Source organism: Nonomuraea monospora (assembly GCF_039531895.1).
Taxonomy (GTDB): Bacteria; Actinomycetota; Actinomycetes; order Streptosporangiales; family Streptosporangiaceae; genus Nonomuraea; species Nonomuraea monospora.
The window spans coordinates 1-55,962 of sequence record NZ_BAAAQX010000014.1 but is presented as its reverse complement, the minus strand read 5'-3'; the positions used below and the strand labels follow the sequence as shown (position 1 = coordinate 55,962).

General features: G+C 71.2%; 56 protein-coding genes (1 of these 56 only partly in view). 25 read left to right on the top strand and 31 right to left on the bottom strand.

What is annotated here, in order from left to right; translation table 11 throughout:
- From ABD331_RS26440 to ABD331_RS26425, 4 genes are all read right to left on the bottom strand, one after another.
- A protein-coding gene (locus tag ABD331_RS26440; protein WP_344479854.1) for a conjugal transfer protein crosses the window boundary here: on the bottom strand, window positions 1–597 show its 5' portion. Its footprint begins 123 nt before the window's first position; 597 of the gene's 720 nt are visible here — the first part of the coding sequence; its start codon is at window positions 595–597; the stop codon falls past the left edge of the window.
- Between the two features lie 627 nt (window positions 598–1,224).
- Window positions 1,225–1,524: a hypothetical protein gene (locus ABD331_RS26435; protein ID WP_344479851.1), complete on the bottom strand. Its 300-nt coding sequence runs from the start codon at window positions 1,522–1,524 to the stop codon at window positions 1,225–1,227.
- A gap of 207 nt (window positions 1,525–1,731) precedes the next feature.
- Window positions 1,732–2,808, bottom strand: coding sequence for a redox-regulated ATPase YchF (gene ychF, locus ABD331_RS26430; RefSeq protein ID WP_344479848.1), 1,077 nt, complete (start codon window positions 2,806–2,808; stop codon window positions 1,732–1,734).
- An 82-nt stretch (window positions 2,809–2,890) separates the two neighbouring features.
- Complete coding sequence (locus ABD331_RS26425; protein WP_344479845.1) at window positions 2,891–3,610, bottom strand: hypothetical protein; 720 nt, start codon at window positions 3,608–3,610, stop codon at window positions 2,891–2,893.
- A 95-nt stretch (window positions 3,611–3,705) separates the two neighbouring features.
- On the opposite strand from ABD331_RS26425, the gene ABD331_RS26420 reads away from it, so the two are divergent.
- Window positions 3,706–4,962 (top strand): DNA recombination protein RmuC, encoded by a 1,257-nt coding sequence (locus ABD331_RS26420; protein ID WP_425566049.1) that lies wholly within the window; start codon window positions 3,706–3,708, stop codon window positions 4,960–4,962.
- Window positions 4,963–4,978: 16 nt separating this feature from the next.
- On the top strand, window positions 4,979–5,491 hold the full coding sequence (locus ABD331_RS26415) for a DUF6542 domain-containing protein (RefSeq protein ID WP_344479842.1): 513 nt from the start codon (window positions 4,979–4,981) through the stop codon (window positions 5,489–5,491).
- Window positions 5,492–5,494: 3 nt separating this feature from the next.
- Here the strand turns inward: ABD331_RS26415 and ABD331_RS26410 are convergent, their stop codons facing one another.
- Window positions 5,495–6,460 carry a 4-hydroxy-3-methylbut-2-enyl diphosphate reductase gene (locus ABD331_RS26410; RefSeq protein WP_344479840.1) on the bottom strand — a complete coding sequence of 322 codons (966 nt, stop codon included), beginning with the start codon at window positions 6,458–6,460 and terminating at the stop codon, window positions 5,495–5,497.
- 101 nt (window positions 6,461–6,561) lie between these two features.
- Between ABD331_RS26410 and ABD331_RS26405 the strand changes: the two genes are divergently transcribed.
- From ABD331_RS26405 to ABD331_RS26395, 3 genes are all read left to right on the top strand, one after another.
- Window positions 6,562–7,638, top strand: coding sequence for a hypothetical protein (locus tag ABD331_RS26405; RefSeq protein WP_344479837.1), 1,077 nt, complete (start codon window positions 6,562–6,564; stop codon window positions 7,636–7,638).
- A 27-nt stretch (window positions 7,639–7,665) separates the two neighbouring features.
- Window positions 7,666–8,889: an exodeoxyribonuclease VII large subunit gene (gene xseA / locus ABD331_RS26400; RefSeq protein WP_344479834.1), complete on the top strand. Its 1,224-nt coding sequence runs from the start codon at window positions 7,666–7,668 to the stop codon at window positions 8,887–8,889.
- A gap of 88 nt (window positions 8,890–8,977) precedes the next feature.
- Entirely contained in the window at window positions 8,978–9,334 is a 357-nt protein-coding gene (locus ABD331_RS26395; protein ID WP_344479831.1) for a VOC family protein, read from the top strand.
- Here ABD331_RS26395 and ABD331_RS26390 read toward each other — a convergent pair.
- On the bottom strand, window positions 9,324–9,923 hold the full coding sequence (locus ABD331_RS26390; protein WP_344479828.1) for a TetR/AcrR family transcriptional regulator: 600 nt from the start codon (window positions 9,921–9,923) through the stop codon (window positions 9,324–9,326). The genes ABD331_RS26395 and ABD331_RS26390 overlap by 11 nt on opposite strands.
- Before the next feature lie 87 nt (window positions 9,924–10,010).
- On the opposite strand from ABD331_RS26390, the gene ABD331_RS26385 reads away from it, so the two are divergent.
- A complete protein-coding gene (locus ABD331_RS26385) occupies window positions 10,011–10,424 on the top strand; it encodes a nitroreductase family deazaflavin-dependent oxidoreductase (RefSeq protein WP_344479826.1) in 414 nt (137 codons plus the stop codon).
- Between the two features lie 561 nt (window positions 10,425–10,985).
- Here ABD331_RS26385 and ABD331_RS26380 read toward each other — a convergent pair.
- Genes ABD331_RS26380 through ABD331_RS26370 form a run of 3 tightly spaced genes read right to left on the bottom strand, consistent with a single transcriptional unit; the run spans window position 10,986 to window position 12,417 of the window.
- Window positions 10,986–11,231, bottom strand: a complete 246-nt coding sequence (locus ABD331_RS26380) for an exodeoxyribonuclease VII small subunit (RefSeq protein ID WP_148437067.1) — start codon at window positions 11,229–11,231, stop codon at window positions 10,986–10,988.
- A gap of 32 nt (window positions 11,232–11,263) precedes the next feature.
- On the bottom strand, window positions 11,264–11,794 hold the full coding sequence (locus ABD331_RS26375; protein WP_344479821.1) for a DUF4245 domain-containing protein: 531 nt from the start codon (window positions 11,792–11,794) through the stop codon (window positions 11,264–11,266).
- An 11-nt stretch (window positions 11,795–11,805) separates the two neighbouring features.
- Window positions 11,806–12,417, bottom strand: a complete 612-nt coding sequence (locus ABD331_RS26370) for a TetR/AcrR family transcriptional regulator (protein WP_344479818.1) — start codon at window positions 12,415–12,417, stop codon at window positions 11,806–11,808.
- A gap of 172 nt (window positions 12,418–12,589) precedes the next feature.
- Here ABD331_RS26370 and glpX point away from each other — a divergent pair, with 172 nt between their 5' ends.
- Window positions 12,590–13,624, top strand: a complete 1,035-nt coding sequence (gene glpX, locus ABD331_RS26365; RefSeq protein ID WP_344479816.1) for a class II fructose-bisphosphatase — start codon at window positions 12,590–12,592, stop codon at window positions 13,622–13,624.
- Window positions 13,625–13,657: 33 nt separating this feature from the next.
- Here the strand turns inward: glpX and ABD331_RS26360 are convergent, their stop codons facing one another.
- Window positions 13,658–14,308 (bottom strand): DUF1707 SHOCT-like domain-containing protein, encoded by a 651-nt coding sequence (locus ABD331_RS26360; protein ID WP_344479813.1) that lies wholly within the window; start codon window positions 14,306–14,308, stop codon window positions 13,658–13,660.
- Between the two features lie 217 nt (window positions 14,309–14,525).
- On the opposite strand from ABD331_RS26360, the gene ABD331_RS26355 reads away from it, so the two are divergent.
- Window positions 14,526–15,200 carry a DUF998 domain-containing protein gene (locus ABD331_RS26355; protein WP_344479810.1) on the top strand — a complete coding sequence of 225 codons (675 nt, stop codon included), beginning with the start codon at window positions 14,526–14,528 and terminating at the stop codon, window positions 15,198–15,200.
- On the opposite strand, the gene ABD331_RS26350 is transcribed toward ABD331_RS26355, so the two are convergent.
- A complete protein-coding gene (locus ABD331_RS26350; protein WP_344479808.1) occupies window positions 15,164–15,754 on the bottom strand; it encodes a TetR/AcrR family transcriptional regulator in 591 nt (196 codons plus the stop codon). The genes ABD331_RS26355 and ABD331_RS26350 overlap by 37 nt on opposite strands.
- Window positions 15,755–15,877: 123 nt before the next feature.
- On the opposite strand from ABD331_RS26350, the gene ABD331_RS26345 reads away from it, so the two are divergent.
- Window positions 15,878–17,038, top strand: coding sequence for an MFS transporter (locus tag ABD331_RS26345; RefSeq protein ID WP_344479805.1), 1,161 nt, complete (start codon window positions 15,878–15,880; stop codon window positions 17,036–17,038).
- Here the strand turns inward: ABD331_RS26345 and ABD331_RS26340 are convergent.
- Window positions 17,031–17,987, bottom strand: coding sequence for a Gfo/Idh/MocA family protein (locus ABD331_RS26340; RefSeq protein ID WP_344479802.1), 957 nt, complete (start codon window positions 17,985–17,987; stop codon window positions 17,031–17,033). The two genes, ABD331_RS26345 and ABD331_RS26340, sit on opposite strands and share 8 nt — an antisense overlap.
- Before the next feature lie 60 nt (window positions 17,988–18,047).
- The gene (gene pdxR / locus ABD331_RS26335) at window positions 18,048–19,460 is read right to left on the bottom strand and encodes a MocR-like pyridoxine biosynthesis transcription factor PdxR (RefSeq protein WP_344479799.1); all 1,413 of its coding nucleotides are present in this window, start codon (window positions 19,458–19,460) and stop codon (window positions 18,048–18,050) included.
- 68 nt (window positions 19,461–19,528) lie between these two features.
- Between pdxR and ABD331_RS26330 the strand changes: the two genes are divergently transcribed.
- Both ABD331_RS26330 and ABD331_RS26325 read left to right on the top strand, forming a co-directional pair.
- Entirely contained in the window at window positions 19,529–20,404 is an 876-nt protein-coding gene (locus ABD331_RS26330; RefSeq protein WP_344479796.1) for a DMT family transporter, read from the top strand.
- Between the two features lie 55 nt (window positions 20,405–20,459).
- A complete protein-coding gene (locus ABD331_RS26325) occupies window positions 20,460–22,112 on the top strand; it encodes a fumarate hydratase (protein WP_344479794.1) in 1,653 nt (550 codons plus the stop codon).
- A 116-nt stretch (window positions 22,113–22,228) separates the two neighbouring features.
- Here the strand turns inward: ABD331_RS26325 and ABD331_RS26320 are convergent, their stop codons facing one another.
- Entirely contained in the window at window positions 22,229–22,417 is a 189-nt protein-coding gene (locus ABD331_RS26320) for a DUF5999 family protein (protein WP_148437079.1), read from the bottom strand.
- 754 nt (window positions 22,418–23,171) lie between these two features.
- Between ABD331_RS26320 and ABD331_RS26315 the strand changes: the two genes are divergently transcribed.
- From ABD331_RS26315 to ABD331_RS26305, 3 genes are read left to right on the top strand one after another with little or no spacing between them, the layout of a single operon-like run.
- A complete protein-coding gene (locus tag ABD331_RS26315) occupies window positions 23,172–24,287 on the top strand; it encodes a serine/threonine-protein kinase (protein WP_344479788.1) in 1,116 nt (371 codons plus the stop codon).
- A gap of 35 nt (window positions 24,288–24,322) precedes the next feature.
- Window positions 24,323–26,245, top strand: a complete 1,923-nt coding sequence (locus tag ABD331_RS26310; protein WP_344479785.1) for a serine/threonine-protein kinase — start codon at window positions 24,323–24,325, stop codon at window positions 26,243–26,245.
- Between the two features lie 55 nt (window positions 26,246–26,300).
- Window positions 26,301–27,686: a class II fumarate hydratase gene (locus ABD331_RS26305; RefSeq protein WP_344479782.1), complete on the top strand. Its 1,386-nt coding sequence runs from the start codon at window positions 26,301–26,303 to the stop codon at window positions 27,684–27,686.
- On the opposite strand, the gene trpD is transcribed toward ABD331_RS26305, so the two are convergent.
- Window positions 27,676–28,719, bottom strand: coding sequence for an anthranilate phosphoribosyltransferase (gene trpD, locus ABD331_RS26300; RefSeq protein ID WP_344479779.1), 1,044 nt, complete (start codon window positions 28,717–28,719; stop codon window positions 27,676–27,678). The genes ABD331_RS26305 and trpD overlap by 11 nt on opposite strands.
- Window positions 28,720–28,959: 240 nt before the next feature.
- Between trpD and ABD331_RS26295 the strand changes: the two genes are divergently transcribed.
- The 5 genes from ABD331_RS26295 to ABD331_RS26275 are packed head-to-tail and all read left to right on the top strand — an operon-like array spanning window position 28,960 to window position 35,051.
- Entirely contained in the window at window positions 28,960–29,712 is a 753-nt protein-coding gene (locus ABD331_RS26295) for a 3-hydroxybutyrate dehydrogenase (protein WP_344479776.1), read from the top strand.
- Window positions 29,712–31,595, top strand: coding sequence for a helix-turn-helix domain-containing protein (locus tag ABD331_RS26290; RefSeq protein WP_344479774.1), 1,884 nt, complete (start codon window positions 29,712–29,714; stop codon window positions 31,593–31,595). Before ABD331_RS26295 ends, ABD331_RS26290 begins: the two co-directional genes overlap by 1 nt.
- A gap of 31 nt (window positions 31,596–31,626) precedes the next feature.
- Entirely contained in the window at window positions 31,627–32,901 is a 1,275-nt protein-coding gene (locus ABD331_RS26285) for an MFS transporter (RefSeq protein ID WP_344479771.1), read from the top strand.
- Window positions 32,898–33,899, top strand: coding sequence for an alpha/beta fold hydrolase (locus ABD331_RS26280; RefSeq protein ID WP_344479768.1), 1,002 nt, complete (start codon window positions 32,898–32,900; stop codon window positions 33,897–33,899). Before ABD331_RS26285 ends, ABD331_RS26280 begins: the two co-directional genes overlap by 4 nt.
- Complete coding sequence (locus ABD331_RS26275; protein WP_344479766.1) at window positions 33,900–35,051, top strand: tannase/feruloyl esterase family alpha/beta hydrolase; 1,152 nt, start codon at window positions 33,900–33,902, stop codon at window positions 35,049–35,051. It abuts the gene before it with no gap.
- On the opposite strand, the gene ABD331_RS26270 is transcribed toward ABD331_RS26275, so the two are convergent.
- Window positions 35,036–37,033, bottom strand: coding sequence for a glycosyltransferase family 2 protein (locus ABD331_RS26270; RefSeq protein ID WP_344479763.1), 1,998 nt, complete (start codon window positions 37,031–37,033; stop codon window positions 35,036–35,038). The two genes, ABD331_RS26275 and ABD331_RS26270, sit on opposite strands and share 16 nt — an antisense overlap.
- Window positions 37,034–37,119: 86 nt before the next feature.
- Window positions 37,120–37,734, bottom strand: coding sequence for an aggregation-promoting factor C-terminal-like domain-containing protein (locus tag ABD331_RS26265; RefSeq protein WP_486348508.1), 615 nt, complete (start codon window positions 37,732–37,734; stop codon window positions 37,120–37,122).
- A 365-nt stretch (window positions 37,735–38,099) separates the two neighbouring features.
- On the opposite strand from ABD331_RS26265, the gene ABD331_RS26260 reads away from it, so the two are divergent.
- From ABD331_RS26260 to ABD331_RS26250, 3 genes are read left to right on the top strand one after another with little or no spacing between them, the layout of a single operon-like run.
- Entirely contained in the window at window positions 38,100–38,774 is a 675-nt protein-coding gene (locus ABD331_RS26260) for a response regulator transcription factor (RefSeq protein ID WP_148437089.1), read from the top strand.
- A complete protein-coding gene (locus ABD331_RS26255; RefSeq protein WP_344479759.1) occupies window positions 38,771–40,186 on the top strand; it encodes an ATP-binding protein in 1,416 nt (471 codons plus the stop codon). Before ABD331_RS26260 ends, ABD331_RS26255 begins: the two co-directional genes overlap by 4 nt.
- 8 nt (window positions 40,187–40,194) lie before the next feature.
- Window positions 40,195–40,683, top strand: coding sequence for a hypothetical protein (locus tag ABD331_RS26250; protein ID WP_344479756.1), 489 nt, complete (start codon window positions 40,195–40,197; stop codon window positions 40,681–40,683).
- A 3-nt stretch (window positions 40,684–40,686) separates the two neighbouring features.
- On the opposite strand, the gene phoH2 is transcribed toward ABD331_RS26250, so the two are convergent.
- The 13 genes from phoH2 to ABD331_RS26185 form a co-directional block, all read right to left on the bottom strand.
- Window positions 40,687–41,955, bottom strand: a complete 1,269-nt coding sequence (phoH2, locus tag ABD331_RS26245) for an RNA 5'-3' helicase PhoH2 (protein WP_344480315.1) — start codon at window positions 41,953–41,955, stop codon at window positions 40,687–40,689.
- Between the two features lie 257 nt (window positions 41,956–42,212).
- On the bottom strand, window positions 42,213–42,974 hold the full coding sequence (locus tag ABD331_RS26240; RefSeq protein WP_344479753.1) for an isoprenyl transferase: 762 nt from the start codon (window positions 42,972–42,974) through the stop codon (window positions 42,213–42,215).
- Window positions 42,975–43,033: 59 nt separating this feature from the next.
- Window positions 43,034–43,531, bottom strand: coding sequence for a hypothetical protein (locus ABD331_RS26235; RefSeq protein WP_344479750.1), 498 nt, complete (start codon window positions 43,529–43,531; stop codon window positions 43,034–43,036).
- Between the two features lie 67 nt (window positions 43,532–43,598).
- Window positions 43,599–44,480, bottom strand: coding sequence for a DUF7064 domain-containing protein (locus ABD331_RS26230; RefSeq protein WP_344479747.1), 882 nt, complete (start codon window positions 44,478–44,480; stop codon window positions 43,599–43,601).
- Window positions 44,481–44,505: 25 nt separating this feature from the next.
- Entirely contained in the window at window positions 44,506–45,039 is a 534-nt protein-coding gene (locus ABD331_RS26225; protein WP_344479745.1) for an SCO6045 C-terminal-like domain-containing protein, read from the bottom strand.
- Entirely contained in the window at window positions 45,036–45,851 is an 816-nt protein-coding gene (locus ABD331_RS26220) for an MbnB/TglH/ChrH family RiPP precursor modification enzyme (protein WP_344479743.1), read from the bottom strand. Before ABD331_RS26220 ends, ABD331_RS26225 begins: the two co-directional genes overlap by 4 nt.
- 2 nt (window positions 45,852–45,853) lie before the next feature.
- Complete coding sequence (locus ABD331_RS26215; RefSeq protein ID WP_344479740.1) at window positions 45,854–46,759, bottom strand: TIGR04222 domain-containing membrane protein; 906 nt, start codon at window positions 46,757–46,759, stop codon at window positions 45,854–45,856.
- A 100-nt stretch (window positions 46,760–46,859) separates the two neighbouring features.
- Window positions 46,860–47,831, bottom strand: a complete 972-nt coding sequence (locus tag ABD331_RS26210) for a TIGR04222 domain-containing membrane protein (protein WP_344479738.1) — start codon at window positions 47,829–47,831, stop codon at window positions 46,860–46,862.
- Between the two features lie 76 nt (window positions 47,832–47,907).
- On the bottom strand, window positions 47,908–49,773 hold the full coding sequence (locus ABD331_RS26205; RefSeq protein ID WP_344479736.1) for a phosphoenolpyruvate carboxykinase (GTP): 1,866 nt from the start codon (window positions 49,771–49,773) through the stop codon (window positions 47,908–47,910).
- 261 nt (window positions 49,774–50,034) lie between these two features.
- Window positions 50,035–50,556: a hypothetical protein gene (locus ABD331_RS26200; RefSeq protein ID WP_344479733.1), complete on the bottom strand. Its 522-nt coding sequence runs from the start codon at window positions 50,554–50,556 to the stop codon at window positions 50,035–50,037.
- Between the two features lie 69 nt (window positions 50,557–50,625).
- Window positions 50,626–51,786, bottom strand: a complete 1,161-nt coding sequence (locus ABD331_RS26195) for a C40 family peptidase (RefSeq protein ID WP_344479731.1) — start codon at window positions 51,784–51,786, stop codon at window positions 50,626–50,628.
- A gap of 122 nt (window positions 51,787–51,908) precedes the next feature.
- A complete protein-coding gene (greA, locus tag ABD331_RS26190; RefSeq protein ID WP_043628806.1) occupies window positions 51,909–52,409 on the bottom strand; it encodes a transcription elongation factor GreA in 501 nt (166 codons plus the stop codon).
- A 108-nt stretch (window positions 52,410–52,517) separates the two neighbouring features.
- A complete protein-coding gene (locus ABD331_RS26185; RefSeq protein ID WP_344479724.1) occupies window positions 52,518–52,937 on the bottom strand; it encodes a DUF4307 domain-containing protein in 420 nt (139 codons plus the stop codon).
- Window positions 52,938–53,071: 134 nt separating this feature from the next.
- Here ABD331_RS26185 and mca point away from each other — a divergent pair, with 134 nt between their 5' ends.
- The 3 genes from mca (at window position 53,072) to ABD331_RS26170 (ending at window position 54,467) form a co-directional block, all read left to right on the top strand.
- Entirely contained in the window at window positions 53,072–53,956 is an 885-nt protein-coding gene (gene mca, locus ABD331_RS26180) for a mycothiol conjugate amidase Mca (RefSeq protein ID WP_344479721.1), read from the top strand.
- A 73-nt stretch (window positions 53,957–54,029) separates the two neighbouring features.
- Entirely contained in the window at window positions 54,030–54,188 is a 159-nt protein-coding gene (locus tag ABD331_RS26175) for a hypothetical protein (protein ID WP_344479718.1), read from the top strand.
- Window positions 54,189–54,467 (top strand): GNAT family N-acetyltransferase, encoded by a 279-nt coding sequence (locus tag ABD331_RS26170; RefSeq protein WP_344479715.1) that lies wholly within the window; start codon window positions 54,189–54,191, stop codon window positions 54,465–54,467. It abuts the gene before it with no gap.
- Between the two features lie 52 nt (window positions 54,468–54,519).
- Here the strand turns inward: ABD331_RS26170 and ABD331_RS26165 are convergent, their stop codons facing one another.
- On the bottom strand, window positions 54,520–55,668 hold the full coding sequence (locus ABD331_RS26165; RefSeq protein WP_344480312.1) for a hypothetical protein: 1,149 nt from the start codon (window positions 55,666–55,668) through the stop codon (window positions 54,520–54,522).
- Window positions 55,669–55,962 lie beyond the last annotated feature (294 nt).

Here is a 55,962-nt window from a genome sequence, read left to right as displayed (position 1 = left end):
CGGAGTGGGCGGGGCGTCGCCGTTGGGCACGGCCCACACCACGACCGCCTGAATCTCTCGGGTGGCACCCCCCACAGGCACCACGACTTCCTTGAGCTGCGAGAAAGTGAACGCGCCTCCGAAGCTGGGCAGGCTCTTGCCGGCGGCGACGTAGCGCTGCAGCCCGGCGGCGTCGCCGAGCGCGTACTCCTTGAAGAAGCCCTCCAACTGGGGCTTGAGCTCGGCGGCCGCGGCCTCGTCCGTCTCCGGCGCGGCCACCTGGGGCAGGTCGGCCGGGGCGGGGGCGGGCAGGATCGCCGGGCGGCCGGCCACGACGAAGCGCCGGCCGGCGTCGTCGCCGGAGTAGTAGACCGGCACCGACAGCATCATCCGGCGCGGGCCCGACTGGAACGCCACGCTGATCACGGCGTTGTGGGCGTCGCTGGCCTCGATGTCGTACGGCTGGATGGCGACGGCCGCCAGCTTGCCGTAGCCGTCCCAGCCCATCTGCGGGTCCATGCCTTCGGCCAGGAACGCGGCGAGCTTGTTCGACCTGCTCGCGGCGTCTTCCGGGCTGAAATTCAGGTAAACGCCCGCGAACTGGGCGGCGAACGCCATGCCCCCGTCCGTGGGGAATCCCTTGTCGGCCTGCGCGGCCACATTGGACGAAGCAGGCTCTTGCTGCGTAAACCGCTCAAATGGGGCACGAATCCCATTCACCACGATTACCACAATAAGCGCCCAGAGAATGACGCGGCCGGTCCACACCAGCCACCGTCCGCCGCCACCCGACCAGCCGCCGCGCCGCGGCCTGCGGGGCGGCGGCGCCTCGAAGTCAGCCGTGTCCAGGGTTGCGGAAAGCCCGGGCCCGTCAGCGATCCGAGGATCGTGCTGGACGGTAGACCTACGAGCCATCACGCCTCCGCTCGCGCCGATCCCCCCGGCTGGCGCGGTGTCGTCCGTTGCCGATCCCCATCATCCGCGGTGAAGTAGTCACCCTATCCGGTCTCCGCCATTGTTCCGAGAAAGCCACGCCCATGCTGCGGCATGACCCTCCCCACCGGCAAACCGGGCCCGTATGACAGGCCACAGTGCCGATTCCTATCAGTCCCCGTTCGAATCGGCTTTTGACCAGGCCAGACGCCTAAAATGCCATAGCTCGGCAGCCACGGATTCCTGTCCAAAACAGGCATGGACCTGTCTCGACCTGCGGAATCGGCATGGGTCGCGATCGGCGCCGATCCGTCAGGCGGGCTCCGGATCCTGGCTCGTGCGCGCCTGACGCCTGCTGTGGAGATCCACCACCGTCGGCCGCACCGCGCGCTCCAGCGAGCCACGGAGATCGGCCAGCATCTCCGCGGGCTCGCGCTCCCGCATGCGCGTCGACATCTCGACGCGTTCGTCCACTTTCCTGCGGAGGTACGCCTCGCGGTTGACGCGCAGGCCGTACATCAGCTCGACCCTGATCAGGGCCAGCTCCTCCTCGAGGCTGATTCCCGCGAGCGTGGGCGCCGAGCGGCGCTTCCTGGTGATGCGACGGAACATGAGGGCCTCCCGAGTCAGCGTGAACGCCGTGACGATTCGACGCGCGGGGGCCCAAAGTGGTTGACGCATCAGTTATCCCTGGAACAAACGTCTGGTCACTCCAGGGATACCAGACGCGTTGGGGGCTTCGCCGTCGGCCGCCGTCGGTAACCTACCGCAGCGAAGCCTGACCCTCCGTGATTGGCCGCGCGACAAGCCGGAGGACGCTCAGACGTTGAAGCGGAACTCCACCACGTCGCCGTCGCGCATCACGTAGTCCTTGCCCTCGATGCGCGCCTTGCCCGCCGAGCGGGCGCTGGCGATCGAGCCGGCCTCCACCAGATCGTCGAACGAGACGACCTCGGCCTTGATGAAGCCCCGCTGGAAGTCGGTGTGGATGACGCCCGCCGCCTCGGGCGCGGTGGCGCCCTTGCGGATCGTCCAGGCCCTGGTCTCCTTCGGCCCGGCCGTCAGGTACGTCTGCAGGCCCAGCGTCTCGAAGCCGACCCTGGCGAGCTGGCGCAGGCCCGACTCCTCCTGGCCCACCGACTGCAGCAGCTCCAGCGCCTCCTCCTCGTCGAGCTCCACCAGCTCCGACTCGATCTTGGCGTCGAGGAACACGGCCTCGGCCGGGGCGACCAGCGCCGAGAGCTGCTCCCGCAGCGCGGTGTCGGTCAGCTCGTCGGCGTCGAGGTTGAACACGTACAGGAAGGGCTTGGCCGTCAGCAGGTGCAGCTCGCGCAGCTCCTCGCGGTCGAGGCCGCTCTCGAAGACGGTCCTGCCGGTCTCCAGGACGGCCAGGGCGGCCTCCGCGGCCTCCAGCGCGGCCTTCTTGTCCTTGTTGTTGCGCGCCTCCTTCTGCAGGCGCGGCACGGCCTTCTCCACGGTCTGCAGGTCGGCCATGATCAGCTCGGTGTTGATCGTCTCGATGTCACGCTTCGGGGAGATCTCGCCGTCGACGTGCGTCACGTCGGGGTCGTTGAAGACGCGGATCACCTGGCAGATCGCGTCGGTGTCGCGGATGTTGGCGAGGAACTGGTTGCCCCTGCCCTGGCCCTCCGACGCCCCCTTGACCAGGCCCGCGATGTCCACGAACTCGACCTTGGCGGGCAGGACGCGGGCCGAGCCGAAGATCTCGGCCAGCACGGGCAGCCGGTCGTCGGGCACGCCGACGATGCCCACGTTGGGCTCGATGGTGGCGAACGGGTAGTTCGCCGCGAGCGCGTTGCCGGTCTTGGTCAGCGCGTTGAAGAGCGTGGACTTACCGACGTTGGGCAACCCGACGATGCCGATGGAGAGACTCATCCGACCGACTCCGTCGCTCGGATGAGTCTTTGACTGCTGCGTTTGATGGTTCCCTCGCTACGCTCGCTCACGGAGAACGAGTTTACTTGCTGAGCACGGACAGACAGGTCACCGGACGGTAGCCCTCGTCCGCCCGCAGGTAACGCTTCGAGCTGGGCGGGCAGTGCGCGGGCGCGACCTCGAACGACAGCACCCTGGCCCAGGCGTGCGGAGAGTCGCAGGGCAGCCGGGTGACGGCGGAGCGGGCGATCACGTCCGTGGCGGGCTCGGCCACGCACGCGCCGCGGTCGAGCACCTGGCCGCCCCGGCCCAGGCAGATGACCTGGAGGTCGCCGTCCAGCGTGTCGAGGGTGCCGTCGGGGCAGGCGGCGGGCTCGCCGGCGAGGGCGAGCGCCCTGCCGTACCAGCCGGGCCGCGAGCAGGCGCGCTCGCGACCGTCAAGCGTGACGCAGTCGCCCGGCCTGAGCAGGCCGCCGCCCCCGCCCGGGGCGCCGGGATGCGGTTCCAGGAAGTTGCGTACGCAGGCCGTCCGCCCGGCGCCGACCCGCAGAACGTCGTCGGTGTCCGCCGGGCACTCGCCCGGCCCCGGCGGGTCGGCGGCCATGGCGATCACCTCGGAGTCGCCGCCGTTGCACGCCGTCAGCGCCAGGTCGCCCGTCACGCACGCGCCCGGCGTCCAGCGCAGCGTCGGCCGCGGCTCCGGCGCGCTCTCCCCCGAGCCCGCGATGACCGCGCCGGCCAGCGCGATCAGGGCCGCCGCGACGGCGGCGCCCGCGGCGGCGAGCTTCGGTACCGTATTCATCCCAGTACTGTGCGTGACAGGAGATGGGGCGCACAAGCGGAACGCCCAAGCGTGTCGGGAAGAATCGCGCCCCCGATCCTGCGATCATCGATGGAGTGGATGTGGTGTCGCTACTCATCGGTCTAGCCGTCGGCCTGCTCGTCGGGTTCCTGGTCGCCAGGACGCGGGCGGCGGTGCGGGTGGCCGAGTCCGACGCGCGGGCCAGATCGGCGGCCGAGAAGCTGGTCTACGTCGAGGAGCAGCTCGCCGAGCGGTTCCAGGCGCTGTCCACGCGCGCGCTCGACGTCAACAACATCCGGTTCCTGGAGCTGGCCGAGACCAGGCTCGCGGCCACCCGCGCGGAGGCCGCCGGCGATCTCGACCAGCGCAAGCAGGCCGTCGAGCACCTGGTCGAGCCGCTGAAGGACGCGCTGGCCCGGGTCGAGTCGCAGTTGCGCGACACCGAGTCGGGGCAGCGGGCGGCGCGGGCCGAGCTGGCCAAGCAGATGGAGTTCGTCCGCCAGAGCAACGAGCAGCTCCGCTCCCAGACGACGGCCCTGGTCAGGGCCCTGCAACGGCCCGAGGCGCGCGGCCGGTGGGGCGAGCTGCAACTGCGCAGGGTCGCCGAGATCGCCGGCATGCAGCGCTACTGCGACTTCGACGAGCAGGTCGCCGAAGGCTCCATGCGGCCCGACATGGTCGTCAGGCTCGCCGGGGGCAAGAACATCGTCGTCGACTCCAAGGTGTCGCTCGCGGCCTACCTGGAGGCGGCCGAGGCCTCCGACGAATCACTCGCCACCGTACGGCTCGACGCGCACGCCAGGCACGTCCGCGAGCACATCGACCGACTGGCGGCCAAGGCGTACTGGCAGGGGTTCAACCCGTCGCCCGAGTTCGTGGTGCTGTTCATCCCCGGCGAGGCGTTCCTGGCGCCGGCGCTCGAACGCGACCCCGGCATGCTGGAGTACGCGATGACGCGCCGCGTGCACATCGCCACCCCCACCACGCTGATCACGATGCTGCGCACCGCGCACTACGCCTGGCAGCAGGCCGCGCTGAGCGAGAACGCGCGGGCGGTGTTCGAGCTGGGCAAGGAGCTGTACGAACGGCTGTCGTCCCTGGGCAGGAACGTCGAGTCGCTCGGCAAGGCGCTGACCAGGGCGGTGGAGGCGTACAACAAGTCGGTCGGATCGCTCGAAAGCCGCGTCCTGGTCACAGCACGCAAACTTCACGATCTCGGCGTCGTGGACGGCGAGCTGGACGCCCCGGAGATGCTCGAAGGGCTGCCCAGGCCGCTGGCCTCCCCCGAACTGCTCGAAACCTCATCTCTGATAACCCACGCGAACGGTAAGTTGGCAGGCGGGTCGCAGTAAAAGGGGGGGTGGGCCAGTGGCAGGTGAGAAGGGCAGGCGCTCTGCGGTCAGGCTGACCGCACGCGGCGCCATCGCGCTCGCCCTGGTGGCCACCCTGGCGGGCTACGTGCTGGCGGCCGTGTTCGGCGTGGAGCAGCTCGTGGGGGCGGCGTTCGTGCTGGCCAGCGTGCTCGGCGCGGTGCTGGTCAACCGGCGCGAGCTGCTGTCGCTGGTGGTGACGCCGCCGCTGACGTTCTTCTGCGCGACGCTCTTCGTGGAGCTCGGGCGGGCGTTCGGCTCGGTGTCGATCGTGCAGTCGCTGGCGCTCGGCCTCTACACGTCGATGACGCAGGGCGCGCCGTGGCTGTTCGCGGGCTCGGCCCTGGTGCTGGGCGTCGCCTGGCGGCGCGGGCTGCGCGACAACGTACGCGAGCTGCGGGAAGAGCTGAAGGCGGGCGCGGAGATGACGCGCCCGCGCCAGCCGTTCGTGCCTGAGCCCGAAGGGTACTTCGAGCCCAAGCTGTACGGGACCCCGCGCGGCGAGGACTGAGACTCAGGAGGCGCGCAGGTCCTTGCGCAGCTCGTGCGGCAGCGCGAAGCGCATGCGCTCCTGCACCGGCTCCACCTCCGTCACGTCGCCGAACCCGTGCCCCGCCAGCTTCGCCAGCACCTCGTCGACCAGCTCCTCCGGCACCGAGGCGCCGCTCGTGACGCCGACCGTGGTGACGCCGTCGAGCCACTCGTCGCGGATGAAGTCGGCGTTGTCCACCAGGTACGACGCCTGCGCGCCGTAGTCCTTGGCCACCTCGACCAGCCGCTTGGAGTTCGAGGAGTTCTCCGAGCCGACCACGATGACGAGCTGCGACTCCGCCGCGATCTCCTTGACCGCGATCTGCCGGTTCTGCGTGGCGTAGCAGATGTCGTCGCTGGGCGGGTCGATCAGCGTGGGGAAACGCTCCTTGAGCCGGGCCACCGTCTCGGTCGTCTCGTCGACCGAGAGCGTCGTCTGCGACAGCCACACCAGCTTGCTCGGGTCCTTCACCCGCACGTTGTCGACCGAGTCGAGCCCGTCGACGAGCTGGATGTGGTCGGGGGCCTCACCGGAGGTGCCCTCGACCTCCTCGTGCCCCTCGTGCCCGATGAGCAGGATGTCGTAGTCCTGGGCCGCGAACCTCTTGGCCTCGTTGTGTACCTTCGTCACCAGCGGGCAGGTGGCGTCGATGGTGCGCAGGCCGCGCCGGCCGGCCTCCTCGTGCACGGCCGGCGAGACGCCGTGGGCGGAGAAGACCACGATCTCCCCCTCCGGCACCTCCTCGGTCTCGTCGACGAAGATGGCGCCCCTGGCCTCGAGCGTCTTGACGACGTGAGTGTTGTGGACGATCTGCTTACGGACGTAGATGGGTGCGCCGTACTGCTCCAGAGCCTTCTCGACCGCTACCACGGCTCGATCGACTCCGGCACAGTAGCCCCGTGGCTTGGCGACGAGGACTCGGCGGGAAGTGGGGGTCTGGGGCTCCATACTTTCTATGCTACGTGGAGCGGCCATCTGGCCCGCGCGTGCGTGGTTGCCCACGGTTTGCCAGACTAGCCGTCCATTACTGACCTCCCAGGGAGACGTTCATGTCCCTCAGCGACGTGATACGCAACATCGCGAGAACCGTAACCAACAAGGACGAGCTCAAGGAGAAGGCGAAGGACCTGCCGCTTCTGGTCGTCCAGACCACGCTCAGCGCCGCCGGACAGGCGCTGCTGCTCGTGGACCGCATGAAGAACTCCATCAAGGGGATCGGCGGCAAGCAGGAGCGCGAGGAGGAGTACGACTCGCGTCCCTCCGCCGCCGAGCAGGTGGCCGCCGCGCCCGCCGAAACCTCCGACGACAAGACGGCCCGCAAGGAGCCGGTCATCTTCGCGCCCCGCTCCGGCGCGGCCGAGCCCAACGGCGTCGCCAGGACCAAGCCGGACCCGGTCATCTTCGCGCCCGCCGCCAAGCCGTCGCCGGTGGACGACGCGGAGTCCGTCGCGGTCGCCGAGCCGCAGCCCGAGGCCGCCCCCAAGGCCTCCGAGCCCGCGACCAGGACCGAGGCCGCCCCCACGCCGGCCGGTGAGACCGCCACCCCCGCGGCCACCGAGTCCAAGGCCGTCACGGACACCATGGCCGAGCCCATCGCCGAGCCGGAGACCACCCCCGCCCCCGAGGCCGCCGCCCCGGTCGTGGAGACGCCCGGCCCTGAGGCCGCGGTCGTGGAGACGCCCGCCGCCGAGGCCGAGGCGCAGGTCGCGCCCGCCGCCCCCAAGCCGGTGGACGAGCCCGCCGTGGAGGAGCCCGCCACGGCTCCCACCGAGGCGCCCGCCGCCAAGCCGAAGGCCACCAGGACGCGCAAGACCGCCCCCAAGGCAGGTTCGAAGACCAAGGCCGAGCCCGCCACCGCGCCGGAGCCCGCCGCCGCCACCGCCGAGCCCGCCCCCGCCCCCGAGCCGCCCGCCGCCCCCGAGCCGGTCACCGCCGCGCCCGTGGACCTCACCGAGCCGCTGCCCGGCTGGTCCGAGCTGACCGTCGCCTCCCTGCGTGCCAGGATGCGCGGCAAGACGGCCGAGCAGATCGGCGACTTCCTCGCGTACGAGCAGGCGACGAAGGCGCGTCCCGAGGTCATCAAGATGTTCGAGAACCGTCTCGCCAAGCTGCAGGCCGGCGAATAGGTCACACTCACCCCGTAGTCTTCCGCCATGACCTCGAAGACCACGCCTGAGTCTCCCCTGCCGATCCGTACGGTCCTGCAGATGGTGGGCGGCTGGATCGGCAGACTCGGCACGGTCTGGGTCGAAGGAGAGATCACCGACCTGAGCGCGCGTGGCGGCACGGTGTTCCTGACCCTGCGTGACCCAGTCGCCAACGTGTCCGCCAGGGTCACCGCCCCGCGTGGCGTCTACGAGGCGACGGTGCCCCGGCCGTCGAACGGCGCCAGGGTGGTGGTGCACGTCAAGCCCGACTTCTGGGTCAACAGAGGCTCGTTCGCGTTCACCGCGCTGGAGATGCGCCCGGTCGGCGTGGGCGAGATGATGGTCAGGCTGGAGCGGCTCAGGCAGTTGCTGGCCGCCGAAGGGCTGTTCAACGCCGACAGGAAGCGGCGGCTGCCGTTCCTGCCGGGCACGATCGGGCTCATCTGCGGCCGTGAGTCGGCGGCCGAGCGCGACGTGCTGGAGAACTCCCGGCGCCGCTGGCCGGCCGTGCGGTTCAAGGTCGAGGAAGTGGCCGTCCAGGGGCCGTACGCGGTCACCGAGGTGACGGAGGCGCTGCGCAAGCTCGACGCCGACTCCTCGGTGGACGTGATCGTCGTCGCCCGGGGCGGCGGCTCGCTGGAGGACCTGCTCCCCTTCTCGGACGAGACGCTCGTCCGCGCGGTGGCCGCCTGCCGCACGCCCGTCGTGAGCGCCATCGGCCACGAGCAGGACAGCCCGCTGCTCGACCTGGTGGCCGACGTGCGCGCCTCCACCCCGACCGACGCCGCCAAGAAGGTCGTGCCGGACGTCGGCGAGCAGCTCACGCTGGTGCGCCAGCTCCGCGACCGTGGCCGCCGGGTGCTGAGCGGCTGGCTCGACCGGGAGATGTCCTGGCTGACGTCCGCGCGTTCGCGTCCCTCGCTGGCCGATCCCGTACGTGAGCTGGAGCGCCGGGCCGAGCAGGCCGAGGCGCTGCGCGACCGGGCCAGGCGCTCGCTGTCGAGCTCGCTCGACCGCGCCACCGACGACCTCACGCACCTGCGCGCCCGGCTCGTCGCCCTGTCCCCGGCGGCCACGCTGGAGCGCGGCTACGCCATCGTGCAGCACCCGTCGGGCGAGGTCGTCCGCCTGGCCAAGGACGTCACCCCCGGCACGCTGCTGACCATCCGCCTGTCCGACGACCGCGTGACCGTCCGCGCACAGGAGCCGGACGAGGCCGCGGAAGCCTGACCCGCTTCACCACGCACGGGAGGCGGAAGCCCGGCGCTTTCTCCTCATCCGCCCTCGGCCTAGGCGGCGGCGGGGCTACCGTTCGCCCATGAGAGCACTCGTGCAGGTCGCCCAGCACGCTGACGACCTCGACAGAGCCACCACCTTCTACCGCGACGTGCTGGGCCTGCGGCACATCGCCACCTACCGGCCGCCCGGGCTGGCCTTCTTCGACCTGGACGGCGTCCGCCTGCTGATCGAGGAGAGCGCCCCGTCGGCCGTGCTCTACCTGGCCTCCGACGATCTCGAAGCAGACGTGGCGCGGCTGCGTACGCACGAGGTCGCCTTCGTCGAGGAGCCGCACCTGATCTTCACCGACGACGGCACGTTCGGCACGCCCGGCAAGGAGATCCGCATGGCCGCGTTCCGCGACTCGGAGGGCAACCTGCTCTGCCTCATGACGTGACGCGTACGACCAGGCTTTCCAAGCCTGCCTTGATCTGCTCGACCGTCATGCCGCGCTCCTGCCGCTGGGAGGCGATCAGGTGCGCGTTGACCGGCGCGAGCAGCGCGTCGGCCAGGTACGCCGTGTCAGCGCCCGGGCACGCCTGCCCGAGCAGCGTGGCGACATGGAGATGGTGCACCTGGTAGGGGCCGGTGTAGCGCTTGCCCGTGCCGCCCTTCTCCAGCAGCAGGAACAGCACCTCGTTCGCCAGCTTCAGATCGACCAGCGCGTGCAGGAACGCCACGATCCGCTCGCGGGCGGGCGCCCCGGGGCCGAGCGGCGGCGGCCCGGACAGGAACGCCGCCTGCAGCCGCCGCTCCCGCTCGTCCACCAGCGCCAGCAGCAGCCCGGTGCGGTCGCCGAAGCGGCGGTAGACGGTGCCCACGCCGACGCACGCCTCGCGGGCGACCTCGTCCAGCGACAGATCGTCGGTGCCGCACTCGGCGACCATCCGCGCCGCCACCTCGATGATCTTCTGCCGGTTCCGGGCGGCGTCCGCCCGCTCCGGCTGGGGCTGCCCGACGATGGGCAACGATCGACGTTCGCGCACGGGCGCAGCATACCGGTTGTAACCGGAGAACTCTCCGATTAGGCTGGGGCAAGCGGAGAGTTCTCCGATTGTCTTGAGGAGCCGAGAATGCCCAACGATTTCAACCAGCAGATCATCGAAGAGTTCCGCGCCAACGAAGGCCGGGTAGGCGGCATGTTCGAAGGCTCGCCCCTCGTGCTGCTCACCACCACCGGGGCCAAGAGCGGCAAGTCCGTCACCACCCCGGTCATGTACCTCGCGGACGGGGACCGGTACGTCATCATCGCCTCCAACGGCGGCGCCGACCACCACCCTGCCTGGTACCACAACCTCCGGGCCACGCCTGAGGCCACGGCCGAGGTGGGGACGGAGCGGTTCGAGGTCAAGGCCGTGTTCGTGGAGGGTGCGGAGCGCGATCAGCTTTACGCCCGGATGGTGGAGCAGGCGCCCGGCTTCGCCGAGTACGAGGCCGCCACCACCCGCCGCATCCCCGTCGTAGCCCTCCTCCGCACAACCACCTGACCACCCCCGCCCGCCCTTCCCGCCTCTGACCACCTTTGACCAGCGGCCCGCCCGGCTCCGCGCCCCAGCGGGCCCGCCACGGGGCGGCTCCAACCCGAGCGCCGATGCGGGGGCACGGCGCTGGGGTTGCGAGGTCGCTCCAGGCTCGCACGGACGGCGGGCGCGGCCCGGAGAGAGCGGCGGTGCGGGGGCACGGCGCGCTCGGCGCGGGCAGGGTGCCCGACGTGGCAGGCCGCCCACCACAGCGGGCACGGCGCTTGTGCGGCGCAGGCGTGGCGCGATGCAGCGCGGCGGCCAAGCACGCCAGGCGCGGCACGGCGCTTGGGTCGCGCAGCGGCGGCTCACGTGGCAGGCGCGGCGCTACGGCTGCACGGCGAGCGGCCGTCCACCACGGCAGGCGCGCTGGCACGGCGCGGCACGGCGGTGCTGGGCACGGCGCGTGGCGCAGGCGCGGCGCGCGAAGCGGACACGGTGCGCGGGACACGGGACGCGGTACGCGGGCGCGGCGTGAGGCGGTGAGGCGCGTTCAGGGCGAGCCGACCGGCCTCCCGGCGAAAGCCCCTAGAACGGAGCCTCGGCCGAGTGCCCAGCGCTGGGGTCGGACCGCCGGGCCATGGCGGCGGCGAGCTTCACCCGAGCCCCCTGCAACCACTCCTCACAAACGGCCGCCAACTTCTCCCCCCGCTCCCAGAGCTCGATCGACTGCTCCAGCGTCAGCCCCCCGGTCTCCAGCCGCCGCACCACCTCGGTGAGCTCCTCGCGGGCCTGCTCGTAGGACGGGGTCTTCTCGCCTGTTTCCTCTGCCACGGCCACCACCCTAGACGCGCCCGCCGACAACCTCAGCCTTTGGGACGCTGCTGGAGTTGCGCCGCGAGCTGGCCGAGTTCGGTCCAGTCGGCGGTGCCGGTGACGACGAGGGTGACGTCGGGCAGGACGCGTACGAGCGACCGCTGGTTCTTGTCGTCGCGGAAGCGCTTCTCCCAGGTCACGTCGCCGATCTGCTGGGTGCCCTGGTTCTTGTCGGTGTTGGTCATGCGGTTGGCGAAGCCGGCCGCCGGCTGTTCGTTGCTCTGGGCGAACATCGCGTGCTGGCGGGTGGCGGTGGCGTAGCCGAGGTAGAGGACCTGCGCGCCGTTCTCGCCCTTGGCGATCCGGTTGCTGTTGGGCACCCAGTTGGGCGGGTCCTGCCGGGGGGCCCAGACGCCGAAGGGCACCGTGTGGCCGAAGTTGGCGACGGTGATGGAGTAGTCGAGCCGCGGGATGTGCTCCTCGCGGCTCTGCGGGGTGACCAGCAGGAACAGCCCGGCTCCCGCGAGGCACACGAACAGGGCTACCGCGTAGCCGTACAGACCTTGGGTGAACCGTCGCACAGTTGGCGAGGTTACCCGTTGGTGGGGGTGGTCGCCGAAGTGGCCGGGTGGATCTGCCCGATGATGGCCAGAACCTCCTCGGCCAGCGCCCGGTCGCCGGAGTGCACGACCTCGGACACGGCCGCCGCCAGCGCCCCGGTGACGACCACGACGAGGGCGGGCTCGTCCTCGAACAGGGCGGCGTTGCGCTGGGCCCAGACGCGCAGCCGGTCGCGCATCACCACGTCGAAGCCGGGCGGCCCGTCGCCGCGCAGGAACAGCGCGGCCAGCTCGCGTTCCTCCAGACACCCTTCCAGGTACGCGCGGGCGGCGCCGACGAACACGCGCATGGGGTCGCCCTCGCCGTCGGCCCGTGCCGCGCGGACGGCCCGCTTGGTCCGCTGCGTCTGCCTGGCCTGGAACTCCTCCCACAGCGTCAGGTAGAGGTCGGCCTTGCCGGAGAAGTGGTGGTAGAGGCTGCCCACGCTGGCGTCGGCCCTGGCCACCACGTCCGTCACGCCGGCCTCGGCGAAGCCCTTCGAGACGAAGATCTCTCTGGCGGCGGCGAGCAGCGAGCTGCGCGTGGCGGCGCCACGCTCGGACGTACGCGGCTGGGCGACCGCATTCTCCACATCAGGGCTCATACGGGATCTCCTCCACGGCGGGGGCGCCACGCTCCATGTTGGAGGCAAGATCCTTGGCGCGCACAGGGTATGACGCAAATTCCGCTCCTGGTGAGCAGATTATCCCCCTCCAACCGGGAAGAGACCGGCAACTACGATCGAGGGAGATGTCCCACGAGGAGGGCCTGCCATCATGTCCGACCAGACTTCCGTGCCACCGGCGCTCGCCACCAGCGAGCACGCCCCCGATCGAAACCTGGCGCTGGAGCTCGTCCGCGTCACGGAGGCCGCCGCGATGGCGGCCGCCCGCTGGGTCGGCAGAGGTGAGAAGAACGGCGCGGACGGCGCGGCCGTGAACGCCATGCGCCAGCTCATCAACACCGTCTCGATGAACGGCGTCGTCGTGATCGGCGAGGGCGAGAAGGACCACGCCCCGATGTTGTTCAACGGCGAGCAGGTCGGCGACGGCAGCGGCCCCGACTGCGACGTGGCGGTGGACCCGATCGACGGCACGCGCCTGACGGCGCTGGGCATGCCCGACGCGGTGTCGGTGATCGCGGTCAGCGAGCGCGGCTCGATGTACGACCCGTCGGCCGTGTTCTACATGGAGAAGCTGGTCACCGGCCCCGAGGCGGCCGACGTCGTGGACATCGACGCCCCCGTGGCCGTCAACGTCAACGCCGTGGCCAGGGCGAAGCACTGCTCGCCGTCCGACGTGACCGTGGTCGTGCTCGACCGGCCCAGGCACGAGCGGCTGGTCAAGGAGATCAGGGAGACGGGCGCGCGGATCAAGTTCATCACCGACGGCGACGTGGCGGGCGCGATCATGGCGGCCCGCGCGGGCACCGGCATCGACCTGATGATGGGCATCGGCGGCACGCCGGAGGGCATCGTGGCGGCGTGCGCGCTCAAGTGCCTGGGCGGCGTGATCCAGGGCAAGCTGTGGCCGCGTGACGACGCCGAGCGGGCCAAGGCCGTCGAGGCGGGGCACGATCTCGGGCAGGTGCTCACCACCAACGACCTGGTTCGGTCGGACGACGTGTTCTTCGCGGCGACCGGGATCACGCACGGTGAGCTGATGCAGGGTGTACGGTTCCGCGCCGGCTCTGCGGTGACGGAGTCGCTGGTGATGCGGGGGCGTTCCGGGACCATCCGCAAGATCGAGAGCGAGCACCAGCTCTGGAAGCTGCGCGCGTACAGCGCCATCAACTTCGACACGGCAGGCTAGAGCGGCACCGCTCGCGGCGGGGCGGGGCTGGGGTCAGCGGCGGCGCTTGCGGCGGGGTGGTTCCTTGACCTTGACCTCGCCCGCGAAGTTGGTGGTGCGCACCTCCACGACCGGCGCTCCCGGCTCGGTGGGCTGCTTGGTCAGGCGGACCGTCTTGTCCTTGGCCACCCTGATCACCTCCAGCCCCTCCGGAACGTGGATCTCCAGCCCGCCGAAGACCAGGGTGGCGTTGATGATGATCCGCCGGTTCTGCAGGATGGCGTCGCGGAAGTCGAGCTTCGTCGTGCCGAACATGGCGGTCACGCCCAGCTCGGCCGGCACCACCCACCGCCCGCCCCGCTGCTCCTGCTTGAAGATGGCGGAGACGGGCCGGCCGTCGAGGTTGAGCGGCTGCTGGTCGGCGGGCAGCAGGTCAGTGGTGAGGGAGGCGAGTTCGCCGAGGGTGCGGGCGGAGTAGAGGACGCCGAGGCGTTCCTCCAGCTCGTCGAGGGTGAGCCGGCCGTCGGCGTGGGCGTCCTGGAGCACCTGGGCGATGCGTTCACGATCGGCGTCGGACGCGCGCAGCTCGTGCGGCTGCGGCACGTCGTCGGGCGCCGGGGGACGGCGAGCGGACACCCATTCCTCGGCCAGCCGCTCGCCGACTTCCTGCAGCTTGGGCAACCACGATCCCGCGCGTTCGTTCACACTTCTGACGATATCCGGCTCTGGCCCAGTTCGCTCGTGCCGATTGACCCGGTGTCACCGGATTCCGGGCAGAACACCGGGCATCTCCTTCGCGAGGTTTCTCCTGCGCGTCGGCGTGGCGGTACCTGCGGTGTCCGGCTTCTCATGAATTTCTTAGGAATCTCCGTGCGCGCCTCGCCGTTGTCCCGGCGAAAGTGTCCGGTAAAGGGAGGTGTGCGTGCATCGACCGGCGCGGTGGGGTCTCGGCGCGGCAGCCGCGGGCAGCCTGGTGATCCTGGGTCTCGACCTGGCGAGCTTCGACGAGGCGAACCCGTTCAGAAGGACCATCAGCGAGCACGGCCTGGGCCCCGACGGATGGATCTTCGGGCTCGGGGTGGGGCTGCTGGCGGCGGGTTCGCTGGCCATCGGCGTGTCGCTGGCGCGCAAGAGGCTGGCCGGGGTCTTCGGCACCTTCGCGCTGCTGGGCTGGAGCGTCGGGCTGTTCATCACGGCCTGGTTCGAGAAGCACGACTGGTCGGTCGGGCCGAGCCTGAGCGGCAGCATCCACCGGGTGGGCAGTTTCGTGGCCTTCCTCTGCCTGCCGCTGGCCGCGGTGGTCATCGCGCGCCCGTGGCGGCACCGGGTGCGGCCGAGGGCCACGCTGGTGGCGTTCGGGCTCGGGATCTGCTCGGTGCTGTGGGTGGCCGGCATCGGCGCGGTGATGCTCGTCGCGTCGAGCAACGGGCTGCCGTGGTACCGGGTCATGCCGCTGGGGCTGGTGGAGCGGGGGCTGGCCGTCACGGAGGTGGCGGCGCTGCTGGCGCTGGGCGTGTGGGCGGCGGCCGGACGGCTGGACGACGCGCGGGAGCCCGCCGGTCAGGGGCGCAGCGTGGCGATGAGGTCGTCCACGTAGCCCTGGAAGACGGCCGCCATGTCCACCTGGCCGGGGTCGATCAGCCACTGCGTCTGCAGGCCGTCCATCATCGCGATGAGCCGGTCGGCGTGCGCCTCGGCGTCCAGCCCCGCCTTGAACTCGCCGCACTCGGCGCCTTCGCGCAGCGCCCGCGCCACCATGGCGCGCAGCCGCCGGTAGCGCCGTTTCGCCCAGTCGTGCGCGGGATGTCCTGGGGTCACGGCCTCGCCGCTCATCACGGAGAAGAGCTGCACCAGGCCGGGTACCCGGGAGTTGTGCTCGACCACGCGCACCAGGGCCCGCAACGCGTCCACCCCGCCTGCCGGTTCGAGGTCGAACGTGCGCGTGTCCAGCTCGTCGCGGTAGTCCAGCACCGCGAGGAGCAGCACCTCCTTGGTCCTGAAGTGGTGCAGCAGCCCGGCCTGTGACAGCTCGGCCCGCTCGGCGATGCGGGCCAGCGACGCGCCCCGGTAGCCGTGCTCGGCGAACTCCAGCAGCGCGGTGGCCAGGATGCGCTCCCTGCGCGCCGCACCGGTCGCATAGCCCCGTCTCACCGCGGCAGCCTACCCCTCACGCTCTGCTCGCGAACGACCCACGCCTTCGCTGGCGGACGACCTGGGGCAACCGTTAACCTGACCGCGCCTCACGTTTGATTCCCCCCCGATCAGGAGGCCGTTGTGCCGTCCGCACGTGATCGCCAGGCCCGTGTCGCCACGTACGTCGTCTACGCCGTGCAGGGCCTGTCCTTCGCCTCGTTGCTCATCCAGGTCGCGAACCTCCAGGCCAAACACCAGCTCGACGAGGGCTCGCTCACGCTGTTGTTGCTGGTCGTGCCGGTGTTCGCCGGCGTCGGCAGCGTGGCGGCGGGCTCGTTCGCCGCCCGGTTCGGCAGCAAGCCGCTGTTGCGGATCGCCCAGCCGGTGGTGGCCCTCGCGGTGGTGCTGGCCGGGTTCGCGCCGAACGTGCCGCTGCTGCTGCCCGTGCTGCTGCTGTTCGGGGTGGCGGTGGGCGCCGTGGACGCGGGCATGAACATGCAGGGAGTGGCCGTCGAGCGCAGGTACGGCGTGGAGGTGCTGAACGGGTTCCACTGCGTGTGGAGCGTGTTCAGCCTGGCCGCGGCGCTGTGGGCGTCGGGGGCCGCGGAGCTGCCGCTGCCGGTGATCATGAGCGTGCCCATGGTCCTCGCGGTGGCCGGCTCGCTCTACGCCGGTCGCGACCTGTGCACGCGCGAGGAGGAGAAGGTCGAGGCCGCGGGCGCGCCCGTCACCGGCCGCTTCCCCTGGCGGCCGATCATCCCGCTCTGCCTGGCCATGGGCTTCCTGTACGTCGGCGACGCCGCCGTGTCCAACTTCAACACCGTCTACATGAAGGACGTGCTCGGCGCGAGCCCCGCCGTGATCCCGCTGGCCTACGCCGCCTACCAGGCCACCACGCTGGCCGTCAGGCTCGGCGGCGACTTCGCCGTGCGCCGGTACGGCCCCGCCGTCATCGTCAGGATCGGCGGGGTGATCGCCACGATCGGGTTCCTCGGCGTGGTCCTGGCGCCGACGCAGCCGCTGGGCATTCTCGCGTTCGGGCTCACGGGCGTGGGGCTGTCGGTGGTGGCGCCGCAGTCGTTCTCGGCGGCGGGCAAGCTGGACCCGGCGGGCACCGGGGTGGCGATCGCCCGGGTGAACCTCTTCAACTACGTCGGCTTCATCGTGGGGGCCGCGCTGGTGGGCGGGATCGCCGACGCCGCGGGGATGCGGGTGGCGTTCGCCGCGCCGCTGGTGCTGGCCGCCGCGATCATCGCCCTGGCCCCGGGTTTCGAACCCAAACGCACCACGGCCATCACCTGAGGGATGTCCCCTGTCGCCGGACTTCGGCCACCTCGACCGGACGGCCTTCGCGCAGCGACAGGTCGGCGGCCTCGGCCACGTACAGTGCCTCCAGCGCGTCCTCGATCGAGCACGGGCTCTCGCCGCCCCGCAGGAAGACGTCGAGCTCGGCCCGGTAGGCGGTCTCGAAGCGCGCCACGAAGTCCGGCCAGGGCGACTCGACGCCGGGCAGCCCCTCGGCGCTGTGCAAAGGAGCGCGCGGGCCGAGGCCGACCGCCTGGGTGCGCAGGGTGCCCGCCAGCTCCATGCGCACGTCGTACCCGCCGCCGTTGTAGCGCGAGCCCTGGAGGGTGGCCAGCGTGCCGTCGTCCAGGGTCAGGAGCGCGGCGCTGTTGTCCACGTCGCCCGCCTCGGCGAAGAACGCGGCGCCGCGGTTGGCGCCCCGCGCGTAGACGGACACCACCTCACGGCCGGTCACCCAGCGCAGGATGTCGAAGTCGTGGATGTGGCAGTCGCGGAAGAGCCCGCCGGACAGCGGGAGGTACGCGGCGGGCGGCGGCGCGGGGTCGGCCGTGACGAGGTGCACGCGGTGCAGCTCCCCCAGCTCACCGGCCCGCAGCGCGTGCGCCGCCGCCACGTAGCCCGGGTCGAACCTGCGCTGGAACCCGATCTGCACCCGGTTGCCCGCCCGCGCCTCCAGCACCTTGACCGTGTCGGCCACCGTGCCCGCCACCGGCTTCTCGCAGAAGGCCGGGACGCCCAGCCGGCACGCCTTCATGATCAGCTCCGCGTGGGTGCTGGTCGGGGTCGCGATGACCACGGCGTCCGCCTCGAAGGGGTCGCCGGGAGCGCCGTGCGGCGAGCTGCGTACGGGATCGCTCACGATCAGCTCGTCCACCAGCGGGTGCCCGGCCAGGGTCGCGGCGTGGAAGGCCCCGATCCTGCCCAGCCCCAGCAGTCCCACACGCATGGCGCCCTCCCCTTCACCCCGATCAGGCCGTCTCAAGCGAGCTAAGCGAGCGTTTCTCCCTCAGTCAATGATTTGTCCTGACATGCGGACCTTCAACCCACGCACGGCCTCGGCCGCCTTGTGCGCGGGCAGCCGCGCGAACCCCACCACCACGGCCGGCGGCCCCGGCAGGTCGCGCATCGGCCCCACCGGCTCGGCCGACAGGCCCAGCAGGCGGGCCGCCCCCACCGTGCGCAGCTCGTCCCAGTGCGGCGGCAGCTCCAGGTACACGTGCAGCCCCGCCTCGATGCCCATGACCCTGATCTGGGGCAGGTCCGCGGCCAGCGCCGTGACCAGGGCGTCGCGGCGGCGGCGGTACTCCCTGCGCATCCGCCGCAGGTGCTTGTCGTAGCCGCCGGTGCGCAGGAAGTGGGCCAGCGCGTACTGCTCGATCACCGGGGAGCCCAGGTCGAGCTCGCCGCGCGCCCGGCGGATGGCCTCGGCCAGGCCCGGCGGGGCGGCCACCCAGCCGAGCCGCAGGCCGGGGGCCAGGGCCTTGCTCACGCTGCCCGACAGGATCACCCGGTCGGGCGCCAGGCCCTGCAAGCAGCCGACGGGGTCGCGGTCGAAGCGGAACTCGGCGTCGTAGTCGTCCTCCAGGACGATCCGGCGGCCCGCGTACGCCCACTCCATCAGCGCGGCGCGGCGCGGCGGCGAGAGCACCACGCCGGTCGGGAACTGGTGGGCGGGCGTCACCAGCACGGCGTCGCCGGACAGTTTGCGCACGTCGAGGCCCTGCTCGTCCACCGGCACCGGCACCAGGTGCGCGCCGGCCCGCCGCAGCAGCGGCACCTGGCGGTGGCTGGTCGGGTCCTCGACGGCCAGCCGCAGTGCGCGCTGCTGGGTCAGCACGTGCAGGGCCAGGCTCAGCCCCTGCGCCACGCCGCCCACGATGATGAGCTGCTCGGGGCGCACGTCGGCGGCCCTGACCCGCCTGAGGTAGGCGGCCAGCTCTTCCCGCAGCTCAGGCACGCCGCCGGGGTCCCCGTAATCGAGGGCGTCCGAGGGTACGGTGGTCAGGACATGCCTGACGGCCGCGAGCCAGCGTTCACGGGGGAAGTGGCCCAGGTCGGGGGAGGTAGGGCGATGACCGTAGTACGGGGGGACCGCCTGGGCGCCCGGCGCCCGGCGGGCCGGCACGGGCCGGGGACGCGCGGAGTCGCGCGGCGCGGGGGCGGCGCGGGCGGCGTTCTTGGGGGTGACCTGGGTGCCGACGCCCACCCTGGAGACCAGGAAGCCCTCGGCGACCAGTTGCTCGTACGCCTCCACGACCACCCCCCTGGAGACCTGGAGGTCGGTGGCGAGGTCGCGGGTGGCGGGCAGGCGGGTGCCAGGCGTGAGCCGCCCGCCGCGGATGGATTCCCGCAGCTCGGACGCGATCTGCCCGGCAATGCCTCCCTTCCCACGATTTATCGAGATATGGAGGTCGGCCATATTGGTCCTGTCTCCCGCTGGGGCATTGGACTGTTTGTGCGAACCATTGTCTCCCTAGCATCCTTCGCATGAGAAACGGCATCTTGGGCGCCGCCGCCGCCATGTTCCTGGTCGGAACGCTGGCAGGAGTCTCCGGGCTCGTCGGCGCATACCCCATATACGGCGGCCAGGCGGTTCGGTATCTCGTGGCATCGGTCATCCTGCTTGTCATAACGAGAGTGCTGGGCCTGCGGTTCGTCCGCATGACCCGGCGCGAGACGCTCTGCCTGGTCGGGCTGACGCTGCTGGGCCTGGTGTTCTTCAACGTGTGCGTGGTGGAGTCCACCCGCGCCTCGGGCCCCGCGCTGGTCGGCACCGTGCTCGGCACCGTGCCGCTGGCCCTCGCGCTGGCGGGCGGCAGGCCCGCGCCCCGGCTGCTGATCGGGGCCGGCGTGGTGGTGGCGGGCGCGACGCTGGCCACGGGGCTCGGCAGCGGCACCCCGGAGGGCCTGCTGTGGGCGCTGGGCGCGCTGGTGGGCGAGATCAGCTTCTCCCTGCTGGCCATCCCCCTGCTGCCGAGGCTGGGGGCGATCCGGGTGTCGGCGTACTCGACGACGCTGGCCGTGCCCATGCTGGCCGTGGTCGGGCTGCTCGACGCGGGGACGGGCATGCTCAGGACGCCGACGCTCTCCGAGGCCCTCGGGTTCGCCTACCTGGCGGTCGTGGTGACCGTGGTGGCGTTCTTCCTCTGGTACAACTCGCTGCCCAAGCTGGGGCCAGGCCGGGCCGGGCTGTTCGCGGGGCTGATCCCGGTCGCGGCCATCGTCACGGGCGCGGTGCTGGGGGTGGCCATGCCCACGACGTACGACCTTCTCGGCGCGGGGCTGGTGGTCACCGGCATCCTGATCGGCCTGAGCGCGGAACGCTCGGGCGCCAAGGCGGCGGTGCGGCCGTCCGAGGCCTGACGGCCATCCCCTCCGTTCGGTGCGCGTAATCTCTTGAGCGACCGAAAGGATGGACATGGGCGAGTTCGACTACACCGACCTGCTGCCGCTTGGAGCCGACGAGACGGAATACCGGCTGATCACCTCGGAGGGGGTGCGGAAGGTCGAGGCGGCCGGGCGTACGTTCCTCGAAGTCGACCCCGAGGCGCTGCGCCTGCTCACCGAGACGGCCGTGCACGACATCTCCCACTTCCTGCGCGCCTCGCACCTCGCCCAGCTCCGGAAGATCGTCGATGACCCCGAGTCCAGCGGCAACGACCGCTTCGTCGCCCTCGACCTGCTGAAGAACGCCTCCATCTCGGCCGGCGGCGTGCTGCCCATGTGCCAGGACACCGGCACCGCCATCGTCATGGGCAAGCGCGGCCGGCACGTGCTCACCGACGGGCAGGACGCCGAGCACATCTCACGCGGCGTCTACGACGCCTACACCAAACTCAACCTGCGCTACTCCCAGATGGCCCCGCTGACCATGTGGGAGGAGAAGAACACGGGCAGCAACCTCCCCGCCCAGGTCGAGCTGTACGCCGAGGACCCGAACGGGCACCCCGACGAGTACAAGCTGCTGTTCATGGCCAAGGGCGGCGGGTCGGCCAACAAGTCGTTCCTGTACCAGGAGACCAAGGCCGTGCTCAACGAGAAGCGCATGATGGCCTTCCTGGAGGAGAAGATCCGCTCGCTCGGCACGGCGGCCTGCCCGCCGTACCACCTGGCCGTCGTCGTCGGCGGCACCTCCGCCGAGTACGCGCTCAAGACCGCCAAGTACGCCAGCGCCCGCTACCTCGACTCGATCCCTGCCGAAGGCTCCCCGTCCGGGCACGGCTTCAGGGACCTGGAGATGGAGGCCAAGGTCTTCGAGCTGACCCAGAAGCTGGGCATCGGGGCGCAGTTCGGCGGCAAGTACTTCTGCCACGACGTGCGCGTCATCCGCCTGCCCAGGCACGGCGCCTCCTGCCCGGTCGCCATCGCCGTCTCCTGCTCCGCCGACCGCCAGGCCCTCGCCAAGATCACGCCGGAGGGCGTGTTCCTGGAGAAGCTGGAGACCGACCCGGCCCGCTTCCTGCCCGACACCACCGACGAGCACCTCTCGGACGACGTCGTCTCGATCGACCTCAACCGCCCGATGCCGGAGATCCTCGCCGAGCTGAGCAAGTACCCGGTCAAGACCCGCCTGTCGCTCACCGGCCCGCTGGTCGTCGCCCGCGACATCGCGCACGCCAAGATCGCCGAGCTGCTGGACGACGGCGGCGAGATGCCGCAGTACCTCAAGGACCACGCCGTCTACTACGCCGGTCCCGCCAAGACGCCGGAGGGCTACGCCTCGGGCTCGTTCGGACCGACGACGGCGGGGCGCATGGACTCGTACGTGGGACGGTTCCAGGCGGCGGGCGGCTCAATGGTGATGCTGGCCAAGGGCAACCGGTCCAAGCAGGTCACCGAGGCGTGCCAGCAGTACGGCGGCTTCTACCTGGGCTCCATCGGCGGGCCCGCGGCGCGGCTGGCGCAGGACTGCATCAAGAAGGTGGAGGTGCTGGAGTATCCCGAGCTGGGGATGGAGGCGGTGTGGAAGATCGAGGTCGTCGACTTCCCCGCGTTCATCGTCGTGGACGACAAGGGCGACGACTTCTTCACCGACAGGACCGGCCCCGTGCTCTCGATCGGCCGGCGCTGAGGTGACGCCCGCGCCGTGAGGCGGGGGCTGGGCGCCGGGAGGTCAGGCGCCCAGGCACGCGGGCCGGACGGCCACGCGGGAGGGAAGGACGACGGGCCCGGTGACCCGGGAGGTGCTCACGCGGCCACCGGGGCCCGATGCGGCGCCACGACGCTGCCGTCGGGCAACAGCAGACCGGTGTCGTCGAACAGCACGACGCCGTTGCAGAGAAGGCTCCACCCCTGGTCGGGATGGGCCGAGATGACGTGCGACCGCTCACGGTCGAGGGAGTCGGCACTGGGGCAAACGGGGTTGTGACTGCACATGGCGCACCTCTCAGATTGCGCTCCGGGTTGCGGGTCCTCAAAAGGGCAGCGTGCGCCCTGACGGCGTGCGAAGGTCCAGTGCGGCTCTGGTCGGCTTTCTCGGCCGGCGGCGAACCTGGGTCTGGCGCATCCCCATCACGTCCTTAGTGGTCTGACTACAACGGTGGGACCTCGGGCGTTCTGCTCTCAGTCTGACGTTCGTCACCGACACTTTCGTGGATGACCGCCGGCGAGGAGCCCGCCTTCTTTCCTGGTCCTAACCATGCCCCCGTCCCCTTACGGCACCCTTACAAGTCGCTGACGGCTCCCCGTGCTTCCTGTCAGTCAGCCTGCCGTACGCCTGAATGTCCCCTACCGGGCATCATGCACAAATATTCGGCAAGCCGTTGTGCCGATGGGCACATATGCCCGATGAGCTGCGAAAACGTACACTGAGTGGTCGCGCGGGGCGAGCCGGTCAGCAGCCCCGCGCGGGCCGCCGGGCGCGGAGGGCGCCGCGCGGTAAATTCCGGGTCCAGGAGACGCCGGACGCGATCGCGGTGTCCCGCGAGGTCGACGGGACGGAGGCGCGCGTACTACCTTCGGTATCGCGGCGTCCGACCGGAGCACGACGGGAAACCACGGGGCCTCAACCGGGAGGATGCGGCCAGGAGGTTTGCTGACGTGACGAGTCAGGCGGGTTGACTTAAGTTCGCAACAAATTATCGGCCCCGCCTCTACTGGTCGGTTTACCCAAATAGGTAAGCTGCCTGGCATGCGTGCGCCATCCGGTTACCTACTCGCCGCGCGCTATCGGCTCGTGGAGCCGGTTGGTCGCGGCGGCATGGGCACCGTTTGGCGGGCACATGACGAACTCCTCGACCGCGACGTGGCGGTCAAGGAAGTGCGATTGCCTTCCGTGCTCGACGAGGAGCTGCGCGCCGAGCTGTGCGCGCGCACCGAACGCGAGGGCCGGGCCACCGCGATGGTCGCGCACCCCTCGGTGATCACCGTCTTCGACGTGGTCACGGAGGACGACCGGCCGTGGATCGTGATGGAGCTGCTGCGGGCCAAGTCGCTCGAACAGCTCATCCAGGAGGAAGGACCGCTCCACCCGCGCAAGGCCGCCGAGATCGGCCGGCAGATCCTGGGCGCGCTGCGCGCCGTGCACGCCAAGGGCATCCTGCACCGCGACGTGAAGCCCAGCAACGTCCTGGTGACCGAGGACCGCGCGGTGCTCACCGACTTCGGCCTGGCCGCGCTCGAAGGTGATGTTTCCATCACCCAGGCGGGCATCGTTCTCGGGTCGGCCGGATACATCGCTCCAGAGCGCGTGCTGGGCTCGAAGGCCAGCCCCGCCGCCGACCTGTGGTCGCTCGGCGCGACCCTCTACACCGCCGTCGAGGGCAGGGGCCTGCACGGCAGACGTACGGCCGCCGCCGCGCTCGCGGCCCTGACCAGCGGCGAGCCGATCCCGATGACCAAGGCGGGCCCGCTGGCGCCCATCCTCGACGCGTTGCTGCGGATCGACCCCGCGACCAGGCTCGACTCCGTGCGCGCCTCGCTCATGCTGACCAGGGTCGCCGCGGGCGGCTCCGCCGAGGAGCCGCTCACCCCGCGCAGGCCCGCGCGTCCCGCCTCGCCGATCCCCATCCCACAGCCCCCTTTCGTACGCAGGCCCGCGCACCGCGGGCTGCACCGGGCCGACCCGCCGGCGGGCGCCGTGAACGTGCCCTCGCCCCGGCAGGAACGTAAACCAGGCGAGGGCGTGCACAGGAAGCGCGTGGAAGCGCGCCCCGCGCCGTCGGCTTATGCCCGTTTCAAAGCGACGGTGATAAAGTTGTGTCTTCCTCGGCGGTTCTGGCCAAGAGAACTTCGCAAGCGAGGGTAAAGCACTTCCCAAGCGAGAATCGATATCTTCTTCTCATGCCGGAACAGCAGACACGCCTGCTCGCGGAGCGCTACGAGCTCATCACCCCGCTCGGGCGGGGCACGATGGGCACCGTGTGGCGAGCCCGCGACCGCGCGCTCGGGCGCGAGGTGGCGGTCAAGGAAATCCGCCAGGACTCGGGTCTCACCGAGGAACAGCGGACCGAGCTGCGCGAACGTATGGTGCGCGAGGGCCGCATCGCCTCGCGGATCAACCACCCGTCGGTCGCCTCCATCCACGACGTGCTGATCCAGGACAACAGCCCGTGGATCATCATGGAGCTCATCGAGGCCCGATCGCTTGAGCAGGTGATCGAGGAGGAGGGGCCGCTGCCGCCTCGGCTGGTGGCCGAGATCGGCGTCGACCTGCTCGGGGCGCTGCGCGCGGCGCACGTCCAGGGCATCACCCACCGCGACGTCAAGCCGGGCAACGTGCTCATCACCGAGAGCGGGCGCGTGGTGCTGACCGACTTCGGCATCGCCAAGGCAGAGGGCGACTCCCGGCTGACGAAGACCGGCATGGTGATCGGCTCGCCCGGGTACACCGCGCCGGAACGTGCCAGGGGTGAGTACACCGGCCCCGAGTCCGACCTCTGGTCGCTCGGCGCCACGCTCTACTTCGCCGTCGAGGGGCGGCCGGCGTACGAGCGGTCCACGATCGCCGAGACGCTGGCGGCGCTGCTCACCGAGAACGCCGACCCGCCCACGCAGGCGGCGCAGCTACGGCCGGTGCTGAACGGGCTGCTGAACAAGGACTACCGGCAGCGGCTCAGCGCTGCCAAGGCGGAGACCCTGCTGCGCATGGTCGCCGACACCCCGACGAGCGAGATGCCGGTGCTGACGGCCGAGGCTCTTATGGCGCAGGAGGCCGCAATGCCCGATCCGTTCGCCGCTCCGAAGAACCCTGGGCCTGGTGGGCAGGGGGCCGGGGGGCGCGGTCCGGCGGGCCAGCCGCCCTACGGCGCTCCCCCGCAGGGGCCCGGCGGTCCGGGGCAAGGGCCGGGCACGCCGCAGGCCGGTGGCCCGGTACCCGCAGGTGCGGGAGGACCGCAGACCGGCGGCGCGGGCGGCCGTGGCGCGCAGGGTCCCGGGGCGCAGGGTCCCGTAGTGCAAGGTCCTGGGGCTCAGGGTCCTGGGGCGCAGGGTCCCGGTGGGCCTGGCGCTCCTGGGATGGGTCACGCGATGCAGGGCGTGAGCGGCCCTCAGTCGCCCACCGGACCGAACGCCTTCAACGGCCCGCCAGCCGCCTACGGCCCGCCCGGACAGCGCCAGCCCGGCGCGCCGGGAGCGCCAGGAGCGCAGGGCCCCGCGTCGGGACCGGGCGCCCCTTCCGGCCCGCGTCCTGGACAGGGCGTCCCCACAGGACCGCACGCCACCTCAGGACCAGGCGCCCCCACAGGGCCGCACCCCGCGCCCGGGCAGCAGGGCCAGGCGCACGGGCCGAACGGGCCGAACAGCCCGACCGTGCCGCAGGCCGGCGGCGGCTACGGGCAGGGCCGTCCCACCGGGCCGAACGCCCCGGAAGGCGACTACGACCCGGAGCGCACGGTGAGCATCGCCCGCCCCAAGGGCCCGTTCCCCACGCCCCAGGAACCCCAGCAGCGCCTCGCCGACGAAGGCTCGAACGCGACGACCCGCATCCCGAAGGGCTCCCCCGGCCAGCAGGTCTACCCGGTCCCCGCACCTCCGGCGGGCCAGCCCCAGCAGCAGCAGCAACCCCCGTCGGGCCCGCCTCGGCAGGGCGTTCAGAACGGCCCGCAGATGGGCGGGCACGGCCTGGGCACGGACCTGTTCGCGATCGCGGGCCAGCCGGAGAAGCCCCCGGCGGGCAACCGCAACGGCATGCTGGTGCTGATGGCGGTGGCCGCCGCGGCCGCCGTGGTGATCGCGGTGCTCATCGTGGCCCTGTTCTCAAGCTGACGCGACGGGGGGTGCCTCCCGGCCGGAGCGCCGGCCGTGGGTCAGACTGGAAGTCATGAGTGAGTTCCGGATCGAACATGACTCGATGGGCGAGGTACGCGTGCCGGCAGGCGCCAAGTGGCGTGCGCAGACCCAGCGGGCAGTGGAGAACTTCCCGATCTCGGGCCGGCCGCTGGAGCCGTCGCACATCGCCGCGCTGGGCCTGATCAAGGCGGTGGCGGCCGAGGTCAACGGCGAGCTGGGCGTGATCGACAAGGACCTGGCCGAGGCGATCGCGCAGGCCGCCGCCGACGTCGCGGAGAACGAGCACGACGGCGACTTCCCGATCGACGTCTTCCAGACCGGCTCGGGCACCTCGTCCAACATGAACGCCAACGAGGTGATCGCGACGCTGGCGGAGGAGCGGCTGGGCCGCCCCGTGCATCCGAACGACCACGTGAACGCCTCGCAGTCGTCCAACGACGTGTTCCCGACCTCGATCCACGTGGCGGCGGCCACCGAGGTGTCCTTCCACCTGCTGCCCTCGCTGCGGCATCTGGCGGAGGCGCTGCGGGTGAAGGCGATCGAGTTCGACGGCGTGGTGAAGTCGGGGCGCACGCACCTCATGGACGCGACGCCGGTGACGCTGGGCCAGGAGTTCGGCGGGTACGCCACGCAGGTCGAGCACGGCGTCGTCCGCGTCTCGGCGGCTCTGGAGCACGTCCTGGAGCTGCCGCTGGGCGGCACGGCGGTGGGCACGGGCATCAACACGCCGCCGGGTTTCGCCCAGGAGGCGATCGCGAAGCTGCGTGAGGCGACGGGCATCGCGTTCCAGGAGGCGGCCGACCACTTCGAGGCGCAGGGCGCGCAGGACTCCATCGTGGAGCTGTCCGGGCAGCTCAAGGTGGTCGCGGTGTCGCTCACGAAGATCGCCAACGACCTGCGGTGGATGGGGTCTGGGCCGCGCGCGGGGCTCGGCGAGATCAACCTGCCGGACCTGCAGCCGGGCTCGTCGATCATGCCGGGCAAGGTCAACCCGGTGATCCCCGAGGCCACGGCCATGGTCGCGGCCCAGGTGATCGGGAACGACGCGGCGATCACGTTCGCCGGCGCGTCGGGCACCTTCGAGCTGAACGTGCAGCTCCCGGTGATCGCGCGCAACATCCTGGAGTCGATCAGGCTGCTGGCGAACGTCTCGCGCCTGCTCGCCGACCGCTGCGTCTCCGGCATCACGGCGAACGTGGAGCGCCTGCGCGAGTACGCCGAGTCGTCCCCGTCGATCGTCACCCCGCTCAACAAGTACGTCGGCTACGAGGAGGCGGCGAAGATCGCCAAGCAGGCCCTGGCGGAGCGCAAGACGATCAGGGAGGTCGTCATCGAGCGCGGCCACGTGGCCGACGGCAAGCTGACCGAGGAGCAGCTCGACGCGGCTCTCGACGTCCTGTCCATGACTAGACCCTGACCGTCCGGGTGGCGTGGGCCCAGCGGGTGAGCAGGGACAGCGCCGCACCGGAGTCCACGGCGTCGGCGGCCCGCTTGTAGCCGGCGGTCAGCGCGGGCACCAGCTCGGCCGCCGGCGGCGTGCCGTCGGCGGCCACCAGGGCGGCGGCGGCGTTCAGCAGGACGATCTCGCGGACGGGCCCCTGCTCGCCGGAGAGCACGGCGCGGGCCACGGCGGCGTTGTGCCGGGCGTCGCCGCCGCGCAGGTCCCCGGGCGTGGCGCGGGGGATCGACAGGTCGAGCGGGTCGAAGCTCATCTGCGTGACGCGTCCCCTGCGTACCACCCAGATCGTGGAGGGGCCGCAGGTCGTCAGCTCGTCGAGCCCGTCGTCGCCCCTGAAGACGAGCGCGGAGCAGCCGCGCTCGGCCAGCACGCCCGCCATGATCGGCGCCATGGTGGGGTGGTAGACGCCGACGGCCTGCGCGGGCGGCAGGGCGGGGTTGGTGAGCGGGCCCAGGAAGTTGAAGACGGTGGGGACGCCCAGCTCGCGGCGCGGCTGCGAGGTGCGTCTGAGCGCCGGGTTGAAGGCGGCGGAGAAGCAGAACGTGATGCCGACCTCGTCGGCGACGCGCACCACGTCGGCGGGCGGCAGGTCGATGACCACGCCCAGCTCCTCCAGCACGTCGGCGGAGCCCGCCATGGAGGAGGCGGCCCGGCTGCCGTGCTTGACCACCTTGGCTCCGGCGGCGGCGGTCACGACGGCGGCCATGGTGGAGACGTTCACGGTGTTGGCGCGGTCGCCTCCGGTGCCGACCAGGTCGACGGGGTCGCCGGGCACCCGGATCGCGGCGGCCTTGGCCAGCATGCCGTCGGCGAGCCCCGCCACCTCGGCCACGGTCTCGCCCTTGGCGCGCAGCGCGACGGCGAACGCGGCGATCTGCGCGTCGGTGGCCAGGCCGGACATGATCTGGTCCATCGCCCAGCCGGTCTGGCGAGCGGTGAGCGAGGCGCCGTCGAGCAGCGTGGTGAGGATCCGTGGCCAGGTGGTGGTCATGAGTGCCCCTTCTGTCGTCTGTGCTCGACGGGGGGCACCCACTGCAACGGTGACGGCCGCCTCGTCGAGGCGGCCGTGCGCGTATCGCCGGAGGTCCGCCTAGGAGGCGGGCCACCACTGGGACGAGTACGCGATCATGCCCTCACCTTAGCAGATGCTCTTGATCCACATAGGGAGCCATCCAGCTATGTCGCCCGCACCCATGCTTGGCGCGGCAGACTCCGCATAACCTGTCGAAGTATGGCGAAGGAGCTGACGGGGCGCACCGCGCTGGTGACGGGGGCCGGGGCCGGCATCGGGGCCGCGTGCGCCCGGCGGCTGGCCGCGGCGGGGGCCAGGGTGCTGGTCGTGGACCTGCGGGCGGAGTCCGCGGAGAAGGTGGCCGCCGAGGTGGGCGGCGCCGCCGTGGTGGCCGACCTGAGCGATCCCGGCTTCGTGGCGGCGCTGCCCGACGAGCCGGTGGACATCGTGGTGAACAACGCCGGGTTCCAGCACGTGGCGCCGATCGAGGAGTTCCCGCCCGAGGTGTTCGCCACGATGCTCAGGGTGATGGTCGAGGCGCCGTTCCTGATCGCGCGCCGGGTGCTGCCCGGCATGTACGCCAGGGGCTGGGGCCGGTTCGTCAACATCTCCTCGGTCCACGGGCTGCGGGCCTCGCCGTACAAGTCGGCGTACACGACGGCCAAGCACGGGCTGGAGGGCTTGTCCAAGGTGGTGGCGCTCGAAGGGGCGCCGCACGGGGTGACCTCGGTCTGCGTCTGCCCCGCGTACGTGCGCACCGGGCTGGTCGAGGCGCAGATCGCCGACCAGGCCAAGGTGCACGGCATCGCGAAGGAGGAGGTCGTGCGTGACATCATGCTGGCACCTGCCGCGATCAAGCGGCTGATCGAGCCCGAGGAGGTGGCCGAGCTGATCGCGTACCTGTGCGGGCCCGCCGGATCGTTCGTCACGGGCGTGTCGTTGCCGGTGGACGGCGGCTGGACGGCCCGATAGTGAGCACCCGTTTCCTCGAGCTGCTGGCGCGGGAGGCCTCCGCCGTCGAGTTCGAGGGGCCGATCATCCAGGCCAGGGCCGCCGGGGCGGACGCGGCGGCGATCGAGGAGCTGGAGCGCGCCAAGGTCGAGGCGCTGAAGGTGCGTGACCTGCTGAAACGGCGGGCCAGGCGCGAGGCTGAGCTGTCGGCGCTGTACGACACGGCCGGCGACCTGGCGGCGCTGCGCGACCTCGACGCCGTGCTGGAGGCCATCGTGCACCGGGCCAGGCAGCTCCTGGCCACCGACGTGGCGTACATGACGTTGCACGACCCCGAGCGGGGCGACACGTACATGCGGGTCACCGACGGGTCGATCTCGGCCAAGTTCCGGGCGTTGCGGCTGGCCATGGGGCACGGGCTGGGCGGGCTGGTGGCGCAGACGGCGGTGCCGTACGCGACGGCCGACTACTTCGCCGACGCCAGGTTCCGGCACCGCGAGCACATCGACGACGCGGTCAAGGAGGAGGGCCTGGTCGCCATCCTCGGCGTGCCGCTGCGGCTGGGGCAGCGGGTGATCGGCGTGCTGATGGCGGCCAACCGCAGCGCCAGGCCGTTCCACCAGGAGGAGGTGTCGCTGCTGGCCAGCCTGGCGGCGCACGCCGCCGTCGCGATCGACAACGCCAGGCTGCTGCAGGAGACCAGGAACGCGCTGGAGGAGCTGTCGCAGGCGCACAGGACCGCCAGGGAGCACGGCGAGGCCGTGGAGCGGGCGGCCATGGCGCACGACAGGATGACCTCGCTGGTGCTGCGCGGCGGCGGCATCGAGGACGTGGCGGCCGTGGTGACCGACGTGCTGGGCGGCTCGCTGGCCGTGCTGGACGACCTCGGCCGGGCCATCAGCGGCGACGTGGGCGAGCTGGACGCCGGGGTGTTCGAGGCGGCGCAGGCGTCCAGGGCGCTGGGGCGCACCGTGCGCAGGGGGGATCTGCTGATCGCGTCGGTGGACGTGGGCGGCGAGCCGCTGTGCACGCTGATCCTGCGCAGCGACGACGCCGACGAGCGCATCCTGGAGCGGGCGGCGCTGGTGTGCGCGTTGCTGCTGCTGTTCCGCAGGAGCGTGGCGGAGGCGGAGGGGCGGGTCAGGGGCGAGCTGCTCGACGACCTGATCTCGCGGCCCGGCTCGCCGGGGCTGGCCGACCGGGCGCGGCGGCTGGGCATGGACCTGGGCGCGCCGCACGTGGTGGTGGTCGCCAAGCACGGGGGGCAGCGCGAGCGGGCGGCCTTCTGGGCGTCGTCGCAGGCCACCGTGCGGCACGGGCTGGCCACGGGCCGGGGTGACGAGGTGGTGCTGCTGCTGCCCGGCGACGACGCGGGAGGGCTGGCGCAGCGGGTGGCCCGCGAGCTGACGTCGTCGCTGCACAGCCCGGCGACCGCGGGCGCCTCGTGCGTGGCGCTGCCGGGCGCGCCGCGGGTGCGGGACGTCGCCGCCGCCTATCAGGAGGCGCGGCGGTGCGCGGAGGCGCTGGTGGCGCTCGGGCGGGCCGGTGACGGCGCGAGCGCGGCCGAGCTGGGCTTCGTGGGCCTGCTCGTCGGCGACGGCCGCGACGTGCACGGCTTCGTCGGCAGGACGCTCGGCGCGGTCATCGACTACGACGCCCGCAGGGGCACCGCACTGACGGACACGCTGGCCGCCTACTTCGGCGCCGGCGGCTCACCGTCGCGCACGGCCGAGACCATGCACATCCACGTCAACACCGTCACGCAGCGGCTGGACCGCATCGGCAAGCTGCTCGGCGAGGGCTGGCTGGAGCCTGAGCGGGCGCTGGAGATCCAGCTCGCCCTGCGCCTGCACCGGCTCGGCCACACATCCGCCCCTGACACTATGGGACCCGACGCCATATGAGTGACCCCGGTCACAACCTACGGTGACCGGCATGGCCACTTCCATCAAGAAGATCGTCGCCGCGAGCCTGATCGGCACCACCATCGAGTGGTACGACTTCTTCCTGTACGGCTCGGCAGCCGCCCTGGTGTTCAACAAGCTCTTCTTCCCCGAGTCCGACCCGCTGACCGGCACGCTGCTGTCGTTCCTCACCTACGCCGTCGGATTCGTCGCCCGCCCGCTCGGCGGCCTGGTCTTCGGCCACTTCGGCGACCGGATCGGCCGTAAGACGCTGCTGGTCGTCAGCCTGCTGCTGATGGGCGCGGCGACGTTCCTGATCGGCTGCCTGCCGACGTACGAGACGCTGGGACCGGCGGCGGCGCTGCTGCTGACGTCGCTGCGGCTGGTGCAGGGCTTCGCGCTCGGCGGCGAGTGGGGCGGCGCGGTGCTGATCGTCTCCGAGCACGGCGACACGGCGCGGCGCGGCTTCTGGGCGTCCTGGCCGCAGGCCGGCGCCCCCGGCGGGAACCTGCTGGCCACCGGCGTGCTGGCGGCGCTGGCCGCCTGGCAGTCGGACGAGGCGTTCCTGGCGTGGGGGTGGCGGGTGCCGTTCCTGCTGTCGGGCGTGCTGGTGCTGATCGGCCTGTGGATCCGGCTGTCGATCAGCGAGTCGCCGGTCTTCAAGCAGGCCCCGCCCGAGCTGCGGCCCCCGATCGTCGTGGTGCTGCGGCACCACGCCAAGGACGTGCTCGTCGCGATCGGCGCCCGCCTGGCGGAGAACATCTCGTTCTACCTGCTGACCGTCTTCGTCATCACCTACGCCAAGCAGACCGGCATCGACAACTCGACCGTGCTGACGGCGGTGCTGATCTCCTCGGGCATCCACTTCGTGACGATCCCGCTGTGGGGCGCGCTGTCCGACCGGCTCGGCCGCCGCCCGATCTACCTGGCGGGCGCCGCCGGCATCGGTGTGTGGATCTTCGCGTTCTTCCCGCTGGTGGACACCGGCAACTTCCTCGCGATCACCCTGGCGGTCACGGTCGGCCTGCTGTTCCACGGCATGATGTACGGCCCGCAGGCGGCCTTCTTCTCCGAGCTGTTCGGCACCAGGTCCCGCTACACCGGCGTGTCCATCGGCGCGCAGCTCTCGGCGATCGTGGCGGGCGCGCTGGCCCCGATCATCGCGGTGGCCCTGCTCCAGCAGTTCGGCAGCAGCGTGCCCATCTCCGCCTACCTCGGGGTGGCGGCGCTGCTGACCCTGTTCTCGGTCTACAGCGCGCGCGAGACTCGGGGCAGCGACCTGGCCGAGAGGATCCACGCGCGATGAAGGTCACCACAGCGAGACTCACCCAGCACGTCCTGACCGCCGAGGGCGGGACCACCGGCGAGCCCGTGCTGTTCGTGCACGGGAACGTCTCCTCCGCCGCCTTCTGGCGGGACGCCATGGCCGCGCTGCCGGAGGGGTTCCGGCCGCTGGCGGTGGACCTGCGCGGGTTCGGCGACACGGACCCGGTCCCCGTGGACGCCACGAGGGGCCTGCGCGACTACTCCGACGACCTGATCGAGCTGGTCGAGGCGCTCGGCCTGGACCGGGTGCACCTGGTGGGCTGGAGCCTGGGCGGCGGCATCGTGCTGCAGCTCCTGCGCGACCGCCCGGCCGCCGTCGGCAGCGTCACGCTGGTCAACCCGATCTCCCCGTACGGCTTCGGCGGCACGGAGGGGCCGGACGGGCGGCTCACGCACCCCGACGGCGCGGGAGCGGGCGCCGGGGCCGCGAACCCCGACTTCGTGGCCCGGCTCCAGGCGGGCGACCTGTCGGACGAGTCGCCCACGTCGCCGCGCAGCGTCTTCCGCTCGGCCTACGTCAACAACCGGCCCATCCCTGACGAGGACTTCTACGTCCGCGCGATGCTGACCACCCGCGTCGGCGAGTCCCACTACCCGGGCGACGCCGCCGGCTCGGACGCCTGGCCCCACGTGGCGCCCGGCAAGACCGGCGTGCTCAACGCCGCCGCGCCCACCCACTTCCACCTCGCCGACCTGCACGAGATCGACCCCAAGCCGCCGATCCTGTGGATCAGGGGCGCCGACGACGTGATCGTCTCGGACGCCTCGCTGTTCGACCTGGCGCACCTGGGCGCGCTCGGCGTCGTGCCCGGCTCCCCCGGCACGCCCGCCCAGCCCATGGTGAGCCAGACCAGGGCCGTGCTGGAGCGCTACGGCCCGTACCGCGAGGCCGTGCTGGACGACTGCGGCCACAGCCCGCACCTGGAGCATCCTGAACAGTTCGCGCGCCTGCTGGCCGAGCACCTGAAGGAGGCGTAGATGCTGGTCGCGCTCACGCTCGTGGCGAGCTTGCTGACACCCGCGAGCGCGCTCACCGTCCCCGGCGCCGAGCACGCCGAGGTCGCCGCGCTCGACGACCTGACCACGGCCGGCACCGCGAGGACCGGCCACACCGACCCCGCCGACTGGGCCGGGCTGCACTCGGCCGCCACGGTCAACCCCACCGGCGTGCCCGGCGTCCAGATCGACGGCTACTTCCCCGACACCTCCACCGGCAACGCCACGCACGGCTGGAACCACGACTCCCAGTTCGTGATCAGGCTGCCGGAGAAGTGGAACGGCGGCCTGGTCGTCGCCGGCACCCCCGGCAACAGGGAGCAGTACGCCAACGACTTCACGATCTCCGACTGGGTGCTGTCGAAGGGGTACGCGTTCGCCTCCACCGACAAGGGCAACGTGGGCGTGAACTTCCACGAGGACGGCCGCCGCCCCGGCGACGCCATCGCCGAGTGGAACCACCGCGTCACCCAGCTCACCGTCGCCGCCAAGGCCGTGGTCAGGCAGCGGTACGGCAGAAAGCCCGAGCGCACGTTCGCCGCGGGCATCTCCAACGGCGGCTACCTGGTGCGGTGGCAGCTGGAGAACCGCGGCGGCCTGTACGACGGCGGCGTGGACTGGGAGGGCACCCTCTGGCGGGTCAAGGGCGACAACCTGCTGAACTTCCTGCCGCCCGCGCTGAAGGCGTACCCGGACGAGGCCGGGGTGCGGGCGGCCGGGTTCGCGGCGGGCTCGGAGTTCCTGTGGCCGTTCCACCGGCAGTACTACTGGGAGCTGACCCAGCAGCTCTACCAGAAGGAGCTGGACCCGTCCTACCAGGGCGCCGCGGCGGACTACGACTACGACGAGCGCAAGCCGTACGCCGCCGTCGCGAAGATCGCGCTGACCGGCAGGATCACCAAGCCGCTGATCACCCTGCACGGCACGCTCGACACGCTGCTGCCGATCTCCCGCGACTCCGACGTCTACGCCGAGATGGTCGGCCCGCACCGCCCGTTCCGCTACCACCGGATCGAGGGCGGCAACCACCTCGACAGCCTCGTGGACCTCTACCCCGACAAGCTCAAGCCCGTCCTCCCGGCCTTCAGGAGCGCCTTCGAGGAGCTGGAGGGCTGGGTTCAGTCCAGGAGGTAGCGGTGCCTGCCCGCGCGCGCCAGACGCACGATGTGCCGCGCGCCGGGCAGCCTGCGGCCGAGCCGGTGCAGCGCGGTGTCGCGGCCCAGCGGCGAGCGGCGCTCGGGATCGACGGCGGCGGCCGGCCGCGTCTCGATCCTGCCCCTGCGCATCTCCAGCGCGAACCGCAGCCCGACCTCCTCGTCGGGTGAGCGCAGCGAGCACAGCCAGCCGCCTGGCCCGAGGTGCTCGGCGCTGGGCAGGATGCGCTTGATCGGCACCTTGGCCACGAGCTGGCCGGCGAGCCTGCCCGGCACCCCGGCCTCGACCAGGGCGGGCGCGCTCACCTCGCGGGCGCGCCTGCCGGTGCTGCGCATGACCAGCTCCAGCGGCGGTCCGCCGCTCGGCGGCACGTACGGGACGGGCAGCACGACGTACAGGTACCGCCCGAGATGCTTGATCACCACGCCGGGCGACACCAGCTTGATGGACTCGGAGAACGAGCGCGGCTCGACGGCCAGCCCCAGCTCGCCCGAGTCGCTCCAGCACGGCACCACCAGCCGCATCCTGGGCCGCTGGGCCAGCACGCCGAGGCAGTTGAGCGGGCCGTCGGGGTGGCTGACGCGGATCCTGGCCTGGTTGGCGCCGCTGAACATGCGCACGTGCACCTCCCAGTGGCCGGGCTGCAGCGGCTCGCCCAGTGCCGCCTTGGTGATGTCCAGCCGGGTCTCGGCCTGGACGCGCACCCGGACCCGGCGGCGGCCCGCCGGGACGCGCTCGACGTGCTGGGTGAGCGGCAGGAAGTGCACGACGCCCGTCTCGGCGTGGCGCACGTACAGCTCCAGGCGGGCCCGCTCGACGTCCCTGGTGATGTCGGTGACGTCGGCGGGCAGCTTCCTGGTCTCCAGCGAGCGCGGCGGGATCCAGTGCAGGCTGTCGCCGTCCACCTGGTACCTGTCGGGCGAGCCGTCGCCCGCCAGCACCTCGGCGGTCAGCCCGAGCACCAGGACGTGCGCGTCCCAGCGCACCTCGGTCAGGTCGGCGCGCAGGCCCGCGCGCCTGGAGGAGTTCGACATGAGCACGATCTGGTCGAGCCTGCCCATCCGGACGTAGGCGGCCACGACGCGCAGGTGCACCGGCAGGTGGCTGTCGAGGTGCTCGGGGAAGCGCTGCTCCACGAGCTTCTGCACGACGCGGAAGTGCATGCCGCGGTCGACGGACGAGTCGGCGAACTTGCTGGTCAGCAGGGGCCGCAGGACGGCGTACCGCAGCCAGTACGCGTACATGCGGTCGCGCTGGCGCCCCTCGCCCGCGTAGGTGTCGATGTCGTCGAGCAGCTTGTGCAGCTCCTTGACGATCGCCCGCGGCTCCTCCTCGGCCTCCGGGCGCTCCCCGAGGTGGCAGCAGACGTGCTCGGCCAGCACCGCGATGACCTTGGCGTGGAGGTAGGCGCGCAGCACGAACGCCTGCTCCCCCATCCGGCCGCCGGGCACGGCGAAGCCCAGCTCGTGCTCCTCCAGGAAGGCCCGCCGGTAGAGCTGCTCGGGGTAGAGCAGAGTGAGCAGCCGGTCGCGCAGGATGTCGGCGCGGCCGGTGCTGCGCCCGAAGGCGGTCATCGGCGGGCCGTAGTCGCGGATCAGGCGGCCGATCAGCACGTCGGCGTCGGCCTCCACGGCCCTGTCGTGCATGCGCTCGACGGCCTCGCGCTCCAGGCGGTCGCCGGGCTCCAGGAAGTACACGTAGTCGCCGGCGGCGGCGGCCAGGCCGACGTTGCGGGCGCGCGAGGGTGAGCCCGTGTACGGCAGGTGCAGGGCGCGGACGTTCTCGCGGACGTTCGCGATGGTGTCCAGGCGTTCGGCGATGCCATCCGTTGAGCCGTCGTCCACGACGATCACTTCGTACTCGTCCGGGGGCATCGACTGGTCCAGCGCGGAGCGAATGCACCCGTCGGCTGTGTCACCCGGATTGTGGACATTGATGATCACACTGACCTTCACACCCATGCGGCCCAGCGTGCGCGGGTATACAGGATCGGGCGCGACGGCTTGCCGATTGGGGAAGGAAAGTTGACCCGCTGCGAACCCAGGACTTAATACCAGCCGACGGACTGCGAGTGGCCCCAGGCGGCGCAGGGAGTGCCGTAGCGGCCCTTGATGTAGCCCAGGCCCCACTTGATCTGGGTGGCGGCGTTGGTCTGCCAGTCGGAGCCCGCGCTGGCCATCTTGCTGCCGGGCAGCGACTGCGGGATGCCGTACGCGCCGGAGTAGCGGTTCATGGCCCGCTCGTTCCAGCCGCTCTCCTTGTGCCAGAGGCTCTCCAGGCAGCCCCACTGGTCGGCGCCGAAGCCGAACGAGGCCAGCATGGCCTTGGCGGTGGCCTTGTTGCTGCCCGGCGAGGGGTCGCTGCCCGGCGGGAAGTTCATGGCGGGGAAGCCGTCGCCGCCTGGGGCCTTCTTGGGCACGACCCAGTCGAGGCCCTTGCCCGCCGCGCCCGAGCGGTCCTTCTTGAGCTTGGCGGCGCGGGCGGCCTGCTCGGCCTCGGCCTTGAGCAGGTCGGCCTCGGGGTCGGGGGCGTAGAGGTCGCCGCTGGCGAGCTTGCCGAGGTCGTCCAGCTCGAACGCCGGCTGCTTGGGCTCGTTGGCGTTCTGGACGGCGCGGTAGGCGACGAAGCCGCCGCCGCCGAAGACGATCACCAGCGACAGCACGGTGATGATGATGCGCTTGGGAGTGAAGCGCGAAGGCCGGCGCGCCGAGGGGAGATCTTCCTTCGGGGGGCGCTCACTCAACTGCGGACCGGGGCTCACGATGCATGAGCTTGCCCTGTCCTAGGGGGTGGTCCGCAACCGAAACGCGGGAATCGCTTGGCGTAAATTTCACCAACCAGCAGGTTAGCCCCGCGTTTCCGAAAAATTGTGACATTGGTCACATCGAGTGGGGCTCCCCTTCAGGCGCCCGTGACCGAAGGGAAGCCGATTTCAGGGTCGCGGACCATCTTCCAGATCTCATCTGCGGCATGTCACAGTTTGGAGACACATACCGGGTATTCGTGACATGGAATAATAATGTGCGCGTGGCTGGCATCCTCCTCGTAGAAGACGACCCCTCGGTCCGCACGGCTCTGGAGCTGGCGTTGACCCGGCAGGGGCACTCCGTCACGTCGTACGCGACGGGTGAGGAGGCGCTCGACCACATACGGGCCCGCCGGCCGGAGATCGCCATCCTCGACGTGATGCTCCCCGGCATCGACGGCATCGAGGTGTGCCGCCGGGTGCGCAAGCTCGACCAGCTCCCCGTCATCCTGCTCACCGCGCGCGGCGACGACCTGGACATCGTGGTCGGACTGGAGGCGGGCGCCGACGACTACGTGGTCAAGCCGGTCGAGCCGCGCGTCCTGGACGCCCGCATCCGCGCCGTGCTGCGCCGCGCCGAGTCCGCCTCCTCCGACCGCATCACGTTCGGCGACCTCGTGATCGACCGGGGCGCGCTCAAGGTCACGCTGGCCGGCAAGGAGATCCACCTGACCCCGACCGAGCTGCGGCTGCTGCTGGAGCTGGTCAGGCACCCGGGCCAGGTGCTCAACCGCCGCTACCTGCTGCGCGCCGTCTGGGACCACACGCACATCGCCGACTCCAGGCTTGTGGACGCCTGCGTGCAGCGCATTCGCGCCAAGATCGAGCCCCGGCCGGCCGAGCCCGTCTTCATCCACACCGTGCGCGGCTTCGGCTACCGGTTCAGCCCCCCGTGATCATCCCCCGTCCCACAGGGCTGCGGGGCCGCCTGGTCATCACCTTCACCCTGGTCGCCGTCACCGCGTCCCTGCTGGTCGCCACCATCGGCTACGAGCTGGCCAAGACCGCGCTCATCACCAGGACCGAGACGACCTCCATGGAGATCGTGACCAGGGAGCTCGGCAGCATCGGCTTCCCGATCGGCAAGCTGCGCCCGGGCGAGGCCCCGCCCACCTCCAGGGAGCTGGAGCGGGTGGCCCACGCGCTGGCGGGTCCTGGCCGCAGCGCGCTGGTCGAGTACGGAACCGTCGTCGCCTCCGAGGGCCCCATGTCGCTCAGCGACGTGCCCAACGAGCTGCACGGCAGGGCCAAGCAGAGCCTCGTCACCCAACGCAAGATCATCGACGGCGAGCTGTATCTCATCGTCGGCGCGGAGGTCTACCGCGAGGGCCTCGCCGGGCCCGAGGCGACCGGGCTGCAGGCGTTCGTCTTCTTCCCGATGCGCGACGACGAGCGCCAGCTCGACACGCTCAGGACCACCCTCGCCCAGACCGGCCTGGTCATCGTGCTGATCGCGCTGGTCGTGGCCCTGCTGTCGGCCCGTCAGGTGCTGCTGCCGGTGCGCAGGCTGAGCGCCGCCGCCCAGGCGCTCGGCCAGGGCAGGCTGGACACCCGCCTGCCCGTGCACGGCCAGGACGAGCTGGCGGGGCTCACCGCCCGCTTCAACGACGCCGCGGCGGCCCTGGAGCTGAGCGTGTCGGAGCTGCGCTCCCTGGAGGCGATGTCCCGCAGGTTCGTGGCCGACGTCTCGCACGAGCTGCGCACGCCGCTGACCGCCATGACGGCCGTGGCCGACATGCTCTCCGACGAGGCCGAACACCTGCCCGAGGCGCCCGCGCAGGCCGTGCGGCTGGTGCTCAAGGAGATCGAGCGGCTGCGCGAGCTGGTCGAGCACCTCATCGAGATCAGCCGCTTCGACGCGGGCACCGCCACGCTCAACCTGGAGCCGGTCAACGTCGCCGACTCCATCCAGGACTGCCTGGAGGTGCGCGGCTGGAGCGACCAGGTGACGGTGACCGCCTCCCAGGGCCTGACCGCCAACCTCGACCCCAGCCGGTTCGACGTCATCGTGGCCAACCTGGTCGGCAACGCGCTCAAGCACGGCCTGCCGCCGGTCGTGGTGGCCGCCAGGACCACGGAGAACGGCCTGGAGGTGAAGGTGCGCGACCACGGCAAGGGCATCCCGCGCGAGGCGCTCCCGCACGTCTTCGACCGCTTCTTCAAGGCCGGCGCCGGGCGGGCCCGCAGCACGGGCAGCGGCCTGGGCCTGGCCATCGCCCGCGCCAACGTCCAGCTCCACGGGGGCACGATCTCCGTGCGCGCCCAGGAGCCCGGCACCCTCTTCACGGTCTGGCTGCCCCACGTATGAAGACCCTCATGAGCGCCGCCGCCCTCCTGCTGGCCGTCACGGCCTGCGGCATCTCGCCCACCGACGTGCAGGACAGGGGCCAGGCCCCCACCGTCAGGATCCCGCCGCCCACCAAGACGATCTACCTGGTCAGGGACGGCAAGCTGACGCGGGAGCCGGCCGACGTCGAGGACGACACCGTGGACAGCCTGCTGGGCGCACTGTTCGACGCCTCGGCCAAGCCGCTCGGCGACCGGGACACCGCGCTGCGCGGGTTCACGTACCTGCGGACCAGGAACTCGATCAACCCGCCGCAGCGGGACGAGATCCAGCTCCCCCGCACCTCGACGCTGACCGTCTACATCAGCGGCGACGGCACGCTGACCAAGCTCGGCAAGGCGCAGATCGTCTGCACGGCGCAGCAGGACGCGGCGTTCGAAGTGGTGAAGATCTTCCGGGAGAACGAGGGCCGCCCCCCGGTGGACGAGGGGCGGCACACGTGCGGTGAGCTCAAGTGAGCGTCACATGGTGATGTCCTCCAGCATCTCCGTCACCAGCGCGGCGATCGGAGAACGCTCGGACCTGGTGAGCGTGACGTGGGCGAACAGGGGGTGCCCCTTCAGCTTCTCCACCACCGCGACCACGCCGTCGTGCCTGCCGACGCGCAGGTTGTCGCGCTGGGCCACGTCGTGGGTGAGCACGACCCGCGAGTTGGCGCCGATCCGGCTCAGCACCGTCAGCAGCACCCCGCGTTCGAGCGACTGGGCCTCGTCCACGATCACGAACGCGTCGTGCAGCGAACGGCCGCGGATGTGCGTCAGCGGGAGCACCTCCAGCATGCCGCGGTCGAGCACCTCCTCGATCACCTCGGGCGAGGTGACCGCGCCGAGCGTGTCGAAGACCGCCTGGGCCCACGGGCCCATCTTCTCGCCCTCGGAGCCGGGCAGGTAGCCGAGCTCCTGGCCGCCGACGGCGTAGATCGGGCGGAAGACGATCACCTTGCGGTGCTGGCGGCGCTCCAGTACGGCCTCCAGGCCCGCGCACAGCGCCAGCGCCGACTTGCCCGTGCCGGCCCGCCCGCCGAGCGAGACGATGCCGATCTCCGGGTCCATCAGCAGGTCGAGCGCGATGCGCTGCTCCGCGGAGCGGCCGTGCAGGCCGAAGATCTCGCGGTCGCCGCGCACCAGGCGCACCGACTTGTCGGGCTGCACGCGGCCGAGCGCGGAGCCCTTGGCCGACAGCAGCCGCAGGCCGGTGTGCGTCGGCAGGTCTCTGGCCTCCTCCAGGTCCGCGGTGCCCTTGTCGAAGAGCGTCTCGACGTCCTCCGTGGTCACCTGGACCTCGGCCATCCCTGTCCAGCCCGACTCGTGCACCAGCTCGGCGCGGTACTCCTCGGCCGCCAGGCCGATCGAGGCGGCCTTGACCCGCATCGGCAGGTCCTTGGAGACGAGGACGACGTCGCAGCCCTCGCTGGCCAGCGAGCGGGCCACCGTGAGGATGCGCGTGTCGTTGTCGCCCAGGCGGAAGCCCACGGGCAGGATGGACGGATCGCTGTGATTGAGCTCTACCCTGATCGTGCCGTCCCCCGTCGGCATCGCCTCGTCCAGCCTGCCGTACTGGACGCGCAGGTCGTCCAGGTAGCGCAGGGCCTTACGGGCGAAGTAGCCGAGCTCCGGATGGTGCCGCTTTCCTTCCAGCTCCGTGATGACCACGATCGGAAGGACCACGTCGTGCTCGGCGAACCGGGTCATCGCCGCCGGGTCGGCCAGCAGGACCGAAGTGTCCAGCACGTACGTGCGCTTGGCCGACTGGTGAGTAGGGTTGCTCGAGGACACTGCCACACGTTCTCCCCCGGGTGCCCCTTGGTGCGGGCACCCTGCAGACGAGGTGGGAATCGGACCGGACCCGCGTCCCCGACCGCGTACTGCCGTCGGCGCCGGAGTCCGGCCCCCCTCGGCAGATTTGGTGCAAAGGCGGGCCCTCTCCGAAATGTCCGACCTGTGATCGGACACTTCCAACGTTACGTCCTGGATACCCGAATGTCGCGTCAGGAACCGTAACGCCGGTGTCTCGCAGCGTAATCACGCAGCGCCCGCAGGAAATCCACCCTGCGGAAGTCCGGCCAGTACGCCTCGTGGAAGTAGAACTCGGAGTGAGCACTCTGCCAGAGCATGAAACCGGACAGACGCTGCTCGCCCGAGGTCCGGATGAGGAGGTCCGGATCGGGCTGGCCGCGAGTGTAGAGATGCTCCGCGATGTGCTCGACATCGAGCACCTCGACGAGGTCCTCGATGCTCGCTCCCCTGCTCGCGTGTTCCTGGAGCAGTGAGCGCACCGCATCGGCAATCTCACGTCTTCCTCCATACCCAACTGCAACGTTCACAATCAGGCCTGGACGGTGTGATGACGCTTCTTTTGCATTTTTTAGGACATTAGCCGTACGGTCGGGCAGCAGATCGAGCGCGCCCACCGGGCTGATCCGCCATCCCTCGGCCACCAGCTCCTGCGTCACGTCCTCGATGATGCGCAGCAGCGGCTCCAGCTCCTCGCGCGGCCGGTTGAGGTTGTCGTTGGACAACATCCACACCGTGACCACCTCGACGCCGGTCTCACGGCACCAGCCGAGCAGCTCGGAGATCTTGTCCGCGCCCTTGCGATGGCCCGTGGACACGTCACGGATGCCCATGGCCCGCGCCCAGCGGCGGTTGCCGTCGATGATGACCCCGACATGCCGGGGGACGCCGTCCTTCGACAGCTTGGCCTCCAGCCGGTGTTCGTACAGCCGGTAGACCAGATCGCGCAGGCCCACGGAGTGCCTCCCCAGCGGTGCTTATGCCCCATTGGTCGTTTTGCCCCAACAGGCAATTATCACCGGGAATCGCCGTGCCCGCTCCCTCTCCACCGTTTCTGCGCCGAGTCTCTACCTTTCAGACACCCTTCCGCCTCATCCACGAGCTGCCGGACGAACACCGACAGCTCCGCCGAGGTCAGCACCGCCCGCATGCCCACGCCCGTGGCGCCCCAGGCCTCCACGTAGGCCCTCCTGGTCAGCCGCCACTCGCCGGGGCCCGGCTGCCACACGGGGATGGTGCGGAGCTGACAGCGCAGCTCACCGCCGCCCAGCCCCGCCCTGGTGCGGTAGCGGAAGGAGAACAGCTCGCTGTCCGGCTCGTCGCACGGGAAGCGGTCGTCGGGGTCGGCCCAGCGCCGCGAGCCCCGGCGGGCCTCGTCCACCCCGCTCGCCAGGCGCGCCAGCAGATGCCCGCAGCGCTCCCCGACGCTGCCGTACGGGGCGCCGTCGCGGTGCAGCTCCAAGGTGATCTCGTACGGCGCGCCGACGCTGTCCGTGCACGCGACGGGCGTCACGGTCAGATACGACCCATCGACGCAGCGTAGACCTCCCACGCCCCTCCCGTATCCCGCCTTATGGCTGCTAAACCCCCGGCTCCCAGGCGTGCTCCCGCCAGCCGGGCGGCTGGTGCCACTCCGTCCAGCCGTGGCCTGTGCGCCCGTCTTCGGTCTCGTACGCGCACAACGCCCTCGGGAACTCGGCCACCGCGCCCTCGGGCGAGGTCAGCGTCACCGGGGCGAACGCGATCGGGCGCACGGTCGTGGCGCAGCCGGGGAAGTGCAGCACACTCTCCACCGGCCGGTCCCCGTCGAAGACGGTGGCCGCCCAGAAGCCCTCGGCGTGCGCCAGGTCCCCCTTGGCGGCCAGGAACGCCGGCCAGGGCAGCTCCATGCCCAGGTTGGCGCGCATGCCGTGCAGGTACGTGCCGTCCTCCAGACGGGCGCTGCTCCACAGCCACGAGATCGACCACCAGTCGCGCACGCCCCAGCTGTGGTCGCGCTCGCCGTGCCCGTGGAACGGCGCGCCGTCGATCGTGCCGGTGACCTCGCAGGGGATCTCGTAGCGCGGGGTGATCGCGTAGCCGTAGACGCCGGCCGCCGAGCGGAACTCCAGGTCCAGGCTCAGCTCCGGGGAGCTCAGGTGGATGCGTGCGCGTCCGAAGGGGTCGATGGTGCTGTGACCGGCCGTGTAGCCGGGGCCCGCCACCGCGAGGTCCTGACCGGGCAGCGCCGCCTCGTGGTCGAGCACCGCGGCCCGGTGGCCGTCGGCGGTGACCAGGCAGGCCCAGTACCAGGCGCGGTTCCAGCCTGGGTAGAGGCCGAGCCGGACGTAGCCGCCCGTCCTGCCGTCCTCGGAGACGAAGTCGAAGTACCAGGACTCGTTCCACAGCGGCTCGCCGCCGGGCTCGTGCCGCTGCTCGTCCTCCTGGCCCAGGGGCCATTCGCCCATGTTGACGATCCGCATGACGCCTCCCAAGCGCTTGCTGCGATCATCGTATGCCAGGGAGGCGGGACCACCAGCTACGCCTCGGCGGTGGCTCCTCGGGCATCCGGCCGCGCTCGCGCAGCCAGGCGGCGAAGTCGTCGGCGTCCGTGCGGTAGCTGGATGGGGGTGCGGGGCGGGCGGCGGCGTACGCGGCGAACTCGGCCGCCAGGTCGGGGCCCGCGGCCGTGGCGGTGTCCGGGCGGATCCTGACCACGATGGCGCGGCGCTTGGACAGGAGGCTCACGGCCTGGGCGCGCATCCGGGCCGGGTCGAAGCCCTCCGGCACCTCGGCCCCCGCCACCAGGGCCGCCACGACCCGGCCCTGCGCCTCGGCCAGCCGCCTGCGCCGCTCCTCGCCCTCGGCCTCCCGCGCGGCGTCCTGCCCGTGCCGCTCCTGGCTCCCGGCCTCCCGCGCGGCGTCCTGCCCGTGCCGCTCCTGGCTCCCGGCCTCCGAAGCGCGCGCGGCCCGCGGGGGCTGCGGCGGCTGCGCCGGCGGCCCCTGTGCGCCGGCCGGCCGCCGCGCTCCTCCCGCGCTCATCCGTCCTCTCCGGCCATCGCCATCGCGGCCCTGATCCTGGACAGCTCGTTGGCCAGCACGGCGTCGCTCGGGTACTCGTCGTCCCACTCCAGCAGAACCCCGGGCGGGCTGACCCGGGAGCACAGCTCGGTCAGCAGGTCGAGCACCACCTGGGGCGCCTCGGCGGTGTGCGTGTCGTGCCAGATGCCGCCGTGCTCGTAGCCGCCTGCCACGTGCACGTAGGCCAGGTGCTCCAGCGGCAGCGTGTCCAGCGCCGCCACCGCCGGGAGACCGAGGTTGAACTGGTTGGTGTAGAGGTTGGCCACGTCGATCAGCAGCCCCACCCCGGTGGCCGCCACCAGCTCGGCCAGGAACTGCGCCTCGGTCAGCTCGTCCTCCGGCCAGCCGAAGATGGCCGCCACGTTCTCCAGGGCCAGCGGCACGGGCAGCGCGTCCTGGGCCTGGCGCACGTTCTCGACGACGACCTTCAGCGACTCGCGGGTGCGGGGCACCGGCAGCAGGTGCCCGGCCTCCACGCCGCCGCCGCGTACGAACGCCAGATGCTCGCTGACCAGCGGCGCGTCCAGTGCCTGCGCGCACGCCGCCAGGTGGGCCAGCCGGGCAGGGGAGGGCGGCTCCGCGCCGCCGACTCCGAGCGACACCCCGTGCGGGATGACCGGCAGGCCCCTGGACCGCAGCACGCGCAGGGACTCGGGCAGGTGGGCGGGCTTGATGTTCTCGGCGACCACTTCCAGGAAGTCGACGCCCGCCATGCGCTCGATGGTCAGGTCCAGCTCGGACCGCCAGCCGATGCCCACTCCCAGCCCCGCCATGGTCAGCTTCCTCCTCCGCAGCCTCCGCCGCCGCAGCCGCTGCCCCCGCCGCAGCCCGACGATCCGCTTCCGCAGCCGGAGCCGCCGTACGCGCCGCCGCCGCAGCCGGCTGATCCCGTAGCGTACGACGTCCTGCCGGACCGCACCCGCCGGCCCTCGTGCCTGGCCAGCTCGGTCCGCAGGCCGGAGTCGCGCACCTCGCTGACGCCGTAGAGCGCGAGCGGGACGGGCCCATGGCCGCCCCGGACGTTCGCCTGCCTGGCCGCGTCCAGAGCCTGCCTGCCGGACGGGGTCAGCTTCGCCCGCAGGCCACCCCGGTGGCCGGTGAGCACCACCTCCGCGCCGATCACCGTGCCGAGGAAGACGAGCGCGGCGAGCAGGGCGTGCAGGCTCGGGCTCAGGGCCAGGGTCAGCCCCTCGATCGCGAAGCCCGCGTACGCCGGCACCGACAGCACCCGCAGCCGCAGGCTCAGCCTGCGGACCTGGATGAACTCGCTGTCCGGCAGCAGCAGCCCCTCTGCCGTGAGGTGCTCCCCCATCCGCTGCATCGTGAGGCTCCGCATGACCTCACCCCTGAGCGACGCCATCGGCAGGCCCGAGTGCTCGGCCACCCGGCCGAGCACGCTCTGCTCGATGGGCTTGCCCGCGAGCGTGCTGGTGGCGACCTTGTGCACCTGGCCGCCACGGGAGACGCGGATGTCGCTGCGGGCGGCGAGTACGGCGATGGCGGTGTCGGCGACCCGTCGCGGCCCGCCGACCAGATATGCCAGTTCGTAGTGGTCGAGATCCCTGTAGCGGGTCCCGGTGACGCCGTCGCGAATCGCGAGGTGCGCCCGTTGGATCGCCGAGGTGGTGACGGCGGCGTAAGCCGCGATGGCCACCGAAACGATGAGCAGGAACAGGTCCATGTGCGGCCTCCCCTCGTGCGGCCAATCAGCCTGCGTGCCGGAAAGAGACACTTGTTCGCACGGTAGAGGCCGGAGCCGCGCCGGCTCCGGTTTTGCTCGTTTAGCTCCCGCTGGATCCGCCTCCGCAGCTCGATCCGCCGCCACAACTGGACCCTCCGCCACTACTGGATCCCCCGCCGCAGCTCGACGAGCCACCGCCGGAGTCGGAGCCGCCGTAGGAGTCGCCGAACGTCGTCCCGTCGCCGGCGTGCGAGCCGCAGGAGCCCGCGCAGTCACCGTTCGGGTCTCCCGCCGACAGCCCGTCGCAGAGGGTCCGGTCGTCGAGGTCGGACAGCCCGTACAGGGCGACGGGGATGCCGACGGCCGTGACCAGCGTGCTGTGGTCGCGCACGCCCCTGCGGTGGTAGGCGCGGGCGGAGACCAGGACGTCGCGGCCCTCGCGGGTGACGACGTTGCGCAGCCGCCGCTTCTGCCGGTACAGCCCGGACAGGCCGGTGACCACGGCGAACCCGGCAGCCAGGAAGGCGGCGACGAGGTAGCTCTCCTTGCCCGCCACACCGGTCGCGACCAGCACGAACAGCAGCACCAGGTATCCTGCGGCGCCGGCCACGGCCAGCCTGAGCCGGTCCAGGCGCTGCCAGGCCGGGACGAACGCGTTCTCCCGCACGATCAGCCCGCGCGCTTCGAGCCCTCCGGCCAGCGAGAGGAGCGCGGGATGCGGCTCCAGCGCCCGGCGCAGCTCGCCCGCCCGGTAGCCGCCCGGCCTGGCGGCCAGCGCGTCGAGCACGGCCTGCTCGATCGGCTCGGCCGAGGGCCGCGCCCCGTGCACCGGCGTGACCTGGGAGGTGCGCGACACGCGGACGGCGCCGGCCGTCGCGAGGACGGCCAGCGCCGTGTTGACGGCCCGTCGCGGGCCGCCGGACAGGTAGGCCAGCTCGTAGTGGGAGAGCTGGTGCCCCGTGCCGCTCGGCGTGACCTCGCCGATCCGCCTGCGTTCCCGCTCGACGCCCCGCTCAGCGGCGCTGACCAGGAGGAAGACTCCGACGGCTGCGATGAGCAGGACGAGATCCAAGGCGGGGCCTCCCGAGCGGCGGTACGGCGTCCGGCCAAGTTAGACGGCGGCGCCGTACCGCACAAGGGAGTTCCGCTCAGCCGAGGCGGTCGAGCAGCGCGTTGTACTCGTCCCACAGCTCCTTCGGCAGGTGGCTGCCGAACGTCTCGAAGTGGCCCGGGATCAGCGCGGCCTCCTCGCGCCAGACCTCACGGTCGACGGTCAGCAGCATGCGCAGGTCGTCGTCGGACAGGTCGAGGCCCTGGGTGTCGAGGTCGGCGGGCAGCAGGCCGATCGGCGTGGGCACGGCCTTGGCCTCGCCGTTGAGCCGGTCCACGATCCACTTGAGCACGCGGCTGTTCTCGCCGAAGCCGGGCCAGACGAACTTGCCCTCGTCGTTCTTCCTGAACCAGTTGACGTAGTAGATCTTGGGAAGCTGCGCGCCCTCGCGGCGGCCGATGTCCAGCCAGTGGCCGAAGTAGTCGCCCATGTTGTAGCCGCAGAACGGCAGCATGGCGAACGGGTCGTGGCGCAGCTCGCCGACCTTGCCCTCGGCGGCGGCGGTCTTCTCGGAGGCGACGTTGGCTCCGAGGAAGACGCCGTGCTGCCAGCTCAGCGACTCTGTGACCAGAGGCACGGCGGTGGCGCGGCGACCGCCGAACAAGATCGCTGAGATGGGCACGCCCTTGGGGTCCTGCCATTCGGGTGCGATGGTCGGGCACTGCGAGGCAGGCGTGGTGAAGCGGGCGTTGGGGTGGGCGGCGGGCTCGTCGCTGCCGGGCGTCCAGGAGCGGCCCTTCCAGTCGGTCAGGTGCGCCGGCGGCTCCTCGGTGAGGCCCTCCCACCACACGTCGCCGTCGTCGGTGAGCGCGACGTTGGTGAAGATGCTGTTGCCCCACAGCGTCTTGATCGCGTTGGCGTTGGTGACCTGGCCGGTGCCGGGGGCCACGCCGAAGAAGCCGGCCTCCGGGTTGATCGCGTAGAGGCGGCCGTCCTCGCCGAACCGCATCCAGGCGATGTCGTCGCCGATCGTCTCGACCTTCCAGCCCGGGATGGTGGGCTTGAGCATGGCGAGGTTGGTCTTGCCGCACGCGCTGGGGAAGGCGGCGGCGATGTAGCGGGTCTCTCCGGAGGGCGGCGTGAGCTTGAGGATCAGCATGTGCTCGGCCAGCCAGCCCTCGTCGCGGGCCATCACGCTGGCGATGCGCAGCGCGTAGCACTTCTTGCCGAGCAGCGCGTTGCCGCCGTAGCCGGAGCCGTAGGACCAGATCTCGCGGGTCTCGGGGAAGTGGCTGATGTACTTGGTGGAGCTGCACGGCCACGGCACGTCCGCCTGGCCGGGCTCCAGCGGGGCGCCGACGGAGTGGACCGCCTTGACGAAGTCGCCCTGCTCATGGTCGCGCTTGCTGCGGCCTCCGTTGGCTCCTCCGTCGCTCTCTCCGGCCTTTCGCGCCGCTCCGCGCTCCTCGATCAGCCGCAGCGCCCGCTCGCCCATGCGCGTCATGACGCGCATGGAGACGGCGACGTACGGCGAGTCGGTGATCTCCACCCCGAGCTGGGAGATCTCGCCGCCCAGCGGCCCCATGCAGAACGGCACCACGTACATGGTGCGACCGCGCATACAGCCCTTGAACAGCTCGCCGAACGTCTGGCGCATCTCGCCCGGTGCGATCCAGTTGTTGGTGGGCCCGGCGTCCTCGCGGCGCTCGGAGCAGATGAAGGTGCGGTCCTCGACCCGGGCCACGTCGGTGGGGTCGGACTTGGCGTAGAAGCTGTTGGGCCGGGCGGCCAGCCGGGTGAGAGTGCCCTGCTCCACGAGGAGGTTGGTCAGCCGAGTCCACTCCTCCTCCGACCCGTCGCACCACTCGACGCGGTCCGGCTGGGTGAGGGCTGCGATCTCGTTCACCCACGCGGCCAATTCACGATTGCTGGTGGGCGCTTCTACTTCCACGGAAACGGACACGACTTGACTCCTCCACTCTCTCAGGGCCCAGTCATCATTAACGACGGAGCGCCCCGAAGGCCAATTGGCGTAGACCTATTGTCTGGGTGCGTCGCCGCAGGCAGCGGCCCTGACGATTGGGGGAGCCTACCCAGGCCGAGAGGATTTAAAAGAGGAATTTCTCACCTCTCCGGGGGCCAGTGGTTTAGTCCAATTACGCTGGTCTAAACCAATTCCCGGAGTGGTTTAGTCCTTTCCCGGAGCCGTTTCCGCTGGCCGCTCTCAGGTATTGACGTCCGGCCCCGTGGAGCGAACGCGGTCGACGTGCTGCAGAGCGTCGCGCAGCTCACCCAGCCATTCGTCGGTGTTCTTTCCGACCAGGCGCACGCACCAGGCGAGCGCGTCGCTGCGGCTCCTGGCCACGCCGGCGGCCACGAGCGTGTCGAGCACCTGGCGCTCGGCCTGGCGCAGGCGCGTCATGACCGGCACGGACAGTGTGGTGAACATCACAGTCTCGCCGCCGCACACCACGCCCCAGGACACCTTCTGCCTGAACCGGTGCTCGGCCTCCCTGGCGATCTCGATCCGCCGCTCGCGGGTCTCCTCCCTGAACCGCCGGGCGAGCCCCTCGATCAGGGCCTGGCGCTCGGCCTCGGGCGTGTCGGCGGGCGGGTCGGGCAGCGTGCCGAGCACCGCGATCTCCTCGCGGTCCCTGACGATCTCGGGCGCGCCGGTGAACCATTCCTCCGGCAGCCGCCCGGTGAACCAGCCGCGCACCTGCGCGGTCGCGTCATCTGTTGCCATGTAATCAACATTACATTCTTGCGCCCGAAAAGCACGTGCAGGCAGAAGGACCTGTCGGCCAGGAGAGGGTCAGCGGACCTTGGCCGCCGCGATGGGGCTCACCCGGACGACGCCCGCCAGGTTCCTGGTGCTCACCGGGGCGATCTTCACCACGTCGCCGGTGCGCGGCGCGTGCAGCATCTTCCCGTTGCCCCAGTAGATGGCCACGTGCGAGATGTAGTCGGGGTTCGTCGGGTCGTTGCGCCAGAAGAGCAGGTCGCCGGGCTGCGCCTGCGAGTACGGCACCTGCGGCCCCGTCACCCACTGCTGGTGCGTCACCCGTGGCATCCGCACCCCCGCCTGCCCGTAGGCCCACTGGACGAGGCCGGAGCAGTCGAAGGTCTCGGGGCCTTCGGCGCCCCACACGTACGGGCGGCCCAGCTTGGAGACCGCCGCCTTGAGCGCGACCGTGAGCTGGTCGCCGGTCATGAACGAGCCCGCCGGCCAGTTCTGCTGGGTCACCTTCTGCTGCGGCTGCGGCAGCACCGGGTTGACCATGGCCACCTGGGTGCCCTTGCCCAGCGCCTTGATGATCTTCTTGCGCAGCTTGTCGGAGTTGGCCTTCGGGGCGCTGACGATGAGCGCGTTGTCGTGGGGCAGCCCCAGCGAGCGGCCGACCTGCTTGGACACGACGGCGTCCACGGCGCCGAAGCCGGTGGTGGCGTACGCGCCGATGCGCAGTTGCCCGGCCGAGCCCGCCGACACCCGGCTGTGCAGCGCCAGGCCGCCGTCGCTGCCGAGCACGAACGAGACCGCCACGTCGCCCGCCGCGACGTTCTGCCACAGCGCGTCGGACGAGGCGGTCACCTTGGGGGTGTACGAGCGGAACGTCGAGGGGTTGACGGCCAGCGTCTGCACGCGCTTGCCGTCGAGCGTGACCGAGGCCGCGTCGGCCAGCTCCAGCGCCCGCACGCCGGACAGCTTGGCGACCTTCTGCAGCATCTCGTTCGTGAACGGCGTGCGCGTGAGCACGAACAGGTTGGGCTTGTGCAGCTTGCTCAGCGGCGCCACCGGCTGGGTGGTCGCGGCCGGCCCGGCGGACGGCTGCTGGAGGGGGCGCTTCTGCGCCAGCGGCGTCTGCCGGGGGGTGGCCCGCACGACCTCTGCGGGCCCGAGAGCAGCCTCCGGCTGCGTCAGTAACAGCACATCGGCGGTCAGCACCGCTACCAGAGTCACGACGATGAACGGCACCAGTTTGTAGGTATTACGCCGTTTACGGGTCTTGACTAAGAAACTGAGGTCTTGCCGGATTCCGGACCCATGCGAAAACTCCGCCGGGCCAACGTGGGCCCGGCGGTCGTGGTCCAGGGGGGTCAGTTGCCGATGTACGGCACAGCCTCGAGGATCTCGACGGTGTTCTGCCGTCCGTTGGGCAAGGAGTAGGTGGCCTTCTCTCCGATCTTCTTCCCGTTGATCGCCGCCCCCAGCGGGGACTTGGGCGAGTAGACGTCGATCGGCGCTCCGCTCTCCTCGCGAGAGGCGAGCAGGAAGGTGACCTCGTCGTCGTCACCGACGAACCGGATGGTCACGGTCATGCCGGGGCCCACCACGCCCTCTGCCTTGGGGGCCTCTCCCACCTGGGCGTTGTCGAGAATCTGCCGGAGGTGGAAGATCCGGGCCTCCATCTTGCCCTGCTCGTCCTTGGCGGCGTGGTATCCGCCGTTCTCGCGCAGGTCGCCCTCTTCACGGGCGGCCTCGATCTTCTTGGCGATGTCGACGCGCCCGGGGCCAGAGAGATACTCGTACTCCGCCTTCAGGCGGTCGTACGCCTCCTGCGTCAGCCATGTGACGTTCTCATCGCGAGAGTCGGCCACGGGTTCTCCTTGCTTGCCTAGGGGGCCCTGAGATCACTTGAGGTTGCGTACGGTTGAATTGCGAAAGGCTAACAAGTTAACCGCTCGAACGCTTCCCCAAATGTCTCACTATACGAGATTGCAGTACTGGATGTGGACGGAAGTCGCCTGGCCACTCGTGTCCAGGCTTTCCTTGAGCTGCTTACTACCCCCACCAGGCGGGATTCTTACTTCCTTGCTGCCCACTTCCGCATGATTGACGTCCAGAGCCCTGATCCGGCAGACGGCCACCCTATCGTCTGGCTTGTATACCTCGAAAGTGATCTCGGCCCGCGTGGGGCCGTTGACCTTGAACGTCACGACCTGCGCCGGCGCCTCAGAACCTCCGGCCGTCATCGACCACATCACGTAGCCCCAGCCACCTGCGATGATGGCCACGAGCACGCCGATCACCACGTGGACGACCAGCCGGCCACCTCGTCTGGGTCGGTCTGGAAAGTCGTCGGGCGTGCCGAGAACGGGCCCGTTCCCGGCATCTCTGGTGACCATGGCGGAATCTCCCTGCACTCCCTCAGCGTTATCCGAGACAATTGTCGCCCGCGGGGGGTGTGCCCTCGCGACCGCCCAGCAGAAACTAACCTCTCTGGGCGACTGACCGGTCCCGACTGAGGAGCATCGAGCCCGTGAGTGCACCGCTGAGGCTGATGGCCGTCCATGCCCACCCCGACGACGAGTCGAGCAAGGGCGCCGCCACGATGGCGCGTTACGTGCGCGAAGGCGTGGAAGTGCTGGTTTGTACCCTCACGGGCGGTGAGCGCGGATCCGTGCTCAACCCCAAGATGGACCGGCCTGAGATCGTCACCAACATCGCCGAGGTCCGCAAGGCCGAGATGGACAGGGCGCGCGAGATCCTCGGCGTCGAGCAGCGTTTCCTGGGCTTCGTGGACTCCGGGCTGCCGGAGAACGAGGACGAGCAGTTGCCCGAGGGCTGCTTCGGCCTGCAGAAGCTGGAGGACGCCTCGGCGCCGCTGGTGGCCGCCGTCCGCGAGTTCAGGCCGCACGTGATCATCACCTATGACGACGACGGCGGCTACCCGCACCCCGACCACATCATGACCAACAAGGTCTCCGTGGAGGCGTTCGAGGCGGCCGGCGACCCCGACCGCTACCCGGGCACCGGCGACCCCTGGCAGCCGCTCAAGCTCTACTACCAGATGGGCTTTACCAAAGAGCGCTTCGAGGCGCTGCACGAGGCCATGACCGAGCGCGGCCTCGGCTCCCCGTACGCCGACTGGATCTCCCGCTGGGAGGACCGCCCCGCCAAGTGGCCGGTCACCACGCGCGTACCCTGCGGCGACTACTTCGAGATCCGCGACGAGGCGCTCAAGGCGCACGCCACCCAGGTCGACCCCGACAGCTGGTGGTTCGTCTGCCCGCGCGAGCTGCAGCAGGAGATCTGGCCGACCGAGGACTACCACCTGGCGCGCTCCCTGGTCGACACCGAGCTGCCCGAGGACGACCTGTTCGCCGGCATCCACGCCGACGAGGTCGAGCCCGCCTGCCACTGACCGGCTGACCAGTGGCGGGACCACGGCCCCCCGGTGGCAGACTGGAGGGGTGATGGTTCTAGCAGCAGGTGAAGTGAGCCCGGGGCTCCTCGGGTTCGTCGTCGTGGCCCTGATCGGGCTCGCCCTGTACATCCTGATCAAGTCGATGAACAAGCAGATCTCGAAGATTCAGGTGCCGCGCGAGGGCGAGGCCGAGGGCGAGACCCGCGACGACGAGAAGGCCAAGAAGTAGATGGCCGTCGAGATCGTCGACAACACGACGGAAAGCCGGTTCGAGATCCTCGTGGACGGCAAGGTCGCCGGGTTCGCCGACTACCTGCTGCTGCCCACGAAGATCGTCTTTACGCATACCGAGGTGCTGCCCGCGTACGAGGGGCAGGGGCTGGCGGGCAAGCTGGTCGCGCACGCCCTCCAGGCGAGCGCCGACACCGGCCTGCGCGTGGTGCCGCGCTGCCCGTACGTCGCCAAGTACATCGAGCGCCACCCGGAGTTCCAGAACCTGGTCGACTGACGGGGCTGCTCGGCGGCGCGCACGTCGCCGTCCTCGTCCCTGGACCGGCCGGTCACTCAGAAGCGGGCGACCAGGCGCGTTCGAGCGCCTTGGGCAGCCCCCACCAGCCCAGCGGCGTGAGCACCTCGTCCTCGTTCACCACGCCCAGCACCCGCCACAGGCTCACCACCGACTCGAACAGCCCCTCCGTCGCGTCCAGGTCGTCATCGTCCTGATCGTCGATGTCGATGTCCTCCGACTCGGCGATGAGCCGCGCCATCCGCTCGGGCGAGGCCAGCACCCCCGGCCCCAGCCGCACCAGCGCCGCCACCCCGGCCAGCCAGTCGGCGTGCTGGATCGCGCACAGGTTGGCCAGCGCCGTGTCCTCGTCGCTCAGGTCCCCGTCGAGGTCGGCGAACTCCTCCAGCACGTCATCACCGTCCGACAGGTCCGCGATCGGCCCGGCCACCCCCGCCGCCACCGCCAGCCACAGCTCCGTGTCGTCGTCCGGCAGCGGCCGGTCGCCGAACCCGGCGCAGGCCCGCAGCACGTTGGCGGGATAGCCGGGCAGGGCGAGCAGCGCGCGCAGCCGCGCCGACGCCGCCTCCAGCTCCGCGACGGGCACCTCCGGCTGCTTCGGCAGCTCCGACAGGATCCGCCGCAGCTCCGACAGCGCGAACGCCTCCTCCTCGTCCCACGCCGCGAACAGCTCCTCGTCCTGCTCGTCGCTGACCGCGAACCCCGGCACCCGCCCGTCCGGCAGCGGCGTGCCCAGCCACCGCTCCTGCAGCTCCTCGTAAGCCGTGCGGGCGTCGGAGTCGCCGGACGCCAGCGCGTCCGGGTCGATCTCGCCGCCCGCCACCCGCTCCTCCAGGTACGCCACGAGCCGCGCGAACATCTCCATGGCCACGGGCCCGCGCTCGTCCTCCTCCGGCCAGACGAAGTAGCTGGGCGTCATCAGGATCGGCTCCGTGCCCGTGGACTCCACCCACCGCTGCACGTCACCCACCGTCGCCGCACCCGCCTCGATCGAGCTCAACGTCGCCTTGGCGGAGTCCCAGAACGCCAGCGAGAGCGGGTTGCCCGCCGCCATCATGGCCCGCCGCAGGTCGGGCAGCGCCACCAGCGCCACGCCCGACGGCACGGCGAGCAGGGCCCGTGCCACGTCCCTGCGCGTGAGAGCCGATGCCGGACGACCGGCCTGGGCGCAGACGAAGTCCATATCCACGCCCGTAACCTACGCCGTAACGGCCCGCCCAGTCATCGCCGCGCCCATCACCGCACGCCTCGGCTGCTGAGACAGCCCGCCACCGCCGTCTAGGTAGCTGGTGTTAAGAGGTCGATCCTGGCCGGTTGCGTCTCGATCGCGGTCTGCTGAGCCGGGCCTGCGATCGAGCTTGGGTGGCCCAACCATTTGCGGGGTTCGGGCCGGCCCTGCGCTGCCGAGTCGTCCACAGGGGTCCTGAGTGGTGTCCACCGGCCTTCCACAACCGGGACGTTCGAATTGTTCTTCCTG

Coding starts and splice junctions, on each gene's coding strand:
- ABD331_RS26220 (WP_344479743.1), bottom strand. CDS start 45,851: ATGGCGGGGCTGGGAGTGGGCATCGGCTGGCGGTCCGAGCTGGACCTG.
- ABD331_RS26280 (WP_344479768.1), top strand. CDS start 32,898: ATGAAGGTCACCACAGCGAGACTCACCCAGCACGTCCTGACCGCCGAG.
- ABD331_RS26410 (WP_344479840.1), bottom strand. CDS start 6,460: ATGGAGCCCCAGACCCCCACTTCCCGCCGAGTCCTCGTCGCCAAGCCA.
- ABD331_RS26270 (WP_344479763.1), bottom strand. CDS start 37,033: ATGGGTGTGAAGGTCAGTGTGATCATCAATGTCCACAATCCGGGTGAC.
- ABD331_RS26340 (WP_344479802.1), bottom strand. CDS start 17,987: ATGCGTGTGGGACTGCTGGGGCTGGGCAGGATCGGGGCCTTCCACGCC.
- ABD331_RS26250 (WP_344479756.1), top strand. CDS start 40,195: ATGAGCGCCGCCGCCCTCCTGCTGGCCGTCACGGCCTGCGGCATCTCG.
- pdxR (WP_344479799.1), bottom strand. CDS start 19,460: ATGGCCGACCTCCATATCTCGATAAATCGTGGGAAGGGAGGCATTGCC.
- ABD331_RS26320 (WP_148437079.1), bottom strand. CDS start 22,417: ATGTGCAGTCACAACCCCGTTTGCCCCAGTGCCGACTCCCTCGACCGT.
- ABD331_RS26230 (WP_344479747.1), bottom strand. CDS start 44,480: ATGCGGATCGTCAACATGGGCGAATGGCCCCTGGGCCAGGAGGACGAG.
- ABD331_RS26275 (WP_344479766.1), top strand. CDS start 33,900: ATGCTGGTCGCGCTCACGCTCGTGGCGAGCTTGCTGACACCCGCGAGC.
- xseA (WP_344479834.1), top strand. CDS start 7,666: ATGACCTCGAAGACCACGCCTGAGTCTCCCCTGCCGATCCGTACGGTC.
- ABD331_RS26185 (WP_344479724.1), bottom strand. CDS start 52,937: ATGGTCACCAGAGATGCCGGGAACGGGCCCGTTCTCGGCACGCCCGAC.
- ABD331_RS26425 (WP_344479845.1), bottom strand. CDS start 3,610: ATGAATACGGTACCGAAGCTCGCCGCCGCGGGCGCCGCCGTCGCGGCG.
- ABD331_RS26330 (WP_344479796.1), top strand. CDS start 19,529: ATGAGAAACGGCATCTTGGGCGCCGCCGCCGCCATGTTCCTGGTCGGA.
- ABD331_RS26200 (WP_344479733.1), bottom strand. CDS start 50,556: ATGGCAACAGATGACGCGACCGCGCAGGTGCGCGGCTGGTTCACCGGG.
- glpX (WP_344479816.1), top strand. CDS start 12,590: ATGTCCGACCAGACTTCCGTGCCACCGGCGCTCGCCACCAGCGAGCAC.
- ABD331_RS26315 (WP_344479788.1), top strand. CDS start 23,172: ATGCGTGCGCCATCCGGTTACCTACTCGCCGCGCGCTATCGGCTCGTG.
- ABD331_RS26285 (WP_344479771.1), top strand. CDS start 31,627: ATGGCCACTTCCATCAAGAAGATCGTCGCCGCGAGCCTGATCGGCACC.
- ABD331_RS26170 (WP_344479715.1), top strand. CDS start 54,189: ATGGCCGTCGAGATCGTCGACAACACGACGGAAAGCCGGTTCGAGATC.
- ABD331_RS26385 (WP_344479826.1), top strand. CDS start 10,011: ATGCCCAACGATTTCAACCAGCAGATCATCGAAGAGTTCCGCGCCAAC.
- ABD331_RS26215 (WP_344479740.1), bottom strand. CDS start 46,759: ATGGACCTGTTCCTGCTCATCGTTTCGGTGGCCATCGCGGCTTACGCC.
- ABD331_RS26405 (WP_344479837.1), top strand. CDS start 6,562: ATGTCCCTCAGCGACGTGATACGCAACATCGCGAGAACCGTAACCAAC.
- ychF (WP_344479848.1), bottom strand. CDS start 2,808: ATGAGTCTCTCCATCGGCATCGTCGGGTTGCCCAACGTCGGTAAGTCC.
- ABD331_RS26225 (WP_344479745.1), bottom strand. CDS start 45,039: ATGAGCGCGGGAGGAGCGCGGCGGCCGGCCGGCGCACAGGGGCCGCCG.
- ABD331_RS26325 (WP_344479794.1), top strand. CDS start 20,460: ATGGGCGAGTTCGACTACACCGACCTGCTGCCGCTTGGAGCCGACGAG.
- ABD331_RS26295 (WP_344479776.1), top strand. CDS start 28,960: ATGGCGAAGGAGCTGACGGGGCGCACCGCGCTGGTGACGGGGGCCGGG.
- ABD331_RS26310 (WP_344479785.1), top strand. CDS start 24,323: ATGCCGGAACAGCAGACACGCCTGCTCGCGGAGCGCTACGAGCTCATC.
- ABD331_RS26370 (WP_344479818.1), bottom strand. CDS start 12,417: ATGAGCCCTGATGTGGAGAATGCGGTCGCCCAGCCGCGTACGTCCGAG.
- ABD331_RS26435 (WP_344479851.1), bottom strand. CDS start 1,524: ATGTTCCGTCGCATCACCAGGAAGCGCCGCTCGGCGCCCACGCTCGCG.
- ABD331_RS26165 (WP_344480312.1), bottom strand. CDS start 55,668: ATGGACTTCGTCTGCGCCCAGGCCGGTCGTCCGGCATCGGCTCTCACG.
- ABD331_RS26395 (WP_344479831.1), top strand. CDS start 8,978: ATGAGAGCACTCGTGCAGGTCGCCCAGCACGCTGACGACCTCGACAGA.
- trpD (WP_344479779.1), bottom strand. CDS start 28,719: ATGACCACCACCTGGCCACGGATCCTCACCACGCTGCTCGACGGCGCC.
- ABD331_RS26305 (WP_344479782.1), top strand. CDS start 26,301: ATGAGTGAGTTCCGGATCGAACATGACTCGATGGGCGAGGTACGCGTG.